The sequence below is a fragment of the Sinorhizobium saheli genome (assembly GCF_001651875.1).
GTDB lineage: Bacteria > Pseudomonadota > Alphaproteobacteria > Rhizobiales > Rhizobiaceae > Sinorhizobium > Sinorhizobium saheli.
The window spans coordinates 1-56815 of the sequence record NZ_LNQB01000058.1; the positions used below are offsets into that span (position 1 = coordinate 1).

Here is a 56815-nt window from a genome sequence, read left to right on the forward strand (position 1 = left end):
CGACGTCTTGCCATGGTCAACGTGGCCAATCGTGCCGATGTTGACGTGCGGCTTATTGCGCTCGAATTTGCTCTTTGCCATGGGTACGCTTCCTGTGGTCAAATACGATGGATCAGCCGGCTGGGCCGGTTTGTCGAGCCGTTTAAGGGTTTCGCGGCATTTGCGCAAGACTTAATTGCGTGCGCCCGGACGGCAAGGTCCCCCTCTCCCGAAAGGTTGCGGCAGGCCGCGGCCCGAACAGCTCCGAACTCAGAGAAAGGCAAGCGCGATCAGCCGCATGCAGAGCTTTGCTCAAGCGACATCGCAAGTCCGGGAGATCATCAAAAAAAGGAACTGGAGCGGGTAGCGGGAATCGAACCCGCGTATTCAGCTTGGAAGGCTGCTGCTCTACCATTGAGCTATACCCGCGGGCCTTCGATCCTCAAGCAGAATGGTGGAGGGAGTTGGATTTGAACCAACGTAGGCTGAGCCAACGGATTTACAGTCCGTCCCCTTTAACCACTCGGGCATCCCTCCATTACTCTGTCGGGATCATCGACCAAGCTTTTGAGATCGTAGAGGAACCGGCGCCGTTTCGTGCCGCCTCGTGATCTGCGCCGGGTATATGACCGCCCACATTCGTCCTGTCAACAGAGCGAAACGCAAAATTTCACAAATTCTCCACAGAGCGGATGGACGGGCAACGCGGAAACCATTTCCCACCTTGGCCCAAGCTCTCTATAAGACGCGCATGAGCAAGGACCGCACCGGCGACAGAAACGCCAAGGACACCCATTACGCCAATCTGCGCCGCGCGCATCGCGATGCCAAACGCGAACGCGGCGAGATTCCGACGCCGCGCCCGGACAAGCGCAAGAAGCTCGCGGCCGACTGGAAGCCGCCGGCGCTCGGCCCCGAGCAGGTCCTCCTCTACGGCCTGCATACGGTGCGCGCCGCCCTCGACAATCCCGAGCGCCAAGTCGTCCGCCTTGCCGTCACCCAGAATGCGGCGGCGCGCCTGGAGCTCGACGACCTGTCGGCGCTCCCCTTCCCGGCCGAGATCGTCACGCCGCAGGATCTCGACCGGATGCTCGGGCCCGATGCCATCCACCAGGGCGTGATGCTGGAGACCCGGCCGCTGCCGCATCGCAAGCTCGAGGCATTGCGCGACTGCCCGCTGATCCTGGTCCTCGACCAGGTGACCGATCCGCACAATGTCGGCGCGATCATGCGCTCGGCGGTTGCCTTCGATGCCGGCGCGCTCATTACGACGATGCGCCACAGCCCGACCGAATCGGGCGTGCTGGCAAAATCCGCTTCCGGCGCGCTCGAACTCATTCCCTATATCCAGATCACCAACCTCGCCGATACGATCGAGGAACTGCACAGGCTCGGCTTCATGACGATCGGCCTCGATTCGGAGGGGCCGCAGCCGCTCGAAGGCACCTTCGCCGGCGACAGGATCGCGCTCGTTCTCGGATCGGAAGGCAAGGGGTTGCGGCAGAAGACGCGGCAGACCGTCACGGCGCTGGCCCGCCTCGACATGCCGGGCGCGATCAAGTCGCTCAACGTCTCGAATGCCGCCGCGATCGCGATGTATGCGGCAAGGCAGTATCTGAAAGGCTGACGCCGCCGCGGCGGTCAATCGAGCTGCGCGTTTCCCGTCGCGTCGAGCCGCGCGGTCGGGCATCCGTCGTGCAGCTTATTCCAGGTCATGACATTGAGGTTCATTTCGCAACGGGCCAGGTAGGACATGCCGCCGACGCGGATGCAGGCGGTCTGGCCGAGCTCGTATTTCAAGCCGTCGCGGTTGCGGCAGGCGCATCGCCTGTCCGGCGGTGACGCAAGCGCATTCCCGGCAGTCACGGCCGCAGCCGCCGCCAGCAAGAATGCCGCAATCGCTCTCACGCGCAGACGCTCCATGACTTGATCATAGCGCAAACGCATGGTCGCGAAAACGGAGAATGCCGGCCGCTCGCGCAGCCGGCATCCTTCCGCAACGAACCGGCATTTCGTACCGGTCGAGAGTGTTTCTTAAATCAGCTCGCCAGCCGCAGAACGCTGCCTTCGGCAATGGTCTTTTCGGCTTCGGCAATGGCCGACTGTTTCTGGTCGGCGCCGAGGTTCAGGCCCTCGGCACGGACGAACTCGACGTCGGTGATTCCGAAGAAGCCGAAGACGGTCCTGAGGTAGCTTTCCTGGTGATCCATGGCGGCAGCCGGACCGGCGGAATAGTGCCCGCCTCGGGTGGAGACGACGATCACCTTCTTGCCCTTGGCAAGGCCTTCCGGACCGGCTTCCGTGTAGCGGAAGGTCTTGCCCGAGACGGCCAGACGATCGATCCAGGCCTTGAGCTGGCTCGGGATGGAGAAGTTGTACATCGGCGCCCCGACGACGACGGTGTCGGCGGCGAGGAACTCCTCGAGCATCAGGCGGCCGATCCGGATATCCTCGGCGAGCGCGGGCTCGACGCCGGCGAGATCGGCGGGCGCCATGATCTGCGCGCCGGTCAGATGCGGCACGCGCTCGACCACGAGGTCGCGATAGGTGGTCTGCGCCTCGGGATGGTCGGCCTTGATCTGCGAAACGATCGCCGCCGTCAGGCGACGGGAAACCGAATGTTCACCGAGGATGCCGGAGTCGATGTGAAGGATGTTCATGGGAAGCACCTTTTGTCTACGTTGCGGTGCACAACATATGATTTGAAAACAATCCGCCGATAAGTACGCGGATATTTGACATTCCGTTTCCCGAGAGAAACAATTGCGGCGAGTTCGTGCTGCCGCCTAGGCGAAATGCGGGTTACGAGCCAAGGCCACCCATATTCTTTCGACCGCCTTTGACGGAGGCACCCATGCAGGATCTGAACGACATCGCCCTTTACGCAGCCGTGGTGCGAAACAATGGCTTCAGCGCCGCCGCGCGCGACCTGAACATACCGAAATCCAAGCTCAGCAAGCATGTCGCGCGGCTGGAGGAACAACTGGGCGTGCGCCTCCTCGAACGCTCGACCCGCAAGCTGCGGATGACGGAGATCGGCCGCGTCTTCTACGAGCACGCCCAGAGCCTGCTCGACGGGGTGGCGGCCGTGGAGGCCGAGATCGCCTCGGCCCGCGCCGAGCCGACCGGTATCGTGCGGCTCGCCTGCCCCTTCGGCTTCACGCCGATGCTCGCCGATATCCTGCCCGGCTTTCACCGCCGCTATCCCGGCGTCCGGCTGCTGATCACCGCCACCAACAGGCGCATCGACCTGATCGAGGAGCGAATCGACGTGGCGCTGCGGGCGCGCGACCAACTCGACACCGACAACCAGCTGATCGTGCGCAAATTCGGCGAGGTGCGTGAGCGGCTTGCGGCAAGCCCGACGCTTCTTGCCCGCCTCGGCGAGGTGACGACCGACAATCTTTCGCAAATGCCGACGCTGTCGATGAACGAGCAGCACCCGAACGACGTCTGGCGGCTCGTGCATGCGAATGGCGGAGAAATCGAGATCCCCCACCGCCCCGTCATCGGCTGCAGCGATTTCCTCATCCTGGAGCGGGCGGCGATCGAAGGCATGGGGATCGCGCTGCTTCCGGACCACATCTGCGAACGCGGCTTCCGCACCGGCGTTCTCGTCCCGGTCCTGCCGGAGTGGACCTCCGGCAACGTCATGGTGCACCTCGTCTTCCCCTCGCGCCACGGCATGCTGCCGGCAACGCGCGCGCTGATCGACTATCTGGCGGAAAACCTGATCAAGGCCATGGAGCGCTGCCGCGAATTCGACCCGCGTCCGGCCGCTTCGTTCGAGATTTGATGATGCGGGCGGCTCCCGACGCCAGGGCTTTTGACGAGGAAGGCGGCCGTCGCTTGGCTGCTGACGGCGTCCGACATGTCCGACAAAACCGGGTCGGAAAAGTCGGATGCAATGTCGGAAGAAAAGTCGGAAACTTAACGAAACCCTTGCACCGCAAGGCGTTGGTGGTGCCCCCAGAGAGACTCGAACTCCCGACCTACTGATTACAAATCAGCCGCTCTACCAACTGAGCTATAAGGGCATTTTTCAGTGTTGGGAGTTACCACAATCTCAATCGGTGTAAAGCAAAAATGCGGCTTCTCGCAATTTTTCGGATGCGTCGGCGGCGGGACCATGCCAGAAAAAGCGGACGCGGTTTCAACCGTCGCTCTCTCGTGCAACGACTAACGGACTGAGTTCATGGCCCGCAAGTTCAGCTCCCTCGCCTTCATCGCCTCGTCGGCGGAAGAGGCACAAAAGGCGGCCGCAGACCTCAGGGCCATCTATGGGGATCATGACCCGGACGAGGCGGACGTGATCGTCGCACTCGGCGGCGACGGGTTCATGCTGCACACGCTGCACAAGACCATGAACAGCGGCAAGCTCGTCTATGGAATGAACCGCGGCTCGGTCGGGTTCCTGATGAACCGCTACAGCACCAAGAACCTGCATGAGCGCATCGCCGATGCGGTCGAGAACGCCTTCCATCCGCTGGAAATGCGCACGACCGACGTCAACGGCAACCAATTCACCGCGCTCGCGATCAACGAGGTCTACCTCTTCCGCCAGTCCTACCAGGCCGCGAAGCTGAAGGTCATCGTCGACGGCAAGACGCGGCTCGACGAGCTCACCTGCGACGGCCTGCTCCTGGCGACGCCCGCCGGTTCCACCGCCTATAACCTTTCGGCGCACGGGCCGATCCTGCCTCTGGAGGCCCCGCTGCTGGCGCTCACCCCGGTCAGCCCGTTCCGGCCGCGGCGCTGGCGCGGGGCGCTCCTTCCCAACCGCGTCACCGTGGACATCGAGATCCTCGAGGCCGACAAGCGGCCGGTCAATGCGGTTGCCGACCATCAGGAGGTCAAGTCGGTCGTGCACGTGCGCATCGCCGAATCGGAAAAGCTCACCGCCCGCATCCTGTCCGATCCGGATCACTCCTGGTCGGATCGCATCCTGGCCGAACAGTTCTCGAATTGACATCACAGGTCGCAGACGGGATGGCGCATGGTTACGAATAGTCGTTCGCAGGTCGCCCCCCGCCCGCGCAGCGAAGGATCGTCGAAGATGCACAAGGCCCTTGTGATAGCGCTTTGCCTCGCCATGCCTCCGGCCGCGCTTCACGCCGAGGATGGCGACATTCTGCCTTCGAACGTCATCTTCGTGACAAGCACCGGCTACTGGGAAGAAAGCGGCGAGGCGCTGCTGCCGGGCGACAAGGCCGGCCAGGAGGGCGTGCCGGCCGCACCCTCCGGTGTGCGGCGCGGCTATTACAAGCTGATCGCCGTTCGCCAGGCGGACGGCACGGCACGGATCCACCTCCAGCAGATCGCCGCGACGCCGGCCGGCCCGGCGGTCGTTTCGTCGGCGGAACTCGAGGAGTTCTCGGCGCTCAAAGCCTATGTCACCGACATTCGCCCGGAAACCTCGACCGGCATCACCCGCCAGCCGGGGATGTTCGCGACCGTCTATCTGAAGACCGACCCGGCGGCGACCGAGCCCGAGTCCTGGACGGTGCTGATCGACGATCTCGGCGACATCAGGATCGAGCGGGAGACGAACTGACAGTCGGCAATCGGCATTGGACGGCGTGTGCCGCTGCCCTTGCCCCTGCCCTCACCCTCTCCCGCTCGCGGACGCTGGCGGAAAGAGGAGACTGAGCCGGCGCCGCGCGTCCCTTCGCCCCGCTTGCGGGGAGAAGGTGCCGGCAGGCGGATGAGGGGCCTCACATGCTCCGCCGCGATGCAACCTCAGTTCAGATCCTCGACGACCGCGTCCGCCCCGCCGCTGACGCGGTGGGCAAGGGCCGCTTCCATGAACTCGTTGAGTTCGCCGTCGAGGACGTCGCCCGGGCTCGTGCTTTCGACGCCCGTCCGCAGATCCTTCACCAGCTGGTAGGGCTGCAGCACATAGGAGCGGATCTGGTGCCCCCAGCCGATGTCGGTCTTCGACGCGGCTTCGGCGTTGGCCGCCTCCTCGCGCTTCTTGAGCTCGGCCTCGTAGAGCCGTGCGCGCAGCATGTCCCAAGCCTTCGCCCGGTTCTTGTGCTGCGAACGCTCCTGCTGGCACTGCACGACGATGCCGCTCGGCATGTGGGTGATGCGCACGGCCGAATCGGTCGTGTTGACGTGCTGACCGCCGGCGCCCGACGAGCGATAGGTGTCGATACGGCAGTCGCTTTCGTTGATGTCGATCTGGATCGAATCGTCGACGACGGGGTACACCCAGATGGACGAAAACGACGTATGCCGCCGGGCGTTGCTGTCATAGGGCGAGATGCGGACGAGACGATGGACGCCCGATTCCGTCTTCAGCCAGCCATAGGCATTGTGGCCCTTGACGAGCAGCGTCGCCGACTTGATGCCGGCCTCTTCGCCATCCTGTATTTCCAGGAGCTCCACCTTGTAGCCCTGGCGCTCGGCCCAGCGGGTATACATGCGAAGCAGCATGTTGGCCCAGTCCTGGCTCTCGGTGCCGCCGGCGCCCGAATGGACTTCGAGATAGGTGTCGTTCTGGTCCGCCTCGCCCGAAAGCATGGCCTCGACCTGCTTCTTCGCAGCCTCGTTGCGCAGCTGCCGGAGCGCTTCCTCGGCCTCGGCGACGATCGCCGAATCGCCTTCCTCCTCGCCGAGTTCGATGAGCTCGATGTTCTCGTTGAGCTGTCTCTCCAGGCGGCGCAGGCCGTTGATGCTGTCGTCGAGCTGCTGACGCTCGCGCATCAGTTTCTGCGCCTCGGCGGCATCGTTCCAGAGCGACGGATCTTCCGCCTTGTTGTTCAACCAGTCCAGTCGTCTTACCGCCTGGTCCCAGTCAAAGATGCCTCCTCAGCAGGCTTATGGCCTGCTTGATTTCGTCGACGATGTTCTCGATTTCGCTGCGCATGTTCCTGCTTCTTATGTGACTTCACGAATGTGACGGTCAAATAGCGATGGCCGCCGCCGATGTAAAGGCGACGGCATCAGGTTCAATCGATTGGCTCAGTAGAGGCCGTTGGAGCCGGAGGTCACGGCCTGGTTCGCCTGCGGCGAGTTCTTCAGGATCTCCTCCGGCGGCACGTATTCGTCGAGGCCGCCGATGACCGAGAAGGTTTCCGCGGGGCCTGTTCCGGGTTTGAAGGCCTCGATGATCGTATCCGGCTCGCCCTCGACGGCCATCATGCCGGTCTTGCGGTTGACGGCGATGAGGCTCATGCCCCCCGGAACCACGAACTTGCCGGGGCGAGTGCCCTTCACGGCCTCCTGCATGAAGGCGTTGAAGATCGGAGCGGACAGGCTGCCGCCGGTGGCACCGCGGCCGAGCGGCGCCGGTTCATCGAAGCCGAGATAGAGGCCGGCGACGAGGTCCGGGGTGTAGCCGACGAACCAGGCATCCTTCTCGTCGTTGGTGGTGCCGGTCTTGCCCGCGACCGGGCGATCGAGCTTGATCTTGCCGGCGGCCGTGCCGCGCGTGATCACGCCCTCCATCATCGACGTCATCTGGTAGGAGGTCATCGGATCGAGCACCTGCATGCGGTTGTCGCCCAGCACCGGCTCTTCCTGATCCGCCCAGTCGTCGGCATTGCAGTTCTCGCAGGTGCGATCCTCGTGGCGGAAGATTGTCTTGCCGTAGCGGTCCTGGATGCGGTCGATGAGCGACGGCTTGATCTGCTTGCCGCCATTGGCGATGACCGCATAGGCCGACACCATGCGCAGGACGGTCGTCTCGCCGGAGCCGAGCGACATGGACAGGAGCGGCGGCATCTTGTCATAGATTCCGAAGCGCTCGGCATATTCCGCGACGAGGTTCATGCCCATGTCGTTGGCGAGCCGAACCGTCATCAGGTTGCGCGACTTTTCGATGCCGAGACGCAGCGTCGACGGACCGGCCGAACCGCCGCCGTAGTTTTCCGGGCGCCAGACCTGGCCGCCGTTCACGATCTCGATCGGCGCGTCCAGAATGACCGACGCGGGGGTGTAGCCGCTGTCGAGAGCGGCCGCATAGACGAAGGGCTTGAAGGAGGAACCCGGCTGGCGCATCGCCTGCGTCGCGCGGTTGAACTCCGACTGGCCGTAGGAGAAGCCGCCGACCATCGCCAGCACGCGACCGGTGTGGGGATCCATCGCGACGAGCCCGCCCTGGACCTTCGGAGGCTGGCGCAGGCGATATTCGCCGGGCTGGTCCTGCAGCGGCTCGACATAGACGACGTCGCCCGGCCCGAAGACGCCCTCCGGCGATTTCGCGGTCTTGCGCTGGCCGCCCGCGGACCGGTAGGCCCATTGCATGTTCTTGGCGGCGATATGCCCGGTCACGCGCTCGGGCACGATCTTGCCGGAGGCTTCCTTTTCCGGCTGGAGGCCGATCTCGGCTCCCTCGCCATCGACGGAGAGGACGACCGCGAGCTTCCATTCCGGCACGTCGCTGAGCGCCTGGATCTTGCTCAAGGGCTCTCCCCAGTCGCCGCCGATCTCGATCGTCTTTACGGGGCCGTGGAAGCCGCGACGCTCGTCATAGTTCAGGAGGCCCTCCTGAAGCGCCTTGCGCGCCGCGACCTGCAGACGCGGGTCGAGCGACGTGCGCACCGACAAACCACCCTCGTAGAGGGCGTTGTCGCCGTATTTCTGGATGATCTGGCGACGGACCTCCTCGGCGAAGAATTCCGAGGCGAAGAGATGGGCGCCGCCGCGACGCGGCGTGACGCCGAGCGGCTGCTTCTTCGCCTCCTCGCCGTCGGCCTTGGTGACATAGCCGTTCTCGACCATCCGGTCGATGACCCAGTTGCGCCGCTCGATCGCGGCCTCGGTCTTGCGGAAGGGATGATAGTTGGCCGGGCCCTTCGGCAGGGCCGCCAGGTAGGCGGTTTCCGCAATCGTCAGTTCCGTCACCGACTTGTCGAAATAGGTCAGCGCGGCGCCGGCAATACCATAGGAATTCAGCCCGAAGAAAATCTCGTTGAGATAGAGCTCGAGAATGCGATCCTTGCTGTAGGCCTGCTCGATGCGGAAGGAAAGGATCGCCTCCTTGATCTTGCGGTCGAGCGTCTGGTCGGCGGTGAGCAGGAAGTTCTTGGCCACCTGCTGGGTGATCGTCGAGGCACCGACCGGGCGCCGGCCGGAACCGAAATTCTGGAGATTGACGGCAATGGCGCGGACGAGGCCGCTCGGGTCGATGCCGGGATGCTGGTAGAAATTCTTGTCCTCGGCGGAGATGAAGGCGGCCTTGACGCGGTCAGGTATGGCCTGGATCGGCAGATACAGCCGGCGTTCGCGCGCATATTCGGCCATCAAGGCGCCGTTGCCGGCGTGGAAGCGCGTGGTCACCGGCGGCGCATAATTGGCCAGCACCTCATAATCGGGCAAATCCTTGGTGACGGCGCCGAGATAGATCGCGACGGCCGCAGCGGCGCCAAGCAACAGAAACGCACCAACGCCGAAAAAATATCCAATCAGTCTGATCATCAGTCAGGTACCGGTACCCTATTATCGCCCCATCGCCAGGTCGCCGCACGCCCGAAGGCCCGTTGTTTCGCGAACGAAATCGACCTTGCCAAACCCTTCCATCAGAAATCGTCTGGTACTTACAGCTACACACATCTGGCAGCCACACGCATTTGGCAGCTACACGCATCTGGAGCTTCCTCATAGGGCGAGGAAACTCAAGCATCAACACTGTTTCCCAACAAATCAGGACGCGCCCTCCCCAAAGGGGCGCGGATTGTGAGCAAAATAGGGCTGGTGTCCGATTATCCCGTGCGCATCTCGGCCAAAAGCATATCGCTGTTACCCGGGCGACACAAATCACTTCCGGAAGCCGGACACGCTCGAATGGGCACGCGAGGGGTGTTCGAAGCGCGGCGACCGCTCAACCGCCGTTTGCAACAGCCGTCTGGCGGTAGCGCTCGACGGCGGTCGCAAGCAGTCCGGACACTTTCTTGCGCCATTCCGGATCGAGCAATTGCTTCTCGTCCTCCTTGTTCGAGAGGAAGCCCAGCTCGAGCAGGACCGACGGCACGTCCGGCGCCTGCAGCACGCGGAAGCCGGCATGGCGGTGGGGGTTGTTGATCAGCCCGATCTGTCCCTCGAACGACGAGACCACGCTGCGGGCGAGATTGACGGAGAAGGCCTGGGTTTCCCGACGCGTGAGGTCGATCAGAATGTCGGCGACCTCCGCCGGCTCGCTTTCGAGCGGCATGCCGGCGATCTCGTCCGAAAGGTTCTCGCGCGCGGCAAGATCGGCTGCGAGGTGGTCGGACGCCCTGTCGGAGATGGTATAGACGGTGGCGCCGCGAATGTCCTTCTGCTTCAGCGTATCGGCGTGGACGGAGATGAAGAGGTTGGCGCTTCGCTGCCTGGCGATCTGGACGCGCTGAGGCAGCGAGAGGAACTCGTCCCGGTCCCGCGTCAGGAATGCCTCGATGCCTGGCTGGCGATTGAGCGTCTCCACCAGATCCTTTGCGAATGCGAGGGTCACATGTTTTTCTTCGGTCTTGGTGACGCCGCCGATCGCACCGGTGTCGATACCGCCGTGACCGGCATCGACGGCGATCACGAAAGCGCCGGCCGTCTTGGGCGGGGCGATGGCCGGCCGATCCGTCTTGGTAGCGCGCGCCGTGCCCGTCCACTGCTGCTCGCTCAACAGCTTGTCGAAGCGGGCTTGGTCGATCCTTTCGGCGTCGAGCACCAGGCGGAAGCCTTTGCCGTCTTCCGTCGGCTTGACCTCCGCATGCGTCACCTCCGTCGGCCCCTTGGCGGAGAGCACGAGCCGGGAAGCCCCCGCCCCCATGCCGCCGTAGCGGATGGCGCCGAAAAGCCCCCGCGGCTCCAGGCTCTCGGGCTTGAGGCCGAAGGAGGTCTCCGGCAGGTCGACGATGACGCGGGGCGGATTGGCGACGTAATGAATGGAGAAATCCGGTTCGCTGTCGAATTCGATCACCAGACGGGTGCGGGCGTCGTCGCCGGCGATGCGCGCGCCATAGGCGAGCAGCGGCGTTGGTTCAGCGGCGCCGACGCGCGGCGCGGGCGCCACCATGAAGACGACGGATGCGACGGTGAGCGCGCGCAGAAGTCCGCGCCATGACGCACGCAAGGAACAAAGCTCGGTTGCCGATGGCTTCACCCGGGACTTCCCTTTCAATCCTCTCGAAAATACCGGCCGAAGGCCCGCCGGCACCAGTGATCGTTCCCCCACCAATGAACCTCGATGGTTAACCGAAGCTTGACGCGACCCCGTCACGATGGCGAATCGCTCGGGACCCGGCGCCTCCCGCCTCGCTCCTAAGGTCCGATTTCACCCGGGCAAGCGAATCGATCAATATTGTGGCCGCAGGGCTTTTCCCTTGCCAATGTGACATAGAAAACATAAAAGCGTCACAAGGAGAAAGTGTTGACGGGATAGAATCGTCGGCCGGGCAGCCGGAGCTTCAGACAAGCTTGGCGCCAGAGAAGTGAGCGAGCCGGAACAGCCGTATCGTCCTTCCGCGGCCGCAGGTGTTCATCCGCCGTCGCCGCATTTCCTCCTTTGTACACTGGATCGCAAATTTCCGGCGGTGGCCGGAATTTCTGATGGTGATTTTCACCGGATGCCCGCAAGCGGGCGTATTCATCGGGCCTCCCCTCGAGGCCCAGGACATTGGCATTCTTGTTTGGTCTTTGATGTGACTCAGCAGTACCGGTCAGAAGTAAAGAGGCCCCGGAACAGAACGGTTCCGGCTGCCGTCTGGCTGCTGCACCATCGCTCGCGCCAAACAGGACCTTTCACATCCGGCGCAGCTTCCGACGTGTTCGACAGCCTTCCGAGCGAAGGCACTCCGTCTGCCGTCCCCCTGCGCCGAGGAGCACAGCTTAGATGGCAGAGAAAATGCTTATCGATGCGTCTCACTCAGAGGAGACGCGCGTCGTTGTCGTTCGCGGGAACCGCATAGAAGAGTTCGATTTCGAATCAGAACACAAGAAGCAGATCCGCGGCAATATCTACCTCGCGAAGGTGACCAGGGTGGAGCCGTCGCTCCAGGCGGCCTTCGTCGACTACGGCGGCAATCGCCACGGCTTCCTGGCCTTTGCCGAAATTCATCCCGATTACTACCAGATCCCCCTCGCCGATCGCCAGGCGCTGCTGAAGGCGGAGGCCGAGGAGGCCCGTCGCGAAGACGATATCGAACCGATCGAGGCCGCTGCCGAGCAGGCGCCCGCGGCAGCCGAGGCGGAGCCCGAAGCCACGATCGAGACGGCCGACCCGGAAGTGATCGAAACGGCCGTTGAAGCCGCCGAAACCGACGCGCCGGCCGAAAAGCCGAAGGCGAAGGCCAAGCCGAAGCGCACCCGCCGCACGAAGGCGAAGGCGAGCGAGGAAGTCGCCGGCGCCGAAGACACCGACGAGAGCGCGGAAGGCGGCAGCGGCGAAATGGCCGCCATGGTCGACACCGATTCGATCTCGGAGGACGTGGAGACGCGCCGCCGTCGCGACGACGACGATTATGACGATGACAACCACGACGGCGAAAAGGAAATCATCGAATCCGTCGGCGCCGAAGACGCGATGGAGGAAGTTCCCGACCGTCACATCCGCAAGCCGCGCAAGCAGTATCGCATCCAGGAAGTGATCAAGCGCCGGCAGATCCTCCTGGTCCAGGTCGCCAAGGAAGAGCGCGGCAACAAGGGCGCGGCGCTCACGACCTATCTGTCGCTCGCCGGCCGCTACTCGGTCCTTATGCCGAACACCGCGCGCGGCGGCGGCATCTCCCGCAAGATCACCAACCTGCAGGACCGCAAGCGGCTGAAGGAAATCGCCCGCGGCCTCGACGTGCCGCAGGGCATGGGCGTGATCCTGCGCACCGCCGGCGCCAACCGCACCAAGGTCGAGATCAAGCGCGACTTCGAATACCTGATGCGCCTGTGGGAGAACGTCCGCACCCTGACGCTGAACTCGACGGCGCCGTGCCTCGTCTACGAGGAAGGCAGCCTGATCAAGCGATCGATCCGCGATCTCTACAACAAGGACATCAGCGAGATCATCGTTGCCGGCGAGGAAGGCTACAAGGAAGCCAAGAGCTTCATGAAGATGCTGATGCCGAGCCATGCGAAGGTCGTGCAGCCCTATCGCGACGTGCATCCGATCTTCTCGCGCTCCGGCATCGAGGCGCAGCTCGATCGCATGCTGCAGCCGCAGGTGACGCTGAAATCGGGCGGCTACATCATCATCAACCAGACCGAAGCGCTGGTTTCGATCGACGTCAACTCCGGTCGCTCGACGCGCGAGCATTCGATCGAGGACACGGCCCTCCAGACGAACCTGGAGGCGGCCGAGGAGGTCGCGCGGCAATTGCGCCTGCGCGACCTGGCCGGCCTCATCGTCATCGACTTCATCGACATGGAGGAGAAGCGGAACAACCGCGCCGTCGAGAAAAAGCTCAAGGACTGCCTGAAGAACGACCGCGCGCGCATCCAGGTCGGCCGCATCTCGCATTTCGGCCTCCTCGAGATGTCGCGCCAGCGCATCCGCGCCTCGGTGCTCGAAAGCACGATGCAGACCTGCCCGCACTGCAACGGCACGGGTCATGTCCGCTCGCAATCCTCCGTCGCGCTGCACGTCCTGCGCGGCATCGAGGAATATCTGCTGAAGAACACCACGCACAATATCAGCGTGCGGACGGTTCCCGACATCGCGCTTTACCTGCTCAACCAGAAGCGCGGCACGATCACGGATTACGAACAGCGCTTCGGCGTCTCGATCATCATCGATGCGGATCAGCACGTGGGCGCGCAGCACTTCGCGATCGACCGCGGCGAGCCGGTGGAAAATCCGGTGAAGATCGAGCAGCTCCTGCACTTCGAGCCGGAACCGGAAGAAGAAGACGAGGTCCTGGTCGAGGAGGAACTGGACGAAGAGGAAGCGGAAGAGACCGCCGCCGAGCGTCCCGAGCAGGCGAAGGCACAGGCCGACGATGGTGGCCGCAAGCGCAAGCGGCGCCGTCGGCGGCGCGGCAAGGGCGCAGGCCAGACACCGGAGCAGGTTGCCGCCGAAGGCGGCGAAACCGCTGCCGATGCAGCTGACGAGGGCGCCGAGGCCGAGGACGAAGGCGAGATCGACGAGACCGCCGCGGGCGACGGCGACCAGAAGCGCAAGCGTCGCCGCCGCGGCAAGCGTGGCGGCCGTCGCAACCGGCCCGAACTGACCGAAACGGAGGCCGAAGCCGGCATTGCGGCAGCGTCCGACGACGAAACGGTCGGCGAGGAAGATGTGGACGCCGCCGCGGCCGCTGCTGTCGAGGAAACGTCCGCGGAGCCGGTAGCGGCCCAGCCTGTAGCGGCCGAGGTGGAGGCGCCGGAGGAAGCAAAGCCGGCGAAGCCGAGGCGCAGCCGCAAGAAGGCCGTGAAGACCGAAGCGGCGGCAGAGATTGCCGACGAGGTCGCCGAAAAGGCTGTCGAGGCCGAGCCGGAGCTCGCCGATTCGGGCACGGCAACGGTCGAGCAGGGCGTCGAGCAGGCCGTAGCGGACCTGGAGGGGGCAAAGCCGGCCAGGGCGAACCGGGATCTCTCGACGATCGCCTCCGAGCCGGTCGTGACCTCAAGCAAGTCCGAGGGAGAGGAAGAGCCGGCCAAGCCGAAAAAAGGCGGCTGGTGGCAGCGCCGCGGCTTCTTCTGAGAAGGACAAGTCGATTGAGTTAAGAAAGCCCGGAGCGATCCGGGCTTTTTTCATGACTGTGGAAGAAGGTCGAGGCGATGCCTGTGGCCCAGCCTCAGCTTGAAACATCCATCATGCCAGCCAGCGCGCGATGCGGTCCATCGCCTCGGCCATTTCGCCCGGCGAGCCCGCATAGGAAAAGCGCATGGTCCGGTGCCCCTCGACCGGGTCGAAGTCAAAGCCGGGCGTCGCGGCCACGTTGATTTCCGCCAGCATCCGCCGGGCAAAGGCCATGCTGTCATTGGTGAAGCGGCTGACATCCGCATAGGCGTAGAAGGCGCCGTCCATCGGAGAGGCGATCGAGAAGCCGATGCGCGGCAGCCGGTCGAGCAGGAGGTCGCGGTTTGCGGCATAGGCCCGCTTGTAACCATCGAGTTCCTCATGCGCGCCGAGCGCGGCTTGCGCGGCGATCTGCGAGAGCTCCGGCGGGGAGATATAGAGGCTCTGGGCGATTCGCTCGAAGGCACGGACCTGCTTCTCGGGCAGTACCATCCAGCCGATGCGCCAGCCCGTCATGCAATAATATTTCGAGAAGGAATTGATCACGATCGCGTCGTCGGCAACCTCGAGCGCGCTCGTCTCCTCCCCGGCGAAGGTCAGGCCGTGGTAGATCTCGTCCGAGATGAAGGCGATCGACTGCGCCCGGCAATAGTCGGCGAGCACCTTCAGTTTCGCTTTCCCGGTGACCGTCCCGGTCGGATTGGCCGGACTGGCGAGAAGCACGCCTTTCAGGGGCCTGCCGGCGCGCGTTGCCGCGCGCTCAAGGCTCTCGGGCGTCAACGTGAAGCCCATTTCGGCATTGGCCTCGATCTCGACCACGTCGAGCCCGAGCGCTGCCATGATATTGCGATAGGCCGGATAGCCGGGCCGCGCAATCGCCACGCTGTCGCCGGGATCGAAGAGGGCGAGGAAAGCGAGATTGAAGCCGGCCGAGGATCCGGTCGTAACCGCGACGCGTTGCGGGTCGAGCGCGATACCGTGGCGGCTATGATAGTGGTCGGCGATGGCGCGCTTCAGGGACAGAGTGCCGAGAGCATCCGTGTAGCCGAGCCGGCCGTGATCGAGGGCGCGTTTGGCCGCTTCGAGCGCCGCCTTCGGAGCGGGATGCGCCGGCTGGCCGACGGCCATGGAGATCACCGGGTGCCCGGCATCACGCCGCCGCGTGGCTTCCGCCAGCACGTCCATGGCGTGAAAGGGCTCGACGGCGCTGCGTTTCGACATCTGTGCCAAGGACAATCCCTCACGAATACATCGACGTCCCGCCCCTTTGCCCGATCGCATCCGCCTTCACAAGTATGCGAACGCCGCAATTCGGCCGATTTTGCCATTTCGTTTCGCGTCGGCGCGCCCTATGCTCGAATGAAACCGGCGCAAACCGGCACTTTGTCGTTGTCTTTCAAACAGGCGTGTTGACACGGTAGTGCGAGACGGGCGACGGACAGAACACGGAAAGACAACGAGGAAAATATGACGCTCAAGACGAAGATGATTGCCGCAGGAACGCTGGTCGCGCTCACCGCCGGCATCGCCCTGCCCCAGCCCGCGGCAGCACTCGACGCGAAGCAGAAGGAAGAATTCGGCGCCTTCATCAAGGAATACCTGCTTGCCAACCCGGAAATCATGCTGGAGGTGCAGGAAGCGCTTACCGCCAAGCAGCGCGCCAAGCAGCAGGAAGCCGCTCAGGCCGCGATTGCCGGCAACCAGAAGGCGATCTTCAATTCGGCCTATGATATCAGCCTCGGTAACCCTGACGGCGACGTGACGATCGTCGAGTTCTTCGATTACAATTGCGGCTACTGCAAGCGGGCGCTCTCCGACATGGATCAAATCCTTGCGAAGGACAAGAATGTCCGCTTCGTGCTGAAGGAGCTCCCCATCCTCGGGCCCGATTCGCTCGCCGCGCACAAGGTCAGCGCCGCCTTTCGCGTGATTGCTCCGGAAAAATACGGCGAATTCCATCGCGCGCTGCTCGGCGGCGAAGACCGGGCGACGGAGGAAACGGCGATTGCCGTCGCCGCGAGGCTCGGCGTCACGGAAGAGCAATTGCGCGAGAAGATGGAAGACGGCCCGCAGGACGCATCCGTGCGCGAAGCCTATACGCTCGCCAATGATCTCGGCATCACCGGCACGCCATCCTACGTCGTCGGCAACGAGGCGGTCTTCGGCGCCGTCGGCGCCGGCGAGCTTACGATGAAGGTCGCCAACATGCGCAGCTGCGGCAAGACCGTCTGCTGACTGCCGGACATTTGCAAGACACTGTCAGACGGAGCGCCCTTCCGGCGGCGCTTTCCCGCAAATCGACGCGACTTGTGGACAAATCCGGCGGGGATGCAAGGGGCTTTCCCTTGCGGAACCATCAGTCTATAGGTAACCCTCCATCATCGGACCGGAACCCTTATGTCTTCGACGATTTTTGTGCTGAACGGCCCAAACCTGAATGCCCTCGGCAAGCGCGAACCAGGCATCTACGGCGGCCAGACGCTGGCCGATATCGAGGCCATGTGCAAGGCAGAGGGGAAGCTCCTGGGCTTCGATGTCGAGTTCCGGCAGTCGAACCACGAGGGCACGCTGGTCGACTGGCTGCACGAGGCGGGCGAACGGGGCGCCGGCGTCGCCATCAACCCGGCGGCCTATGGGCATACGTCGATCGCGATGCACGATGCCATTCGCGCCATCGCCGTTCCCGTGGTGGAACTGCACCTTTCCAACATTCATGCGCGCGAGGAATTCCGGCACAAGTCGATGATCGCGCCGGCCGTCAAGGGCGTCATCTGCGGTTTCGGCGCGCAGAGTTACATTCTGGCGCTGCATGCGCTAAAGAACCTGACGGAAAAATCCAAATAAGAAGAACACGAGGCTCATATCCCATGGCTGACAAGAAACCGGGTATCGATCAGGCGCTGATCCGCGATCTCGCCAACATCCTGAAGGATACCGACCTGACCGAGATCGAAGTCGAGCAGGACGATCTGCGCATCCGCGTCTCGCGGAACGGCACGCCCGTCGCGATGTCCATGCCGGCGATGCCTGCCTATCAGGCACCGGCGTTCGCCGCTGCCCAACCCGCACCCGCCGCCGCGCCGGTCGCCGTCGAGGGCGGCCATAACGCCAAGAACGCGGTCACGGCTCCGATGGTCGGCACCGCCTATCTCGCTCCCGCACCAGGCGCCCGCCCCTTCATCGAAGTCGGCGCGACCGTCAAGGAGGGCCAGACGATCCTGATCATCGAAGCGATGAAGACGATGAACCAGATCCCGGCCCCGCGCTCCGGCAAGGTGACCGAAATTCTCGTGCAGGACGCGGCCCCGGTCGAGTATGGCGAACCTCTGATCGTGATCGAATAAGGCACGGTGGCGATGATCTCGAAAATTCTCATTGCCAATCGCGGCGAAATCGCGCTTCGAGTCCTGCGCGCCTGCAAGGAGCTCGGCATTGCGACGGTCGCCGTTCATTCGACCGCGGACAGCGATGCCATGCATGTGCGGCTCGCGGACGAGAGCGTCTGCATCGGTCCGCCGCCGTCGCGAGAGAGCTATCTGAACATCCATCAGATCGTCGCCGCCTGTGAGATCACCGGCGCGGACGCCGTGCATCCCGGCTACGGCTTCCTCTCGGAAAACGCCAAGTTCGCCGACATCCTCGAGGCGCACGGCATCACCTTCATCGGCCCGACGGCCGAGCATATCCGCCTGATGGGCGACAAGATCACCGCCAAGAAGACGGCGGAAGAGCTCGGTATCCCCGTCGTTCCCGGCTCCGACGGCGAAGTGCGGCCCGAGAACGCGCTTAAGGTCGCCCGCGAGATCGGCTTTCCGGTCCTGATCAAGGCAACGGCCGGCGGCGGCGGGCGCGGCATGAAGGTCGCGCGGACCGAAGCCGATCTCGAGCATGCGGTCGCCACGGCACGCTCCGAGGCGGCAGCCGCCTTCGGTAACGACGCGGTCTACATGGAGAAATTCCTCGGCAAGCCGCGCCACATCGAAATCCAGATCGTTGGCGATGGCGAAGGCAACGCCATCCATCTCGGCGAACGCGATTGCTCGCTTCAGCGGCGCCACCAGAAGGTCTGGGAAGAGGCGAATTCTCCTGCTCTCAACGTCGAGCAGCGCATGAAAATCGGCCAGGTCTGCGCCGACGCCATGAAGAAGATGAAGTATCGCGGCGCGGGCACGATCGAGTTCCTTTACGAGAACGGCGAGTTCTACTTCATCGAGATGAACACCCGCCTGCAGGTGGAACACCCGATCACCGAAGCGATCACCGGCATCGACCTCGTCCACGAGCAGATCCGCGTGGCCTCCGGCGCCGGCCTCTCGGCCAAGCAGGAAGACATCGTCTTCTCCGGGCATGCCATCGAATGCCGCATCAACGCCGAGGACCCGCGGACCTTCGTCCCCTCCCCGGGCACGATCACGCATTTCCACGCTCCGGGCGGCCTCGGCGTGCGCGTCGACAGCGGCGCCTATCAGGGCTACCGCATACCGCCCTATTACGACAGCCTGATCGGCAAGCTGATCGTACACGGCCGCACCCGCGTCGAATGCATGATGCGGCTACGCCGCGTGCTCGACGAATTCGTTATTGACGGCATCAAGACGACGCTTCCGCTTTTCCAGAACTTGATCAACAATCAGGATATTGCCAACGGCGACTATGATATTCACTGGTTGGAGCATCATCTGGCCTCAACGTCCGCATAGGGTACGACTTTGAAAGGATCGCGCAGCAAACAACCGGAAATAACGCCGGAGATGTTGCTGCGCGCCTATTCGATCGGTCTCTTTCCCATGGCCGATTCGGCCGACGACCCCGAGCTCTTCTGGGTCGAGCCGGAAATCCGCGGCGTCATACCGCTCGATGGGTTTCACGTCTCGCGCAGCCTCGCCAAGACGATGCGCAGGCGCCCCTTCGACATTCGCTACGATACCGCCTTCGAAGCAGTGATCGTGGGCTGCGCGAAACCGGCGCCGGACAGGCCGACGACCTGGATCAACGGCAGGATCCGCACGCTCTACACCGCCTTGCACCGCATGGGCTACGCCCACAGCGTCGAGGCCTGGGAGGGTGGCACTCTGGTCGGCGGCCTCTATGGCGTCTCGCTCGGGGCCGCCTTCTTCGGCGAGAGCATGTTCTCGACCCGCACGGACGCCTCCAAGATCTGCCTCGTGCATCTGGTCGACCGGCTGAGGGCAAAGGGTTTCCAGCTTCTCGACACGCAATTCACCACCGAGCACCTGAAGTCGTTCGGAGCGGTCGACGTGCCGAAGGCCGAGTACGACGTCCTGCTCGCAAGGGCGATCGCTTCGCCGAATCTCGAGTTTTGAGAAAATCTGCTCGGTGTCGGTTCCGTCGCGTGTCCGCCTCTCATCCGGCCTGCCGGCCACCTTCTCCCCGCAGGCGGCCGCAGCACGCGGGGCGAAGGAGACTCGCGGCGCCGCCTTAGTAACCCCCTCTCCGCGTGCGGGAGAGGGTCAGGGTGAGTGGCCTGTCACGAGTCGCTACTCTTGCAAATTCACTGCTTCGCGGCGGTGTCCGGCGGCGGAACGTCGGAGGTGGCCTTGCAGGACTGCAGCCATACGTCATAGACGGGGTGCTCGACGGCGTTGAGGCCGGGGCTGTCGGCGAACATCCAGCCGGTGAAGATGCGGCGGATTTTGCGGTCGAGCGTGATCTCGTCGACGTCGACGAAAGTTGTGGTCTTCGGCGCTTCGGTTTCGTCGCGGCTGTAGCAGACATGCGGGGTCACCTGCAGCGCCCCGAACTGCACGGTCTCGCCGATATAGACGTCGAAAGTCGTGATGCGGCCAGTGATCTTGTCGATGCCGGAGAAGACGGCGACGGCATTGGAGAGACGCGTCGCGCGGGCGGGCTCGGTGGAGGAAACGAGCGGCACGGCCAGGAGCAGCGCAAGGCCCGCATGCCGAACCGTCCGGCCGATCAAATTCCGCAGACAGAAATCCGCCATTCTCGCCAATCCCCTCCGCGCTCGCGGCTCATCCAACTCCATGTTTCCTCAAGTCGGAGCCGGCATCAGGAAACATGCACCAATTCAAAGGGCTACAACAAGCTTTGCGCGCCCGGCTGAAACGCCTAGCGCTGTAGCAACGCACCAAGCGCTAGACCGGAATTGTGGCTGCGCCGTGATCTCCCCCTCGCAAATCGAGAGGCGACGTCGGGCAACCCGCCCTTCCCGCTCGCGCTTAGGAGCGCGGCGTCCAGGCGTCATAGTCGCCGGTGACGTGCGGCCGCTTGCCGGTAGCCGCCAGCGAGCCCTTCGGTCGATAGGCGCCGGGCGTGCCGGTCAGATTCGGCCGGTGCGGCTTCTGCCATTCGCGAGCGGCATATTTTTCGTCGGCGGGGGAGACGTCGGTGCGGTGATGCATCCAGCCATGCCAGCCGGGCGGAATGGCAGACGCCTCGGCCGGACCGTTGTAGATCACCCAGCGCCGCGTGCGGCCCTCGGAGTCCTTGCCGCCCTGGTAGTAGACGTTACCGAACTCGTCTTCGCCGACGCGTTGGCCATGGCGCCAGGTATGGAAGCGCGTACCGATCGTCTGTCCGTTCCACCAGGTGAAAATCTGCAGCAGGAGCTTCATGGGCATCGTCCTCTACCGGCCGATGGTAGGCAGCCGGATCACAAAATCTCGCCCCGCTTATGCCGCGCCCCTGCCGCCTTGTCCAGTGATTCCGCGGCCTTGGCGATCATTTCACCCGCATCTTGAAGCCGAAATGGCTCCGCTCGAAACCGTGGGTCAGGAAAGCCGCTTCTCGAGAATGAGCGCCGGTATTCCGGACTGGTCGTCTCCGCAATTGGACGTCCTGCCGACCTCCGCAAAGCCATGCGCCCGGTAGAAGGCGAGCGCATGCAGGTTCTGAGGCTCGACTTCGAGGCGCATGCGCTCCGCGTCGGGGAAGCAGGTTTCGAGTTCCGCGAACATGTCGCGACCGATACCATGGCGCTGATACTTCGGCAGCACGTAGAGCTGGTGCAGGACGACCGTCTTTTCCAGCGTCTCCGACATGGCCGCAAAGCCCATGCCGGCGATTTCCCTGCCATTGTCCGCGACGACGAATTCCGCATTCTTGCGTTGTAGCCGCGCCCTTAGGGCTTCGATGGAGTGCCACTTCGCGGTGAGCTCACTGACCTTCTCGACGCCGTAGAAGCTGTCGTAGGTCGCATGCCAGGTCTCGACGAGCAGGGCGCGCACCCTTTCGAGGTCGCGCTCGCTCGCCGTTCGGACGAAGAACATCGTCACTCTTCGATGCCGAGCTTGGACTTGACGAGTGCCTGGACCGCCTGCGGGTTCGCCTTGCCCCCTGTCGCCTTCATCACCTGGCCGACGAACCAGCCGGCGAGCGACGGCTTGGCCTTCGCCTTTTCGACTTGGTCGGGATTGGCGGCGATGATTTCGTCGACCGCTTTCTCGATCGCACCGGTGTCGGTGACCTGCTTCATGCCGCGGCTCTCGACGATCTCGGCCGGGTCACCGCCTTCGTTCCACAGGATTTCAAAGAGGTCCTTGGCGATCTTGCCGGAGATCGTGCCATCCTTGATGAGATCGATGATGCCGCCGAGCTGCGCCGGCGAAACCGGAGTCTCCTCAACGGTTTTCCCGGCTTTGTTCAAGGCGCCCAGGAGGTCGTTGATGACCCAGTTCGCGGCGGTCTTGCCGTCGCGTCCGGCGGCCACGGCCTCGAAATAGTCGGCGATCGCCTTCTCCGAAACGAGAACCGAGGCGTCATACACCGAGAGGCCGAGATCGCGCACGAAGTGCTCCTTCTTGTCGTCCGGCAGCTCCGGCAGGTCGGCCTTCAGGGCCTCCACGAAAGCGTCGTCGAATTCGAGCGGCAGGAGGTCCGGATCCGGGAAATAGCGGTAGTCGTGCGCCTCCTCCTTGGAACGCATGGAGCGGGTCTCGCCCTTGTTCGGATCGAAGAGCCGGGTCTCCTGATCGATCACGCCGCCATCCTCGAGAACGGCGATCTGGCGACGGGCCTCGTATTCGATCGCCTGGCCGACGAAGCGGATGGAGTTGACGTTCTTGATTTCGCATCGCGTGCCGAAGGCCTCGCCGGGACGGCGGACGGAAACGTTGACGTCGGCCCGCATCGAGCCTTCGTCCATGTTGCCGTCGCAGGTGCCCAGATAGCGCAGGATCGAGCGCAGCTTGGTGAGATAGGCCTTGGCTTCATCGGAGGAGCGCAGGTCCGGCTTCGACACGATCTCCATCAGCGCCACGCCCGAGCGATTGAGGTCGACATAGGACATGGACGGGTGCTGGTCATGCATGGACTTGCCCGCGTCCTGCTCCAGATGCAGGCGCTCGATGCCGATCTCGACGTCCTCGAACTGGCCCTGACGGTCCGGACCGACGGAGATGGTGATCTTGCCCTCGCCGACGATCGGATTCTTGTACTGCGAGATCTGGTAGCCCTGCGGCAGGTCCGGGTAGAAATAGTTCTTCCGGTCGAAGATCGAGCGGTTGTTGATCTGGGCCTTGAGCCCGAGACCGGTGCGAACCGCCTGCTTCACGCATTCCTCGTTGATGACCGGCAGCATGCCAGGCATCGCCGCGTCGACGAGCGAGACGTTGGAATTCGGCGCACTGCCGAACTCGGTCGAGGCGCCCGAGAACAGCTTCGAATTGCTCAGCACCTGCGCATGGACCTCCATGCCGATGATGACCTCCCAGTCGCCGGTGGCGCCGGGAATGAAGCGTTTCGGATCAGGGGTGCGGACGTCGACGATGCTCATATCATGCTCTTCTTTGAAGCCTGAATTTTGAGGTTTCTCGGTAGAGCAATTGGTTCTGCGGTGCAAGGCTTGTGAGGCGCACTGCAACCCTCGGCGCGCGCACGGAATGATGCAGCGTCCGAACCGGCGCAACCTTGACGTTCGTATGGCCGTCTTTTAAAAAAATTGCTGCCGTCCGCACGGAGTATTCATGACCCTTCAATCCGAGACCCGGTAATGGGCCCTGCTCGCGTTCTCAAGAACTGCGCACGGGCCGCAGCTTCCGCTTGTTTCCACGATTTGCGTCCGGTTTCTTGCGTTCCGAACGACGGCATTCCCGCCTTGTTCAGCGCAACGGGCTGCCGTGCCCGAATTTCATGTTGTCCATTTTGAATCGAGTGACCGTTCCATGAACCCAGGAGCACAGCTGATCAACCGGACGGTCCGGTTGGCGGCGCATTGCAGATCGTTCGCCTTCATTATTGTTCTCGCCTGCGCGTTGGCAGGCCCGGAGTCGGGCGCCAGGGCGGACGAGCAAGTCCGCAAGGCACCCGCCGAAGATTGGGTGGAAATGATCGGCATTCCTGACCTCGACCAGGCGCGTGCCACCGAGATCAGGAACGGCATGGCCTACCTTCTCACAGACACCCAGATAAGGCATCGAAATGGCGGCTACACCGTCTTCGACCGCCTCGCCTACAAGGTGACCGACCGGCCCGGCCTGGAAAGCGGCGCCCGGCTCGACATCGAATTCGACCCTTCGCGCGAGAAGCTTTCGTTCAACCGACTGACGGTCATCAGAAGCGGGGTTGCCATCGACAAACTCGGCGAAGCGAAGTTCGAGATATTCCGCCGCGAGACGGATTCGGAAAGGGGCATTTTCGATGGTCGCCTGACGGCGCATGTCGATCTCAGCGACGTGCGCGTCGGCGATATCATCGACTATGCCACGACCTACGAAATCACCCCGACAGTGGCGCAGGATCTGCTCTTCGCGCATTTCCAGACCGAATGGGGTGAGCCCGTCGCCCTTGCGAGGGAAAAGATCATCTGGCCGACGGAAAAGCCGCTCAACATCCGCGCGGTCAGGACCGGGCTGAAGGCCAAGGTGGCCAAGGCCGGGGGCGACACGACCTACCAGTGGGAAGCGATCAATCCTCCACCAGTGAAACGGCAGGAAAATCTGCCGGCCGACTATCCGACTTTCGGCTTCGTGGAGATATCTTCGGCATCCGACTGGCAGCCTGTCGTCGATGCCCTCCTCCCTTTTTATCAACCGGCGAAGAGCTTTCCAGCCGATTTCGAGGCCAGGATCACTGAGATCGAGCGCCGCCATGCTGGCCTTGAGGATCGCCTCATCGCCGCCTTGCGGCTCGTCCAGGACGAGATACGCTATGTCAGCCTGTCGATGGGCGCGGGCTCCTATGTTCCGCGCCGCCCGGAAGCGGTGCTGGCAAGCGGCTTCGGCGACTGCAAGGACAAGGCGCTGCTCCTCGTCTCCGCCCTGCGCCGACTGGGCATCGAAGCCGAGGCCGCCCTGACCGATATCGATGGGGGCAAGGCGCTCGAACATAGCGTTCCTGCGCTTCAGGCTTTCGACCATGCGATCGTCAAGGCGAGGATAGGCGAACGCGTCTGGTGGCTCGACGCGACCGACTATCTCCAGGGCGGCCGCGCTGCAAACATCGTTCCGCCCGCCTATGGCTTCGCCTTGCCGCTGGTTGCATCCGGAGCCGGGCTCGAGAAAATTCCGGTGACGGAACCATTGGAACCGACCCAGTCCGTCGCCGAACGATTTGCCTTCCCGGAGCGCGAGGGCGAGCCGCTGGTGCTCACCGTAAACACCATCTACCGCAACGGCGATGCGGACCGGATGCGCCGCCGCCTTGCGCAGGCATCGAAGGCGAAGCTCGCCGACGACTACATCCAATATTACAGCCGACAATATCCGGGCATCAGAAGCACGGCGATGCTCGAAACCATGGATGACCGGGACCTCAACGTCCTGACGACGAAGGAGGCATACGAGCTTCCCTCCGAGGCTCTCCGCGCCAACGATCTTGCCAAGAATTTCCCGCTGCGGGCCGATATCGGCATCGGCGGCATACCGGCACCGACTGCGGTTGGGCGCACCGGACCGATCGAGCTCGGATCTCCGGTCTATACGAGCCACAAGGTCACCGTGGCCAACCTCAAGGCCCGATTCTCCCCGCCGGAAAAGGCAGACGTCCATGATCCGCACTTCACGCTCAAACTGAGCTGGTCGACCCTGCCGGACGAGCTCGAACTCGAATGGCGCTTTCGTACACTGAAGGAGCGGGTGCCTGCCGAGGCGGTAGGCGCCTATCTTCAGTCCGTCGCCGAGATCAACCGCAAGGTGGAATGGTACTATGACTTCACCCAGGTCGACGCGGACACCACAAGGAGCGACGACGCGCCAACTCTCGGTTTCACCGGCATGGTCAGGGCCCTCGCCGCCGCAGTTCGGGATCTGGATGCCGAGAGGGCAGATCGAGGGCAATAGACGCGCCGGTAGGCTGAAAAGAACGCATCGCGGAGGCGCGCTGCGTGAACCCGGCGCGCGCCGGAACAGTCCGCGATCGTCGCCGACCGCATGTCTCCTCAAAGTGCTACAACGCCCCGAAGCCTGACCTTCTTGATGCCCGGGCGGTCCTTTCCTCGAGCGGCATGCGCTCACATGCGTTCGCGCCACCGCTCTACCTTTTTTGTTTTTGCCGCATTTGTGCAACGTCGCGTGGTTCCACCTGACTGCAAAATGCTCTAGAACAATCGCCGTCCGAATGGAGTCTTTATGTTCCTTCAGCTTGAGTCCCGGTAAGGGCCCCTGCCCGCATTCCCAAGAATAGCGAGCACGGGCCGGAAACGTGAACTCCGCTCTTCTCCCAGAAGAACGGAACGCTTTCCTGCGTTCACATGAACGCCATTCCGGAACACTCAAACGATGGACATTTCACGCGCCGAACAGCGCATTCTTCATCATTTGGCCCAGGGCGGCCGCATCGAAATCAGCCGCGACGGCAAGGCGATCGCCGATATCCGTTGCTTCACGCGCGACGGCTGGGTCTATCCCGGCATCGACCTCGAGCTCTTCCGCAAGCTGAAGCGAAAGCGGGCGATCAAGTCGGCCGGCGGAAAGCCTTACCGGATCACCGAGCGCGGGCTCATGCTCGTCCGCTCGGAGCTCGACAACCGCTGAGCGGCGGCCGAGCGCGCGGTTATTGCGGGTGCCGGAGACGGCAACGTCTCCGGCACCCGCTTTGCGCGAATCCATCCGAAACTGTGAGCGGTCTCGGGGCAGCGGCATGCATGAAAACAGCCCTGCTTCAGGCTTATTTCGACGCCGTTTCCTGATCCACCGGCTCGCGCGCCAGGGGCTTTGCGAGACCGATGAATTCGACGTCGCGGTCGAGCTTCTGCGAATAGGCGGTCGAGAGCCATTTCACCTGGTAGCCGGCCCGCTGGAAAAAGGCGACCGCGGACAGGTTCTGGGCGTGCGTCTTCGCCTTGGCGATATCGAAGCCGTCGGCCGCCATTCGCCTCTCGACCTCCGCAAGCAGGATCGCGCCGAGACCCCTGCCCTGCACATCCGGATCGATCCACAAATCGGAAATGGTGTCGTCGAGATCTTCACGCGCGGCCCAGCCATGGACGCGATGATCATCCTCGACGACCAGGACGGAAAGCCAGTGTTCGGCGAGGAAATTGCCAAACGCCTGCTCGGCGGCGCCGCGCATCCTCGCAACATCGCCGATGCCGACGATTGCCTTTTCCCAGGCTTTGAGGCCGATCTCGACGAGCAGGTCGATCTCGCTTTGACGCGCGTGACGGACGACAACCATGAAGCGGAATCCTTTCCGCCACACTACACCACGTCTCCGGCCGCTTGACCACTCCGGCCCCCGCACCGAAACGGGTGCGGGGATGCCCTCAGCGGCGCGTCACCACCACTTGGCGGGCGTGAAGCGGCCGGCGGCCTGCTCGATGACATAGGCCGTCTTGAACAGAGTCTCTTCCTCGAACGGCCGGCCGATGAGCTGCAGGCCAAGCGGCAATCCCTTGTGGTCGAGCCCGCCCGGTACGGCAATGCCCGGAAGGCCGGCCATGTTCACCGTCACCGTGAAGATGTCGTTCAGGTACATCTTCACCGGATCGGCGGCGAGGTCCTCGTCGGCAATGCCGAAGGCCGAGGACGGCGTCGCCGGCGTGAGGATCGCGTCGACGCCCGCCTGGAATGCGAGCTCGAAGTCGCGCTTGATCAAGGTGCGGACCTTCTGGGCGCGCAGGTAATAGGCGTCGTAGTAGCCGGCGGAAAGCACATAGGTGCCGATCATGATGCGACGCTTGACCTCCTGGCCGAAGCCGGCGGCGCGCGTCTTCTCATACATGTCGATGATGTCCTTGCCGTCGACACGCAGGCCGTAACGCACGCCGTCGTAGCGCGCGAGGTTGGACGACGCCTCGGCCGGCGCCACGATGTAATAGGCCGGCAACGCGTATTTCGTGTGCGGCAACGAGATTTCGACGATTTCGGCGCCGGCCTCCTTGAGCCAGGCGACGCCCTGCTGCCAGAGCGACTCTATCTCCTCCGGCATGCCGTCGACGCGGTATTCCTTCGGAATGCCGATCCTCATGCCCTTGATCGACTGGCCGATCGCCGCTTCGTAATCCGGAACGGGAAGATCGACCGAGGTCGTATCCTTGGGATCGACGCTCGCCATCGACTTCAACAGGATCGCCGCGTCCCGCACGTCACGCGCGATCGGACCGGCCTGGTCGAGCGAGGAAGCGAAGGCGACGATGCCCCAGCGCGAGCAGCGGCCATAGGTCGGCTTGATGCCGACCGTGCCGGTGAAGGCGGCCGGCTGGCGGATCGAGCCGCCGGTGTCGGTCGCCGTGGCGCCGGCGCAGAGATGGGCCGCCACCGCCGCCGCCGAGCCGCCCGAGGAGCCGCCGGGGACCAGGTCGAGGTTCGAGCCCTTGGCGCGCCACGGGTTCTTGACCGGACCGTAATAGGATGTCTCGTTGGAGGAGCCCATGGCGAACTCGTCCATGTTGAGCTTGCCGAGCATGACGGCGCCGTCGTTCCAGAGGTTCTGGGTGACGGTCGACTCGTAGCGCGGCTTGAAGCCGTCGAGGATGTGGCTGCACGCCTGCGTGTGGACGCCTTCGGTCCCGAAGAGATCCTTGATGCCGAGCGGAATGCCCTCGAGCGCACCGGCCTTGCCGGCGGCGATGCGGGCATCGGAGGCCTTGGCCATCTCGCGCGCCTTCTCCGGCGTGACGGCGACATAGGCGTTGATCGTCTCGTTGGCTGCCTCGATCGCGGTGAGATAGGCATCGGTCAGTTCGGCCGCGGTTATTTCCCGGGCGGAAAGCTTCGCGCGGGCTTCGGCGATCGTAAGGCTCGTAAGGTCGGTCATGATAAATCGGACTTTCGATTCAAGGCGTCGGGCGTCGGGGAGAACGGGAGGCAGCGCTTTACTCGACCACCTTCGGGACGAGGAAGAAGTCGCGGTCCGAGTTCGGGGCATTGGCGACGATGTCGGCTGCCTTGTCGCCGTCCATGACGATGTCTTCCCGCTTCTTCATCTCCATCGGCGTCACCGATGTCATTGGCTCGATACCGTCGACATTCACTTCGGAGAGCTGCTCGACAAAGCCGAGGATGCCGTTGAGCTCGCCCGTCATCCGCTCTGCTTCCTCTTCGCTGACGGCGATGCGGGCAAGGCGCGCGACGCGCTTCACGGTGGCAAGGTCTACGGACATGGTGGTCTCCGGTCTCTCGATGTTTCCCCCGCTATAAAGGCGAGTTCGATGGCGTGCAACGGGGGAATGGCGCCGGCACCGGTTGTCGGCGCCCGATCGTGGTTGCCGTCAGATGGTAACGACGCCGCCGACCTCGGGTGTGGCGACCAGCGTCGAGGCGCCGTCCATGCCGGCAACGAAGGTCTCCGGCGTCTGGTCGATGATCGGGAACGAGCCGTAGTGGCAGGGAATGGCGGTATTGAATTTGAAATAGCGCTGGCAGGCAAGTGCCGCGACGGCGCCGCCCATGGTGAACCGGTCGCCGATCGGCACGATGCCGATATCCGGCTCGTGCAACTCCTGGACAAGGGCCATGTCGGAAAAGATGTCCGTATCGCCCATGTGATAGAGCGTCGGCTCGTCGTCGAAATGGAGGACGAGGCCGTTGGGGTTGCCGAGCGAATGGGAAACGCCGTCCTCGGTGATGTGGGCGGAGGAATGCAGCGCATTGACGAAAGTGACGGAGAAGTCGCCGAGCCGGATCGTGCCGCCGGTATTGCCGGGCTCCATCTTTGAAACGCCCTGCCGGCCGAGCCACATGCAGAGATCGAAATTGCTGACGACGGTGGCGCCGGTTTCCCTGGCGATCGCCACGGTGTCGCCGACGTGGTCGCCGTGGCCGTGGGTCAACAGGATGTGCGTCAGCCCCGCCGTCGCGGCCTTGCGCTCGGCTTCGCGAAAGGCCGGATTGCCGGTGAAGAACGGATCGATGAGGATTTTGGCTTTCGCGGTTTCGATGTGGAAGGCGGAATGACCCAGCCATTTGATCTTCATGACATTCTCCCTGGATCACGCGCGGCGGACGAGCCGCCCGGCAATCGCATCTCTTGATGATTTCTCCGTCGGACCAGCATATGGATCAGTCCGGCATAGTGGAAAGATCGAATCGGCAAATCCATGGCAATTCTTACCATCGAAGAACTCGCGGCACGCCTGCCGCCCCATCAGGCGATTGCCGGTCTCGATCTCGGGACCAAGACGATCGGCCTCTCCGTTTCCGATCTCGGGCGACGCTTTGCGACGCCGCGCGAGGTGATCCGGCGCGTCAAGTTCGGCATCGACGCCGAGGCCCTGCTTTCGGTCGCGGCGAAGGAAAAGATCGCCGCCTTCGTCATCGGCCTGCCGGTCAACATGGACGGGACGGAGGGGCCGCGCTGCCAGGCGACACGCGCCTTCGTGCGCAATATGGGCGAGAAGACGGATATTCCCTTCGTGCTCTGGGACGAGCGGCTTTCGACGGTCGCGGCCGAGCGGGTCCTGATCGAGATGGACGTCTCGCGGAAGAAGCGCGCCGAGCGCATCGACTCCGCCGCCGCCTCCTTCATCCTTCAGGGGGCGCTCGACAGGCTGGCCTCGCTCGCGAGGGACGACGCCTCGCGCGACTGAGACGAATCAAAACGGCGTCGGTACCAGGCGACGATCTGCCGGTGTCTTCTGACCGCGAGGAGACCGAAGACGATCAGCGTGTCGACGACCATCGCGCGGGCGACGAGCGGCGGAATCGTCTCGGGCGGAATTCCGAGCACATGGCCATAGATCCGGAAGACGAGGTCATGCGCCTCGCGCGTCAGCATGAAGATGCCGAAGCTCATGTCGTAGTAGGAGAGGCCATACCAGCCGGTGAGCAGGATCACCGGGCCGCCCCAGAAGATCATCAGCCACTTCATGCCGCCCTCCTCTGCGCGCGCTGCCCGCGCAGCAAGGGATAGAGCGCCCGGTCGGCCAGAACGAATGCGGCCAGGGCGGCCGCGAGCGTCGCTATGTCGAGCGCCAGTCCGGCGAAAAACATCATCATGATGATCAACAGGCCAGTTCTCACCGAACCGCTCCATCCGGAATTCATTGATTTTCACGGGGCCAATATCTCCCCCTGGAAGGCGCAGACGCAACGTAAACCATTCGTTAAGGTTAATATTCACAAGGCGCCGACGCCTTGCGGGCGACCAACCGGCGCATTAAGGGTGGGGCCTCCCTCAGGATGAGTCCCGTCATGACCGCCATCTTCGAAAGCATCCTGCCCATCTTCCTGCTCGTGCTTCTCGGCGTGTGGCTGCGGCGGTCGAAGCTCGTCGACCAGGGGCTTTGGGTCGGGCTGGAGCAGTTCGGCTACTATCTTCTCTTTCCCGCACTCCTGTTCTCGACGCTGGCGAAGGCGGATTTCACCGGCATGAAGAGCGACGCAACGGCGATCGCGACCATCGGCAGCGTCACCCTGATGTCGATATCGCTCCTCCTGATCTGGCCTCTCCTGCGCCGCAGTGGCGTTTCCGGCGCTACCTTCACCTCGATCTTCCAAACGGCAACGCGATGGAATGCCTTCATCGCGCTCGCCATCGCGGAAAAGCTCCATGGCGCGCTCGGGCTCAGCCTCACGGCGCTGGTGATGACGCTGATCATCATCCCGATCAATTTCTATAACGTCGCCGTTCTGGTGTGGTTCAGCGGCGGCAGCCGCGGCGTCGGCTTCTTCTTTCTGAAGATCGCCACCAATCCGCTGATTATCTCGTCAGTGCTCGGAATCCTGTTCAATCTCGCCGGCATCGCGCTTTATGCGCCGGTGATGACCGCGATCGACATGCTGGCGACGGCCTCTCTCAGCCTCGGCCTGGTCCTGGTCGGCGCCGGTTTGAAGATCGCGGATGCGCTGAAGCCGAGCGCATCCGCCCTTCTCGCGGTCGCGCTCAAGCTGATCGTCATGCCGGTCTTCATGGTGGGGGCGAGCGCGCTCCTCGGCATCCGCGGCGATGCCCTCACCGTCATCGCGCTCGGTGCGGCCGTGCCGACGGCGATGAACGGTTATCTCCTGGCCAAGCAGATGGGAGGCGATGCCGAACTCTACGCCGCCATCGCGACGGTCCAGACGGCGGTCTCGTTCTTCACCATACCGCTCGTCGTATTCGTCACCGGTTACGTCGCCGCCGGGTAGAGCAGATCGACGATGTAGGCCGAATCGAAGCGCGAATCGAGCATGCCATAGGTGGAGCGCCAGCCGGCCGCCAGGCGCGATTCGAGGAACGCATCGGCGATGCGGCCGGCGCCGAGCCGGTAGAGTTCCGCCGCCGCCGCCGCCAGCGCAAGCTGCTCCACCAGCAGGCGGGCCGCCCCTTCGTCACGCTCGCAGAGCGACATGGCGGCACGCAGAACATCGATGGTCTTGCGCCCGGCGGGCCCGAGGTCGCGGCTCATGATTGCGAAAAGCTGCTCGAAGAGGTCCTTGCGGCGGCCAAGCACGCGCAGGACATCGAGCGCCATGACGTTGCCGGAGCCTTCCCAGATCGCGTTGACCGGTGCCTCGCGATAATGGCGGGCGAGCGCCCGCTCCTCCACGTAGCCGTTGCCGCCCAGGCACTCCATCGCCTCGTAGATCAGCGGAGGAGCGATCTTGCAGCACCAGTATTTCGCGACCGGCGTCATGATGCGGGCATAGGCCGCGTCATCCGCGCTGCCGTGGGCATTGTCGAAGGCTTCGGCGAGGCGGAACGACAGGGCACTCGCAGCCGCAACGTCGAGCGCCATGTCGGCGAGGACCCGCGTCATCATCGGCTGGCCGACGAGCGCCTTGCCGAAGACCGTGCGGCCGCGGGTGTGGTGCACCGCTTCGGCGAGGGACGCCCGCATCATGCCGGCCGAGGCCAGCGCGCAGTCGAGCCTGGTCAGCGTCACCATGTCGAGAATCGTGCGGATGCCGGCATCCGGCGTTCCGAGCAGGAAGCCGAAGGTGTCGGAAAACTCGACCTCGGAAGACGCGTTGGAGCGGTTGCCCAGCTTGTCCTTGAGGCGCTGGAAGCGCAGGCCGTTCGCGCTGCCGTCCTCGAGCAGCCGCGGCACCAGGAAACAGCCGAGCCCCTCGCGGGTTTGCGCCAGCATGACGAAGGCATCGCTCATCGGCGCGGACATGAACCATTTGTGACCGTTGAGGCGATAGATGCCCTCACCCACGCGCTCGGCGGTCGAGGTGTTGGCGCGCACGTCGGTGCCGCCCTGCTTCTCGGTCATGCCCATGCCGATGGTGACGGCGGACTTCTGCATCCACGGCCTGTTCGACGAATCGTATTTGCGCGACAGGATCTTCGGCGCCCACTCCTTCTGCACGGCCGGCGACGCCGTGATCGCCGCGATCGAGGCGCTGGTCATCGTCAGCGGGCAGAGATGGCCGCATTCGAGCTGGGCGGTCAGATAGAAACGGATCGCCCTCACCTTATGCGAGCGTCCGCGCTCGTCGGGCAGATTCTCCCAGGCGGAGGAATGCAAGCCGGTCGTCATGGAGCGGCGCATCAGCGCGTGCCAGGCCGGATGGAACTCGACGACGTCGAGGCGTTCGCCGCGCGGCCCGTGCGTCTTCAGTTTCGGCACGCCTTCGTTCGCCATGCGCGCCAGCTCCTGCGCCTCCGGTGAGGTCACATAGCGGCCAAGCGCGTCGAATTCATCGCGCAGCGCCTTCGGCGTGCCGGAGGTGATGTCGACCACCAGCGGATCGGATCGGTATGCATTGATACCGGACCAGGGCTTGGGCTGGTTCAGTTCGGCGAGTTTCTGTTCGGTCCGGTTCATCTGATTCATAGGCCGGTTCTAGCGCAAGTTTGGGAGGGGCGAAACAGGCGCGCCGATGCCGCACAAGTTTTCTTCGGAAGGGCGGCGCCTGGGCTTGCCACGGCACTTGCCGCGCCCCTGGCCACGTTCTATAGAGCGGGCCAAATTCCAGAGTGCAAGGGCGGCTCATGATCACTTTCCCGCATCGCCACCTGCTCGGCATCAAGGGGCTGACGGAACAGGATATCACGCTCCTGCTCGACCGCGCCGACGAGGCCGTCAAGATCTCCCGCCAGAGGGAGAAGAAAACCTCTTCGCTCCGCGGCCTCACGCAGATCAATCTCTTCTTCGAAGCCTCCACCCGGACGCAGTCATCGTTCGAACTCGCCGGCAAGCGGCTCGGCGCCGACGTCATGAACATGTCGGTCGGCAACTCGTCGGTGAAGAAGGGCGAGACGCTGATCGACACGGCCATGACGCTGAATGCGATGCACCCCGATGTGCTCGTCGTGCGGCACTCGTCCGCCGGCGCCGCCGCGCTGCTCGCCCAGAAAGTCTCCTGCTCCGTCGTCAATGCCGGCGACGGCCAGCATGAACATCCGACGCAAGCGCTGCTCGACGCACTGACGATCCGGCGCGCCAAGGGCAAGCTTTCGCGGATCATCGTGGCGATCTGCGGCGACGTCCTGCATTCGCGCGTCGCCCGTTCCAACATCCTGCTCCTGAACCAGATGGGCGCGCGCGTCCGCGTCGTCGCGCCGGCGACGCTGCTTCCGGCCGGCATCGCCCAGATGGGCGTCGAGGTCTACCACTCGATGGCGGAGGGCCTGAAGGACGCGGACGTGGTGATGATGCTGAGGCTGCAGCGCGAGCGCATGGCCGGCTCCTTCGTGCCGTCGGTGCGCGAATACTTCCATTATTACGGCCTCGACGCGGAGAAGCTGAAGGCCGCCAGGGACGACGCGCTCGTCATGCATCCGGGCCCGATGAACCGCGGCGTCGAGATCGCCTCCGAGATCGCCGACGGACCGCAAAGCGTCATCGAACAGCAAGTGGAGATGGGCGTCGCCGTGCGTATGGCCGTGATGGAAACGCTTCTTCTTTCCCAGAACCAGGGGCCGCGCCTATGACCAGACCGCTTGTTCTGCAGAATCTCCGCATCGTCGATCCGTCGCGGAACCTTGACGAAACCGGCACGATCATCGTCGGCAGCGACGGCCGGATCCTTGCCGCCGGAAAGGATGCCCAAAACCAGGGCGTGCCGGCGGGCGCCTTCGTCAAGGACTGCGCGGGGCTCGTCGCCGTGCCCGGGCTCGTCGATGCGCGCGTCTTCGTCGGCGAACCGGGCAGCGAGCACCGCGAGACGATCGAGTCCGCCGCGCGGGCGGCCGCGACCGGCGGCGTCACCTCGTTCATCGCCATGCCCGACACCGACCCGGTGATCGACGATATCGCCCTCGTCGGGTTCGTGCAGAAGACCGCCCGCGACAAGGCGCTCGTCAATGTCCATCCGGCGGCGGCGCTGACCAAGGGGCTCAACGGCGAGGAGATGACCGAGATCGGACTGCTTCGCGATGCGGGCGCCGTCTGCTTCACCAACGGCCGGCGGCCGGTCAACGATACGCTCGTGCTGCGCCGCGCGATGACCTATGCGCGCGAGTTCGGCGCCGTCGTCGCGCTCGAGACCCGCGACAAATATCTCGGCGCCAACGGCGTCATGAACGAGGGGCTGCTTGCAAGCTGGCTTGGCCTTCCCGGCATTCCGCGCGAGGCCGAGATCATCCCGCTCGAGCGCGACCTCCGCGTGGCCGGCCTGACCAGGGCCGCCTACCACGCCGCCAAGATCTCGCTTCCCGAATCGGCCGATGCCGTTCGGCTGGCGCGGGAGCGCGGCGTCAACGTCACCTGCGGCATTTCGATCAACCATCTGACGCTGAACGAGAACGACATCGGCGAATACAGAACCTTCTTCAAGCTGTCGCCGCCGCTCCGCGGCGAGGACGATCGCGTCGCGATGGCCGAGGCGCTGGCCAACGGCACCATCGACATCATCGTCTCCTCGCATGATCCGCAGGATGTCGACACCAAGCGCCTGCCCTTCGCCGATGCCGCAGACGGCGCGGTTGGCCTCGAGACATTGGCCGCGGCGGCGCTCAGGCTCCACCACAGCGGCCAGGTTCCGCTGATGCGGCTGATCGATGCGCTGTCGACCCGCCCGGCTCAGATCTTCGGCCTCGATGCCGGCACGCTGCAACCCGGTGCAAAGGCGGATATCGCCATCCTCGATCTGGACGAGCCGTGGGTCCTCTACGAGGAGGCGCTGGTTTCCCGCTCCAAGAACACGCCTTTCGAAAATGCACGCTTTACCGGACGGGTCGTCCAAACCTATGTTGCGGGCAAGCTCGTGCATTCGGTGTAGGCCGAAGCGGTCAGGCGGGAGGGGGACGGGTGGATATCATTTCCTGGCAGTTGGGACTGCTGCCAACCTTTGCGTGTGTTGTTTTCGGCTATCTGCTGGGCTCGATCCCGTTCGGCCTCGTCCTCACGCGGATGGCCGGGCTCGGCGACGTCCGCCAGATCGGTTCCGGCAATATCGGCGCGACCAACGTGCTCAGAACCGGCAACAAGAAGCTCGCGGCCGCCACGCTCCTGCTTGACGCCCTCAAGGGCACGGCTGCGGCCGCAATCGCGTCGCTCTGGGGCGTGGAAGCCGGTATCGCCGCGGGGCTTGCGGCCTTCCTCGGCCACCTCTATCCGGTCTGGCTCTCCTTCAAGGGCGGCAAGGGCGTCGCGACCTATATCGGCGTGCTGCTCGGGCTTGCGCCCGTGATGGTGCTCGCTTTCGCCGCGATCTGGCTGGCAACGGCGCGGATCACGCGCTACTCCTCGCTCTCCGCTCTGGTCGCGACCGCGATCATTCCCGTCGCCCTTTACGCAACCGGCTATGGCAAGATGGCGCTCCTCTTTGCCGTCATGACGCTCGTCACCTGGATCAAGCACCATGCCAACATCCAGCGGCTGCTGAGCGGCACGGAAAGCCGGATCGGAGAGAAGGGATAATGCCGAACGGCAGCGCTCGACGAAGCGGGATCGCGCTGACGGAACGGCAGAAGATCGCCTGGCTGCGACTGATCCGCAGCGACAATGTGGGCCCGGCGACGTTCCGGGACCTGATCAATCACTTCGGCACGGCCGAGGCCGCCCTCGAAGCCTTGCCGGAACTCTCGCGGCGCGGCGGATCGAGCCGTTCGTTTCGCGTCGCCACGGTGAACGATGCCGAGCGGGAGCTCGAAGCGGCGCATCGCTTCGGTGCCGTGTTCGTCGGCATCGGCGAGCCGGATTATCCGCCGGCGCTCAGAGAGATCGACGCCGCCCCTCCGCTTCTCGCCATGAAGGGCAACCGCAAGGCGGCGACGCGCCCCTCTCTCGGGATCGTCGGGTCGCGCAACGCCTCGGTCAGCGGCGCGAAATTCGCGGCCATGATCGCGCGCGACGCCGGCACGGCCGGCTATGTCATCACCTCCGGGCTCGCCCGCGGCATCGACACGGCGGCACATCGGGCGAGCCTGCGCACCGGCACGATCGCCGCGCTGGCTGGCGGGCTCGACCGGCCCTACCCGCCCGAGAATATCGGCCTGTTGGAGGAGATCGTGTCCGGCGAAGGACTTGCGATCAGCGAGATGCCGTTTGGCTGGGAACCGCGCGCCCGTGACTTCCCGCGGCGGAACCGGCTCATTGCCGGAGCGAGCCTCGGCGTCGCCGTCGTCGAGGCGGCCAACCGCTCGGGTTCGCTGATCACCGCCCGCTACGCCGCCGATTTCGGCCGGCTGGTCTTTGCCGTTCCGGGCTCGCCGCTCGATCCGCGCTGTCACGGCACCAACGATCTCCTGAAACAGGGCGCCATCGTCACGACCTCTCCGGCGGATGTCCTCGAGGCGCTGGCCCCTCTCAGCCGCGATGATCTCTTTTCGCGCCCGAGGAGCGATGTCGAGGTCAAGAAGCCGGCGGTCGAGGAGATGCGGCCCGGTTCCGGAACGCCAGCCGATGGCGACAGGGCGCGCATTGTCGAGGCCCTCGGACCGACGCCGGTCGAAATCGACGACGTCATCCGCCACACCGGGCTTTCCGCCTCGGAAGTCCATCTCGTGCTTTTGGAACTGGACCTCGCAGGCCAACTCTGCCGCCACGGAGGCAATCTCGTATCGCTCGTCCCCGCGGCATGAAGCCCAACGCAGTAAGAACGACCAGCGGTTGCGGCGATTCGAATTTTGCCGCTTGGTTGCGCTCCCTGGCGATATCGCTATTTTCATGAAACCCCTTGACCGCGCCCGAATCCCTGTCCATGTCGTGGCCACGGTATGCGACACGCGGGGCTTGCGCCTTGCCGGAACGGATTGTCTCAGAGAATGACGATGAATGTTGTAGTGGTGGAATCGCCTTCCAAGGCCAAGACGATCAACAAGTATCTCGGCCCCGGCTATAAGGTACTTGCATCGTTCGGCCATGTGCGGGATCTGCCGGCCAAGGACGGCTCGGTCCGTCCGGACGAAGACTTCGAAATGTCGTGGGAAGTCGACGGCGCCTCCGCCAAGCGGATGAAGGATATTGCCGACGCCGTGAAGTCGTCCGACGGACTGATTCTGGCGACCGACCCGGATCGCGAGGGTGAGGCGATCTCCTGGCACGTGCTCGACCTTCTGAAGAAGAAGAAGGTCATCGGCGACAAGCCGGTCAAGCGCGTCGTCTTCAATGCGATCACCAAGAAGGCCGTGCTCGATGCCATGGCGGAGCCGCGCGACATCGACATCTCGCTGGTCGACGCCTATCTCGCCCGCCGCGCCCTCGACTATCTCGTCGGCTTCAATCTCTCGCCGGTTCTCTGGCGCAAGCTGCCGGGCGCACGTTCCGCCGGTCGCGTGCAATCGGTGGCGCTGCGTCTCGTCTGCGATCGCGAGGCGGAGATCGAGCGCTTCGTCACGGAAGAATACTGGAACCTCTCGGCCCTCCTGAAGACGCCGCGCGGCGACGAATTCGAGGCGCGGCTCGTTTCGGCGGACGGCAAGCGGCTGCAACCGAAGGCGATTGGCAACGCCGACGAGGCGAACCGGCTGAAGGCCCTCCTCGACGGCGCGAGCTATGTGGTCGAGAGCGTCGAGGCGAAGCCCGTCAAGCGCAACCCCGCCCCGCCCTTCACCACCTCGACGCTGCAGCAGGCCGCCTCCTCGAAGCTCGGCTTCTCGGCCACGCGCACCATGCAGGTCGCGCAGAAGCTCTACGAGGGCGTCGACGTCGGCGGCGAGACGGTCGGCCTCATCACCTACATGCGTACCGACGGCGTGCAGATGGCGCCGGAAGCGATCGACGCGGCGCGCCGGGCGATCGGCGCCCAGTTCGGCAGCCGCTATCTGCCGGAAAAACCGCGCTTCTATTCGACCAAGGCGAAAAACGCCCAGGAAGCGCACGAGGCCATCCGCCCGACGGATTTCAACCGCACGCCCGATCAGGTGCGCCGTTTCCTCGACGGCGACATGCTGAAGCTCTACGACCTCGTCTGGAAGCGCGGCATCGCCAGCCAGATGGCCTCGGCCGAAATCGAACGGACGACCGCCGAGATCCTGGCCGACAATGCCGGCAAGAAGGCGGGTCTCAGGGCGACCGGCTCGGTCATCCGCTTCGACGGCTTCATCGCCGCCTATACGGATGCGAAGGAGGACGGCGAGCAGGCTGACGACGAGGACGGCGGCCGGCTGCCGGAGATCAATGCGCGCGAAAGCCTCGCGAAGCAGAAGATCAACGCCAGCCAGCATTTCACCGAGCCGCCGCCACGCTATTCCGAAGCGACGCTCATCAAGAAGATGGAAGAGCTCGGCATCGGCCGGCCGTCGACCTATGCGGCGACGGTCAGCACGCTCATCGAGCGCGACTATGTGGCGATCGACAAGCGCAAGCTGCTGCCCCAGGCCAAGGGCCGGCTGGTGACGGCCTTCCTCGAGAGCTTCTTCACGCGCTATGTCGAATACGGCTTCACGGCAGCGCTCGAGGAGAAGCTCGACCAGATTTCGGCCGGCGAGCTCAATTGGAAGGACGTGCTGCGGGAGTTCTGGAAAGACTTCTTCTCGCAGATCGAGGACACCAAGGAGTTGCGCGTCACCAACGTGCTCGACGCGCTCAACGAGGAACTGGCGCCGCTCGTCTTTCCGAAGCGCGAGGACGGCAGCGACCCGCGCACCTGCCAGGTCTGCGGCACCGGCAAGCTGTCCCTGAAGCTCGGCAAATACGGCGCCTTCGTCGGCTGCTCCAATTATCCGGAGTGCAACTACACGCGCCAGCTTTCCTCCGAAGCCAATGGCGAGGCGGAAGCGGCCGTGTCGAACGAGCCGCAGAGCCTCGGCAAGGATCCGCATACCGGCGAGGAAATCACGCTGCGCAGCGGTCGCTTCGGCCCCTATGTCCAGCGCGGCGACGGCAAGGAGGCGAAGCGCGCCAGCCTGCCGAAAGGCTGGACGCCCGCGACGATCGACCATGAAAAGGCGCTCGCCCTTCTCTCGCTGCCGCGCGACATCGGCAAGCACCCGGAAACGGGCAAGATGATCTCCACCGGGATCGGCCGTTACGGACCCTTCGTGCTCCACGACGGCACCTATGCCAACCTGGAGTCCGTCGAGGACGTCTTCTCGATCGGCCTCAATCGCGCGATCTCGGTGCTGGCCGACAAGCAGGCCAAGGGTGCCGGCGGCGGGCGTGGCCGTGCCACGGCGGCCGCCCTCAAGGAACTCGGCGAACATCCCGAAGGCGGCGCCATCACCGTGCGCGACGGCCGTTTCGGCCCCTACGTCAACTGGGGCAAGGTCAATGCCACCCTGCCCAAGGGCAAGGACCCGCAATCCGTCACCATCGAGGAAGCACTCGGCCTGATCGCCGAGCGTGCGGCCAAAGGCGGCGTGACGAAGGGCAAGACGACCAAGGCCAAATCGGCAGCGGCGAAGACAGCCAAAACGGGAACGGCGAAAGCCGAGAAGCCGAAGACCGCCGCAAAGGCGAAAACGAAAGCGGCTGCAAAGGCCAAGAAGGACTGACATTGAGCAGAATTCCGCGCGACCCGAGCGAACGGCCCGCAAAGGGCACAGGCAAGAAAATCGGCCGCGCGGCCAAGGCGGCGCCCGCCGCCGGCAACGAGACGATCATCCACGGCGCCGTGCCGCCGCGCGAGGTGCTGTTGCGCTTCATTGCCGAAAACCCGCAGCAGGCCTCGAAGCGCGAGATCGCCAAGGCCTTTGGACTGAAGGGCGACGCACGCGCCGAGCTCAAGGATCTGTTGCGTTCGCTCGAGGAGGACGGGCTCGTCGAGAAGAAGCGCAAGTCGCTCGTGCGCCCCGGCGCGCTGCCGCCCGTCACCGTCCTCGACATCACCATTCGCGATGTCGACGGCGACCTGATCGGCCGCCCGGCCGAATGGCTGGATGACGACGGCGTCGCACCAGCGGTTCTCATCCGCCAGTCGACCGTCGCCAAGTCGAAAGGCAAGGTGCCGGTCGGCGGACTCGGCGATCGGGTGCTCGCGAAGATATTTCCCTCGAAAGACCGGGGCGGCCCCGCCTATACCGCACGCATCATCAAGGTGCTCGACAAGCGCAAGGATGCCGTGCTCGGGGTCTTCCGCCCGACCCCCGGCGGCGGCGGACGGCTGATGCCGATCGACAAGCGCGGCGAGGAAGTTCTCGTCGACCCGGATTTCACTGGCGATGCCAGGGACGGCGATCTCGTCGAGGTGCACCTCGCCCGGATCGGACGCTACGGCCTGCCGCGCGCGCAGGTGCAAAACGTCATCGGCTCGGTCGCCTCCGAAAAGGCGATCTCGATGATCGCCATCCACGCGCACGGCATCCCGCACGTCTTCCCCGAGCGGGTGCTGGACGAGGCAGAGGCCGCAAAGCCCGCGACGATGGCGCACCGCGAGGACTGGCGATCGCTGCCGCTCATCACCATCGACCCGGCCGACGCCAAGGATCACGACGACGCCGTCTACGCCGAGCCGGACCCCTCGCCCGACAATCCCGGCGGCGTCATCGTCACCGTGGCGATCGCCGACGTCTCCTGGTACGTCAGGCCGAAGTCGGCGCTCGACCTCGAAGCGCTGAAACGCGGCAATTCCGTCTATTTCCCGGATCGCGTCGTGCCGATGCTGCCCGAGCGCATCTCCAACGATCTCTGCTCGCTGAAGGAGGGCGTCGACCGTCCGGCGCTGGCGGTTCGGATGCGTTTCTCGAAGGAGGGCCGCAAGGCGGGCCACACCTTCCATCGCATCATGATGCGCAGCGCCGCCAAGCTCTCCTACCAACAGGCACAGGCCGCAATCGACGGAGCGCCGGACGACAAGACCGGCCCGATCCTCGAGCCGATCCTGAAGCCGTTGTGGGAGGCCTATCGTATCCTCACCCGCGGACGGGAGCGGCGCCAACCGCTCGAACTCGACGTGCCGGAGCGCAAGATCATCCTGAAGCCGGACGGGACCGTCGACCGCGTCTTCGTTCCGGAACGCCTCGACGCGCACAGGCTGATCGAGGAAATGATGATCCAGGCCAATGTCGCGGCGGCCGAGACGCTGGAGCAGAAGCGGCAGGCGCTGATCTACCGCGTTCACGATCAGCCCTCGCTTGCCAAGCAGGAGGGTCTCCGGGAATTCCTGGCAACGCTCGACATCGCGCTTGCCAAAGGCGGCAACATGCGCGCCAACCACTTCAACGGCATCCTCGCCAAGGCGGATGGCAAGCCCTACGAGACGATGGTCAACGAGATGGTCCTCAGGTCGCAGAGCCAGGCGATCTACAGTCCGGAGAATATCGGCCACTTCGGCCTCAACCTGATGCGCTATGCGCACTTCACCTCGCCGATCCGGCGCTATGCCGACCTGATCGTGCATCGGGCGCTGGTGGCAGCGCTCGGGCTCGGCGACGGCGGTATCACGCCGCAGGAGGAAGGTGCGCTCGACGACATCGCCGCGGAGATCTCGACCTTCGAGCGGCGCGCCATGGCGGCGGAACGCGACACGGTCGATCGGCTGATCGCCCACCACCTCAACGCCCGTGTCGGCGAAGAGTTCGACGGGCGCGTCTCCGGCGTCACCAGGGCGGGACTTTTTGTCACCCTCCCGGCCTATGGCGCCGACGGCTTCATCCCTATATCTACGCTCGGGCGCGACTATTACATCTACGATGAAGCGCACCAGGCCCTGTCCGGGGAGAAATCCGGACTGGGCTATCGTCTCGGCGACCCGGTGCGGGTCAAGCTCGCGGAAGCCGTGCCGCTTGCCGGCGCGCTCCGTTTCGAGATGATGAGCGAGGGGCGGAAGATGCCGACGGCAATGCGCTCCTTCCACAAGGCCGGCCGCCGCGAACGCCCGAATGCGCGCAAGCGGCCGGGAACACGAGCGCTGCGCGGCAGGCGCTGATCGCCGGTCCGCTTCGGGCGCCCGGCACGAAGGATTTGGACATGAAGGCGACGGCTACAGACACGCTACAGCTTGGCGGTGCGCAGGGCGAGGAACGGCCGGTCGGCCGCTCGATCCGGCGCGGCTTCCTCGGGACCTGCCCGGCCTGCGGCCGCGGCCGGCTGTTTCGCGCTTTCGTCAAATCGGTCGACGCGTGCGCCGTCTGCGGCGAACGCATGGACCACCACCGCGCCGATGACTTTCCGCCCTACATCGTCGTGACGATCGTCGGCCACGTGGTGCTCGCGGGCTATATGATGACCGACCTCGTGCTGCCGCTTTCGACGTGGCAGCATCTGGCGATCTGGGCGCCCGTAACGCTTGCGAGCGCCGTTGGTCTCATGCAGCCGGTCAAGGGTGCGGTCATCGGCCTGCAATGGGCCTTGAAGATGCACGGCTTCGGCGGCCACGAGGACAAGCCGGACGACAGGCTGCCGCCGAGGGACCCTTCGGCATGACGCCGGAGCTTCGCAGCCGCCCGCCGTCCCTGAAGACCGAAGCGCCCGGACATCCGACGATCAGGCCGCGCGACGCGGCCTCCATCATGCTTCTCGACCGGTCTCGCGACGGCATCCGCGTGCTGATGGGAAAGCGCCACGGCGCCCATGCCTTCATGCCCGATCTCTATGTCTTTCCGGGCGGGCGCCGCGATCCTGGCGATCATCGGCTGCGATTTGCCGGCGACCTTCACCCGACCGTCCTCAGATCGCTGAAGGCGGGCGAAGGGCGACCGATCCCCGATGGCCGCGCCCGGGCACTCGCGCTGGCGGCGGTCAGGGAACTCTACGAGGAAGCCGGCGTCAGCCTCGGCAGGGCACTGAGCGACCAGAGCGCGTCGCTTCCCTTCCTTCCCGATCTCTCCAACTTGCGCTATATGGCCCGGGCCATCACTCCTCCGGGACACCCGAGGCGGTTCGACACCCGGTTCTTCGCGGCTTTCGCGGATGAGGCCGATATCGACCCGTCGCTGGTCCTGGAAAGCCGGGAGCTTCAGGACTTGCAGTGGATCGACGTCAGCGACTTTTCCTCGCTCCGGGTACCGGAAATCACCGCGATCATCCTCTCGGACTTAAGAAACTGTCTCGAATCGGACCCGTCGCTTCCTCGAGAAAGAACCGTTCCGTTTTATTTCACGCGCCACGGGCGCTTTCAGCGCACGCTTCTCTGAGGATCTTGCCGCATGTCGAAGCCGCCGCCCGGTGCGTCAGGACCGGTTGACGAAATCCACTGGCCTTCGCTGACCGCAGCGCTTGCGTCGATCACCGCCGTCGGCATTGCGATGGGCCTGGGCCTGCCGCTGCTCAGCATCATCATGGAAAAGCGCGGCATCGTGCCGACGCTGAACGGGTTGAATGCGGCGATGGCCGGCGTCGCGTCCATGGCCGCGGCGCCGTTCACGATGAAATTCGCCCATCGCCACGGCGTTGCGCCGACCATGCTGCTGGCGATCGTCTTCGCGTCGGCAAGCGCGCTCGGTTTCTACTACGTCACCAATTTCTGGCTCTGGTTCCCGCTTCGAATCATCTTCCACGGGGCGATAACGGTTCTCTTCATCCTGTCGGAATTCTGGATCAATGCCACTGCGCCGCCCAACAGGCGCGGCTTCGTGCTCGGCATCTACGGTACCGTGCTATCGCTCGGCTTCGCGAGCGGCCCCCTGCTCTTCTCTATCCTGGGCAGCGAGGGCGTGCTGCCCTTCGCCGTCGGCGCCGGCGTCATTCTCATTTCGGCAATTCCGATTTTTCTCGCCCGCAGCGAAAGCCCGGTGCTCGACGAGAAGCCGAAACGCCACTTCATGCGGTATGTCTTCCTGGTGCCGACCGCCACCGCTGCCGTCTTCATTTTCGGCGCGGTCGAATATGGCGGCCTGTCGCTGTTCCCAATCTTCGGGATACGCGCCGGCTTCACCGAATCGCAGGCGGCTCTGCTCCTGACCGTCATGGGCATCGGCAATTTCATCTTCCAGATCCCGCTCGGCATGCTGTCCGACCGCGTGAAGGATCGCCGCACCATCCTGTCGGCCCTGACCTTGATCGGCTTCGTCGGAGCGCTGTTCCTGCCGATGCTGGTCGAAAGCTGGTTCCTGATGGCGCTTGTGCTTCTGTTCTGGGGAGGATGCGTCTCGGGCCTCTACACGGTCGGCCTCAGCCATCTGGGTGCCCGTCTCCATGGGGCCGACCTCGCGGCCGCCAACGCAGCCTTCGTGTTCTCCTATGCCGTCGGCACGGTGGCGGGCCCGCAGGTGATCGGCGCGGCAATGGACGTCACGGGCAACGATGGCTTTGCCTGGGCGATCGCGGGGTTCTTCGGGCTTTACGTCGTACTTTCCCTGGTGCGCATCGTTTTGAAACCAAAACGGCCTTGACTTTTCGGTCGCGATTTGTAGTTTCGCGCCAACCTTGACCGTGGCCCGCAACCGGTTGTCCACGGGTTTCACTTTTTCATAAAGGCAGGACGACCATGGCGAAAGCTACCACCATCAAGATCAAGCTGCTGTCGACGGCCGACACGGGTTACTTTTACGTCACGACCAAGAACAGCCGCACGATGACGGAAAAGATGACGAAGACGAAATACGATCCGATCGCCCGGAAGCACGTCGAATTCAAGGAAACCAAGATCAAGTAAGATCAGGTTCCGAGTTGACCTGAAGAGCGCCGACCGCAAGGTCCGGCGCTTTTTCTTTGCGCGATTCTTTCGGCCGATGACTTTTGCGGGATCGCGGCAAGTTCCGGCCGCTGGCAACGGACGATCCGAAAACGCAAACGCCGCCTCGTGCGAGGCGGCGTTTGCGAATGGGGGTCGACTGGTTCCGGCTGCGGCACGAGGAATCCGCGAAATCCGAGGCCAGCCGACCGACCCCACGACCCAGGAGATGCGGCGGACCTGAGCATCATGGGGTAACCGATCGGATGGAAGCCATTATGCTTCCTCACGTATCAGCATTGCCTGAATATAAAAAAAAATCAACGAATTCTTAATCGCCGAAACAGGGTTGCTCGGCGTTTGGTTAATTTCTGTCCCAGATTCGGACGTCCCCCGAACCCACTGCCCATGGCCGTGCGTGCCCCAGCACCGGCGACGCGGCAGAAGATACAAGCCGGGAGAAACTTGGCAAGAGAGAAAAACGGGCGGAAAGCCGCCCTGTCGGCACCCTGAAAATACGCGAGGGCGCTCAGGCGGCGGCGGCGACCACGCGGTTGCGGCCGCCGTTCTTGGCCTCGTAGAGCGCCACATCCGCCCTTTTCAGCAGCGCCTCGGCCGTATCGCCTTCGGGCCGCAGGCTCGCTATGCCGAGCGAGGCGGTGACGCTCAGGACCGTGTCGGCCCGCGGAATCTCGAACCCGCGGCTTTCAACCATCAAGCGAAGACGTTCCGCGACGATCGCCGCCATCTCCGGCGTCGTGTCCGGCATGACGATCACGAATTCCTCGCCACCGTAGCGGCAGGCAAGATCGGCGCCCCGGACGGTTGCCCGGATGCGATTGGCGAATTCGCGCAGTACCTCGTCGCCTGCATCATGGCCGAGGGTGTCGTTCACGCGCTTGAAGCGATCGATATCGGTAATGCAGATCGACAGCGGGCGCCCGCGCGCGGCCGCACGATCCATCAAGAGCTTCAGGTGGCCGTCGAGATAGCGCCTGTTGTGCAGGCCGGTGAGATCATCGGTGATCGCCAGTTCGATCGTCTGCTGCACGCTCGCGCGCAGACGATCGTTGCAATGCTTGCGCCGGATCTGGGTGAGCGAGCGAGCGACCAGTTCGTTCGGGTCGACGGGACGGGTGATGTAGTCCGTCACGCCGAGCTCGAGTGCCCGGACGATGATCTCGTCATTGCCCTGTTCCGTCACCAGCAGGAGGGGAATGAAGCGCGTTCGCTCGAGCGAACGCAATTGCGAGCACAAGCGCAAGGGATCGTAGTCGTCGAAGTTCGCGTTGACGATCACCAGGTCGAAATTGTTCTCGGCGGCCTCGAAGAGGGCGCCCTGGGGATCAGATATGACCGAAACTTCGGCGACGGGCCGCAAGGCGCGCACGAGCCGCTCCTGCGAGGAGGCGCGGCCGTCGACGAGGAGAATGTTGCCGGGCTCGTCCGGGCGATCGAGGCGGGCGAGCTCCTGCAGGGCGATCGTGTGTGCGCTCTGCGCCCGAAGGCGTAACTCGTCGCTGACGTTCTTCAGCCGCACGAGACTTTTCACCCGCGACATCAGCTGCAGATCGTTGACCGGCTTGGTGAGGAAGTCGTCGGCGCCGGCCTTCAGCCCGCGCACGCGATCGGAGGGCTGGTCGAGCGCGGTCACCATGACGACGGGGATGTGTGCCGTCCGGCTGTTCGCCTTCAGCCGCTCGCAGACCTCGAAACCGTCCATGCCCGGCATCATGATATCGAGCAGGACCAGGTCGACCGACGTCTTCTCGCAGATCGCCAATGCGGCATGCCCGTCCCCGGCCGTCAGCACCTCGAAATATTCCGCCACCAGCCGCGCTTCGAGGAGCTTCACATTGGCCGGGACGTCGTCGACGACAAGGATACGCGCAGTCATGTCAATCTTCCCGGCAGTCAGGCATCGCCCAGATAGGTCTTGATCGTCTCGATGAATTTCGGAACGGAAATCGGCTTGGAAACATAAGCCTCGCATCCGCCCTGGCGAATACGCTCCTCGTCGCCCTTCATGGCAAAGGCGGTGACGGCGATGACCGGAATGACGTGAAGCTCGTCATCCTCCTTGAGCCATTTGGTGACTTCGAGGCCGGACACCTCCGGCAGCTGTATGTCCATCAGGATCAGGTCCGGCCGGTGCTTGCGTGCCAGCTCAAGCGCTTCCATGCCGTTGCGCGTCTGGATCGTCTGGTAGCCCGAGGCCTCGATCAGGTCGCGGAAGAGCTTCATATTCAGCTCGTTGTCCTCAACAATCATTACCTGTTTGGGCATGTCGATCCCTTGCTGTCTGTCGCCGCTTGCAAGTCTTCCCGAGCGATATAAGGTGCACCATCGACGACTCGACCAATTCATCGATGGGCAGGCTAGCGCTATTTGGTTGAAAAATAGGTAATTTCGGTCCGCGGATGAGAAAAGGCCCGACATCATGAGCAGCGCTGACGATACCGCCATTGCCATCCTCGCCTGGCTCGCGAACGAGCCTGAACTCCTGTCGCGCTTCCTGGCGCTGACGGGAACCGACCCCGCCGCGCTGCGGAGCGCCGTCGGCGAGCCGGGTTTCATGGGCGGGCTCGTCGGCTTTCTGATGGAGCACGAGCCGACACTGATGGCGTTCTGCGCGGCAACCGGCACTTCTCCGGAAGACGTCGTGCGGGCGCATCACGCCTTCTCTGGCCCACGAGACTTCGAAGAGAACTAGAGACGGGGGCCCGCCGGCATAGGTGTCGTGTTCCCGACGCCACCGCAACGCCGGCCGGTGTGCCGGCGAAATTCCACCAGGCCTCGTCATTGCCTCAAATCCAGGCGCATCAGCGGTCGGCCGTCCTTGCGCCGGGCGACCATTTCGAAGCCGGCGGCGTCGAAGATCGCCGTCGAGCCGATACAGAGCGTCACCGATTTCGCCTGCTTGGTGTGGTCGATCGGGCAGGCATCGAGACAGCGAGCACCCCCGGCGCGCGCATGATCGATCGCGGCAGCCAGCATCTGGTGGCTCAGTCCCTTGCCCCGCAGCGGCGACGAGAGGAAGAAGCAACTGACGGCCCAGACACCTGCGTCCTCCGCCTCGCGCTCTTCGAGCGGCCGCGAGCAGGTTCGCGGCGTATTGAACTGGGGCACGTCATGGCGCGGGCCGACCTGGACCCAGGCGACCGGCTTTCCCTCCGAATAGCCGAGAATGCCCGGCGGCGGTCCGGCTTCGATCCGCGCGCGCATGAAGTCCTTGCGCTCCTCGGTCGACATGGTGCCGCGGATCGCATAAGGCAGGCGCAGGGCGACGCACCAGCAGCCGCAGAACGCCCCCTTCGGGCCGAAGAGAGTCTCGAAGTCCGGCCAGCGACCCGCAGTCACCGGCAAAAATTGCAGGGCAATATCCAAAGTGGCCTCCCACCGCCGCCTTGAGACTCACCAGCGTAGAGCGTAAAGTCGCCGCGTTCAACATTTGTTCTCGGATATGCCCGACAGCGCCGCCCCTACCCCCGGTTTCTGCCGCGACTGCCTTCAGGCGCAACCCGCCCAGGCGCGCCGCTGCCTGGCCTGCGGCAGCCCGCGGCTTCTCCGCCATCCGGAGCTTTATCGGCTGACGCTCGCCCATGTCGACTGCGACGCCTTCTATGCTTCGATCGAAAAGCGCGACAATCCGGAGCTCGCCGACAAGCCGGTGATCATCGGCGGTGGCAAGCGCGGCGTCGTCTCGACGGCCTGCTACGTGGCCCGCATCCATGGCGTGCGCTCCGCCATGCCGATGTTCAAGGCACTCGAGGCCTGCCCCCAGGCCGTGGTGATCAAGCCGGACATGGAGAAATATGTCCGCGTCGGCCGTGAAGTGAGGACGATGATGCTGGAGTTGACGCCGCTGGTGCAGCCGCTATCGATCGACGAGGCCTTCCTCGACTTGAGCGGCACGGAGCGGCTGCACCAGGACCCGCCGGCGCGAACGCTCGCGCGCTTCGCTAGGCGCGTGGAAGAGGAGATCGGCATTACCGTCTCCGTCGGCCTTTCCTATTGCAAGTTTCTCGCCAAGGTCGCTTCCGACCTCCAGAAGCCGCGCGGCTTTTCCGTGATCGGACAGGCGGAGGCCGTCGACTTCCTGCGGGACCGACCGGTCACGCTGATCTGGGGCGTGGGCAAGGCCTTTGCCGCGACGCTCGAAAGGGACGGCATCCGCACGATCGGTCAGTTGCAGGCCATGGAAGAGCCCGACCTCATGCGCCGCTACGGCACGATGGGACAGCGGCTCTACCGTCTTGCGCGCGGCCTTGACGAGCGGACCGTCGAGACCGACGGCGAGGCAAAGAGCGTGTCCTCGGAGACGACCTTCAACGAGGACCTGTCCCGCCCGGACGAACTCGTGCCGCACCTGAGACGGCTGAGCGAGCAGGTGGCGCTGCGTCTGCGCAAATCCGCCCTCGCCGGCCAGACCGTCGTGCTGAAGCTCAAGACCGCCGACTTCAAGCTCCGCACACGCAACCGGCGCCTCGACAGCCCGACGCGCCTCGCCGACCGCATCTTCCGCACCGGCCTGCAACTGCTCGAGAAGGAGATCGACGGGACGAAATACCGGCTGATCGGCATCGGCGTCAGCGATCTCGCCAATCCCGATCTCGCCGACCCGCCAGACCTCGTCGATCCGCTGGCGACAAGGCGCGCCGCCGCCGAGGAGGCGATCAACAGGCTGCACGACAAGTTCGGCAAGGTGAGCGTCGAAACCGGCTATACCTTCGGGCAGCGCCGCCGCGATCATTAGCTCGTGATCCCTGCCCTGCCATCCTCTCAAGGTAGAGAATTCATTAAATATTGAACGGTAACCTCGTCCACGACAGCGCTGCGCATCTGTCAGACGCGTAAAGGTCGCTGCAGTAGTTTGACCGAAGGAGTGGGACGCGGGCGGAAACCGCCGCGCATGTTGCTTCATCCCGCTTTGTCGCAACGAGGGCCGGTATTGCGTTTCACTCTCAGGCTCGTCCTTGCAGCGCTCGCCGTGTCGCCGCCGGCTTTTGCGGCCGGCACCAAGACGCCCTTGCAGATCGTCGTCTCAATCGAGCAGCAGTCCCTGGTCGTCTATGACGGCGACGCGGTCATCGCCACATCGAAAATCTCCACCGGCAAGCCCGGCCATCGGACCCCGACGGGCATCTTCTCGATTCTGGAGAAACGCCGGCATCACGAGTCCAACATCTATTCGGACGCGCCGATGCCCTTCATGCAAAGGCTGACCTGGTCCGGCATCGCGCTGCATGGCTCGAACCATGTGCCGGATTATCCGGCCTCTCACGGCTGCGTGCGGCTACCGGGCAAGTTCGCCGCCGCCCTTTACAAGATGACCGCCCACGGCATGCATGTGCTGATATCGGAGCGCCAGGTCACGCCGGTCGAGGTGTCGAGCGCGATGCTCTTCCAGCCGCATCAGTCGCGCCCGCAGGGGCCGGCCCTGACCGACGTCCCGCTGCGCCCGGCAATCGGCGACGACAGCACCGTCGAGGTCGCGATGACGGAAAGGCGTCCGCCGCCGCCGACCGCCGCCGACGAAGAGAAGGCTCCGCTCCGCATCCTGGTCACGCGGCGCGGCATGCGAGAGACCCTGCGCGATCTTCAGACCCTTCTCGCCACGCTCGGCCACGACGCCGGTCTGCCGGACGGCTTCAGCGGTCCGGCGACGATTGCCGCGATCCGGGCCTTCCAGACGAAGGAAGGATTGCCGGCCGACGGCAAGATCACCCCGGAACTGATCGAAGCCGTCTTTCGGAAGGCCGGCCGCGGGTCGCCGCCCAACGGCGTCCTGCGTGTCAGGCGGGAATTCCAGCCGCTTTTCGAAGCCGGTGTCACGATTGCGGCGCCCGAAACGGCGCTCGGAACGCATTTCCTCCAGTTTCAGGACATCGATGCTGAAACCGGAACGGGCAAGTGGTTCGGCGTCACGCTCCAGAATGAGTTGCCGAAAGCGGCGAAGCAGCGGCTCGGCATTACGGCCGAGGCGGAGCCGCTCGCTTTCGACGCCCTCGAGCGGACGCTCGGCCGCATCACCGTGCCGGACGACGTCCGCGAGCGCATAGCAGGCCTGCTCGCCAACGGCTCGTCGCTCTCGATCACCGATGCGGACACGGGACTGGAGACCGGCGAGGGAACGGATTTCGTCACCATCACAAGGACACCGCGCGGTTGAGGATGTGAGTGCATTCCGCCTGCGCCGCATCCGGCCTGCCGGCCGCCTTCCTCCCGTCAGCGGGGCGAAGGGGACTCGCGGCGGCCGCTCAAGTTTTTTCTCGCCGCTTGCGGGAAGAGGTTAGGGACATTCTCGGCCCAAAGCGATCGCAACCCAGAGCGGGATGCGCTCACATGCGTCCGCGCCACCGCTCTATCCACCTGGAAGATGCTTCAGACGAGCTCCACGTCGACAACGCCCGGCGCGGAGCGAAGGGCGGCGGCGACCTCGGGGGAAATACGGTATTTCTCGCTGAGCTCGACCTCGATCTCCCGCTGGCCATTGTCCTTGATGACGATGAAGGAAACGAGGCCGTCGCCCTTGGTGTTGAGATGCGAGGCGATGGAACGGAGCGGCCCCGAGTCACGCACATAGACGCGCAGCGCCTTCTGCATCTGCAGCGATTCCTCCTCGAGCGACCGCAGCGTGCGGATGCGCAGGCCGATGCCCTCCGGCCGCTCCTCCGCGTCCACAGTCATCAACAGCGATTTGCCGGGCTCGAGGAGATCGCGATACTGGTTCAGCATCTCCGAGAAGAGCACGGCCTCGAACTGGCCCGACGCATCGGAAAAGGCGACGATGCCCATCTTGTTGCCCGTGCGCGTCTTGCGCTCCTGCTTCGAGGTCACGGTTCCGGCAAGCCGGCCCGCGGTCGCCCCCTGCTTCACCGCCGCGGAGAAGTCGGAGAAGTTCTGCACCCGCATCTTCGCCAGAAGCTTGTTGTAGGTGTCGAGCGGATGGGCGGAGAGATAGAAGCCAAGCACCTGGAATTCGCGGTGCAGCTTCTCCGAAGCGAGCCAGGGCGTATAGGGCGGCAGCGCGATCTTTTCCGGGCCCGTCGCGGCACCGGCGCCGAACATGTCGCTCTGGCCGCTCAGCTTGTTTTCCTGCGCGCGCTGGGCGAAGCCGAGGATGCGGTCGAGGCCGCCGATGAGTTCGGCCCGATCGTAGCTGAAGCAGTCGAAGGCACCGGCGGCGATCAGGCTCTCGAAGACGCGGCGGTTCAAGAGCTTCGGATCGATCCTGAGGCAAAAGTCCTCGAGGCTCGCGAAGGGACGGTCGCCACGGACGGCGACGATGTGGTCGACGGCCGACTCGCCGACGCCCTTGATGGCGGCGAGCGAATAATAGATGCGGTTGTCGCCGGTCTCGAAGTGGCGGAACGAGGTCTGCACCGAGGGGGCGATCACCTGGATGCCGAGGCGCATCGCGTCCTGGCGGAAGTCGTTGATCTTGTCGGTGTTCGACATGTCGAGCGTCATCGACGCGGCCAGGAACTCGACTGGGTAATGCGCCTTCATATAGGCGGTCTGGTAGGAGACGATGGCGTAGGCGGCCGCATGCGACTTGTTGAAGCCATAGTTGGCGAACTTTGCCAGAAGATCGAAGATCAGGTCGGCCTGCGGCTTGGAGACACCGTTCTTGACGGCCCCTTCGACGAAGCGGGCGCGCTGCTTGTCCATCTCCTCCTTGATCTTCTTGCCCATCGCGCGGCGCAGGAGGTCGGCCTCGCCGAGCGAATAGCCCGAGAGCACCTGGGCGATCTGCATCACCTGCTCCTGGTAGACGATGACCCCCTGGGTCTCCTTGAGCAGGTAGTCGATCTTCGGGTGGATCGATTCGATCTCTTCCTCGCCATGCTTACGGGCATTGTAGACCGGGATGTTCTCCATCGGCCCCGGGCGATAGAGCGCCACCAGGGCGATGATGTCCTCGATGCAGTCCGGGCGCATGCCGATCAGCGCCTTGCGCATGCCGGCGCTTTCCACCTGGAACACGCCGACGGTCTCGCCGCGGGAGAGGATCTCGTAGGTCCTCGGGTCGTCGAGCGGGATGCTTGCGAGGTCGATCTCGATGCCGCGCTTGGCGACGAAGTCGACCGCCGTCTTCAAGACCGTCAGCGTTTTCAGGCCGAGGAAGTCGAATTTGACGAGGCCGGCCTGCTCGACCCACTTCATGTTGAACTGGGTGACCGGCATGTCCGAGCGCGGATCGCGGTACATCGGCACGAGCTGCGACAGCGGCCGGTCGCCGATGACGATGCCGGCGGCGTGCGTCGAGGCGTGACGGTAGAGCCCCTCGATCTTCTGCGCGATGTCGAGAAGACGGGCGACGACCGGCTCCTTCTCCGCCTCCTCCTGCAGCCGCGGCTCCTCCTCGATCGCCTTGGAGAGCGGCGTCGGGTTGGCGGGGTTGTTCGGCACCAGCTTGCAGATCTTGTCGACCTGGCCATAGGGCATTTCCAGCACCCGGCCGACGTCGCGCAGTGCGGCGCGCGCCTGCAGCGATCCGAAGGTGATGATCTGCGCCACCTGCTCGCGGCCGTATTTGCCCTGGACGTAGCGGATCACCTCTTCGCGCCGGTCCTGGCAGAAGTCGATATCGAAGTCCGGCATCGACACGCGTTCCGGATTGAGGAAGCGCTCGAAGAGCAGCGAGAAGCGCATCGGATCGACGTCGGTGATCGTCAGCGCATAGGCGACCAGCGATCCCGCACCCGAGCCGCGCCCGGGCCCCACCGGGATGTCGTGCTGCTTGGCCCATTTGATGAAGTCCGAAACGATCAGGAAGTAGCCCGGAAACTTCATCCGCTCGATGACGTCGAGCTCGAAGGCGAGGCGCTCGCGGTAATTCTCTTCCGTGTAGCCGGGCGCCATGCCGAGCTTGGCGAGGCGCTGCTCGAGGCCCTGCTCCGCCTGGCGGCGAAGCTCCGCGGCTTCGGCGCGCTCGGCCTCCTCCGGGTCGTTCGAAGCGCCGGTGAAGCGCGGCAGGATCGGCCCGCGCGTCTTCAGCATGAATGAGCAGCGCCGGGCGATCTCGACGGTGTTCTCCAGCGCTTCGGGCAGGTCGGCGAAGAGCGCCGCCATCTCGTTCCGGCTCTTCAGGTAATGATCAGGCGTCAGGCGGAAGCGGCTGTCGTCGGAGACCACCGCATTGTGCGCAACTGCCATCAGCGCATCATGGGCATCGTAGTCGGCCGGCGACGGAAAAAAGGCCTCGTTGGTCGCGACAAGCGGAACATCGAGCCGGTAGGCGAGCTCGATCATCCGATGTTCGTGGCGCCGGTCGTAGCTGCCGTGCCGCTGCAATTCCACATAGAGGTGATCGCCGAAAAGCGCGATCAATGTCTTCAGACGCGCCTCCGCCACGGCCGGGGCACCCGCCTTCAGCGCCATGTCGACCGGGCCGCCGGCGGCGCCGGTCAGGGCGATCAGGCCGTCCGTTCCGCCTTCCGCCAGCCAGGAGCGCGTGATCCGCACCGCCTGATGCCCCTCGCCTTCGAGATAGGCGCGGCTAACCAGATCGACGAGACGGGCGTAGCCCGCATCGGTCGCGGCAATGAGAACGATCGATGGAAGCTCAGCGAGTTGCTGCGCATGACTGCGCCGCTCGCCTTCCGGCTCGTCCTCCATGTCGATCGACAATTGACAGCCGATGATCGGCTGCAAGCCGTCGTCCGCCGCCTTCTGCGAAAATTCGAGGGCGGCGAACAGGTTATTGGTATCGGCAATGCCGATCGCCGGCTGATCGTCGGCGACGGCCTTGCCGATGATCTTCTTCAACGGCAGCGCACCCTCGAGCAGCGAGAATGCCGAGTGGACACGCAGGTGCACGAATTGCGGATGCGTGCCCGCCGCGCCCTGACCAATGCCTTCGTCGCCTGCCATCGCCGAACTCCGATTCTCTGTTTGGTCGGAGGATATCCCGTTTCCCGCCGCCGCTGTCCAGCCTTGCAGCGGTCGGCGGGACGTTTTCAACCGCTCGGTGATTGGTCCCCAACGGCTGTCAAATACCGAGCGCGATCACGGAGATGCTCGCAATGAAGAGGCTCATCGATGCGAAGGCAGCAAGGTCACGAACGAAATCAGCCATAACATGTCTCCTTTTCGCTATTGTTTCCTATTTGTTCTATTTTTGTTCCATAGTCAAGAAAGCGCGCATGAAAGTCCCGCTATTCAGCGGCTATGGTTAACGAGGGGGCGCGCGCCGCTCGCCCCGCTTCGTCCCGATCAAGCGGCGTCGATCGAGTGACTCGACTTCGCAGGCGTAACCGCTTGGGTGCGGTCGACCCGCTCAAGGACTGGCGAGACGCGACCGGCCAAAAGGTTCGCCGGGTAGTTCAAATGTTCTCGTTTTGTTCTTTACAAGCGGGTCGTGCTGCGGCATCCTCCTGACAGACGGAGGGACCCGCCCATGATCAGCATCGAGGAACTGACCGGCTTCATCGTCGAGGCGAAATCGAAGACCTATGTCGGGGACGGCGCGCGGCTTCCGGCCTCGCGGCCCGGTTCCCACGATATCGGCCACCAGCGAGGCGTGTGGCGCTATCTCGACAGCTATTTCGGCGGCAGCGACTTTGCCGGCCAGGAAACCGTCTGGCATCATGACGAGCCACGCTGGGCGATGAATTATTTCGGCCGCATCATCCGCCCGGACCTGGTCGACGCGCGGAGGGCCGGCGCGATCATCAAGGCGGCGCTCCAGACGATGTATCGCGAGAAGAACCACTTCCTAGGCGGCATGGAATATCAGCACGCCTACGGTTGCTACATCGACAGCAGCCGCGGCGAGACCGATCATTTTTCCGGACGCGAAACCATCTTCGTCGACGGCGAGGAAGCCTACGAGCTCGATTATCGCGGTGGGCTCATCATTCCCTGAGATCGCGGCGCCGAAAGGTCTTTTCGGGCCAAGGACGCGGGCTCACCGGATTCTGAGTGGACGGGGCGCAGCAGGCTCTGCCCCGGGGCGTATGAC

49 protein-coding genes, 3 tRNA genes and 1 pseudogene are annotated in these 56815 nt (G+C 64.2%); 28 read left to right on the top strand and 25 right to left on the bottom strand.

The window, feature by feature from the left end; translation table 11 throughout:
- From ATB98_RS29750 to ATB98_RS04735, 3 genes and pseudogenes are all read right to left on the bottom strand, one after another.
- A pseudogene (locus tag ATB98_RS29750) lies at positions 1–81 on the bottom strand (GTP-binding protein); the annotation flags it as partial.
- Positions 82–334: 253 nt separating this feature from the next.
- Positions 335–408, bottom strand: a tRNA-Gly gene (locus ATB98_RS04730).
- A gap of 23 nt (positions 409–431) precedes the next feature.
- A tRNA-Tyr gene (locus tag ATB98_RS04735) sits at positions 432–516 on the bottom strand.
- A 214-nt stretch (positions 517–730) separates the two neighbouring features.
- Here ATB98_RS04735 and ATB98_RS04740 point away from each other — a divergent pair.
- Positions 731–1606 (top strand): TrmH family RNA methyltransferase, encoded by an 876-nt coding sequence (locus ATB98_RS04740; RefSeq protein ID WP_066870004.1) that lies wholly within the window; start codon positions 731–733, stop codon positions 1604–1606.
- Positions 1607–1620: 14 nt separating this feature from the next.
- On the opposite strand, the gene ATB98_RS04745 is transcribed toward ATB98_RS04740, so the two are convergent.
- Positions 1621–1902 carry a hypothetical protein gene (locus ATB98_RS04745; RefSeq protein ID WP_066869808.1) on the bottom strand — a complete coding sequence of 94 codons (282 nt, stop codon included), beginning with the start codon at positions 1900–1902 and terminating at the stop codon, positions 1621–1623.
- Positions 1903–2018: 116 nt separating this feature from the next.
- Positions 2019–2639, bottom strand: a complete 621-nt coding sequence (locus ATB98_RS04750) for an FMN-dependent NADH-azoreductase (RefSeq protein ID WP_066869811.1) — start codon at positions 2637–2639, stop codon at positions 2019–2021.
- Positions 2640–2833: 194 nt separating this feature from the next.
- Here ATB98_RS04750 and ATB98_RS04755 point away from each other — a divergent pair, with 194 nt between their 5' ends.
- Positions 2834–3775, top strand: coding sequence for a LysR family transcriptional regulator (locus ATB98_RS04755; RefSeq protein WP_066869814.1), 942 nt, complete (start codon positions 2834–2836; stop codon positions 3773–3775).
- A gap of 165 nt (positions 3776–3940) precedes the next feature.
- On the opposite strand, the gene ATB98_RS04760 is transcribed toward ATB98_RS04755, so the two are convergent.
- Positions 3941–4016: transfer RNA gene (locus tag ATB98_RS04760), tRNA-Thr, on the bottom strand.
- Between the two features lie 158 nt (positions 4017–4174).
- Between ATB98_RS04760 and ATB98_RS04765 the strand changes: the two genes are divergently transcribed.
- Together ATB98_RS04765 and ATB98_RS04770 are read left to right on the top strand one after the other, a co-directional pair.
- Complete coding sequence (locus ATB98_RS04765; RefSeq protein ID WP_066869817.1) at positions 4175–4948, top strand: NAD kinase; 774 nt, start codon at positions 4175–4177, stop codon at positions 4946–4948.
- Positions 4949–5035: 87 nt separating this feature from the next.
- On the top strand, positions 5036–5533 hold the full coding sequence (locus tag ATB98_RS04770; protein ID WP_066869821.1) for a hypothetical protein: 498 nt from the start codon (positions 5036–5038) through the stop codon (positions 5531–5533).
- A gap of 185 nt (positions 5534–5718) precedes the next feature.
- On the opposite strand, the gene prfB is transcribed toward ATB98_RS04770, so the two are convergent.
- The 3 genes from prfB to ATB98_RS04785 all read right to left on the bottom strand — a co-directional run bounded on the left by prfB (position 5719) and on the right by ATB98_RS04785 (position 10972).
- A protein-coding gene (gene prfB / locus ATB98_RS04775) for a peptide chain release factor 2 (RefSeq protein WP_153435764.1) occupies positions 5719–6850 on the bottom strand; the annotation gives its coding sequence in 2 pieces (ribosomal slippage) (positions 5719–6780 and positions 6782–6850; 1131 coding nt in all).
- Between the two features lie 95 nt (positions 6851–6945).
- A complete protein-coding gene (locus ATB98_RS04780; RefSeq protein WP_066869827.1) occupies positions 6946–9402 on the bottom strand; it encodes a penicillin-binding protein 1A in 2457 nt (818 codons plus the stop codon).
- Positions 9403–9805: 403 nt separating this feature from the next.
- Positions 9806–10972, bottom strand: a complete 1167-nt coding sequence (locus ATB98_RS04785) for an N-acetylmuramoyl-L-alanine amidase (protein ID WP_084435296.1) — start codon at positions 10970–10972, stop codon at positions 9806–9808.
- An 816-nt stretch (positions 10973–11788) separates the two neighbouring features.
- Between ATB98_RS04785 and ATB98_RS04790 the strand changes: the two genes are divergently transcribed.
- The gene (locus tag ATB98_RS04790) at positions 11789–14584 is read left to right on the top strand and encodes an Rne/Rng family ribonuclease (RefSeq protein WP_066869830.1); all 2796 of its coding nucleotides are present in this window, start codon (positions 11789–11791) and stop codon (positions 14582–14584) included.
- Positions 14585–14695: 111 nt separating this feature from the next.
- On the opposite strand, the gene ATB98_RS04795 is transcribed toward ATB98_RS04790, so the two are convergent.
- A complete protein-coding gene (locus tag ATB98_RS04795) occupies positions 14696–15853 on the bottom strand; it encodes a pyridoxal phosphate-dependent aminotransferase (RefSeq protein ID WP_084435292.1) in 1158 nt (385 codons plus the stop codon).
- A gap of 237 nt (positions 15854–16090) precedes the next feature.
- On the opposite strand from ATB98_RS04795, the gene ATB98_RS04800 reads away from it, so the two are divergent.
- The 5 genes from ATB98_RS04800 (at position 16091) to aat (ending at position 19947) form a co-directional block, all read left to right on the top strand.
- Positions 16091–16858 carry a DsbA family protein gene (locus tag ATB98_RS04800; protein WP_066869836.1) on the top strand — a complete coding sequence of 256 codons (768 nt, stop codon included), beginning with the start codon at positions 16091–16093 and terminating at the stop codon, positions 16856–16858.
- Between the two features lie 162 nt (positions 16859–17020).
- On the top strand, positions 17021–17467 hold the full coding sequence (gene aroQ / locus ATB98_RS04805) for a type II 3-dehydroquinate dehydratase (RefSeq protein ID WP_066869839.1): 447 nt from the start codon (positions 17021–17023) through the stop codon (positions 17465–17467).
- Positions 17468–17490: 23 nt separating this feature from the next.
- Positions 17491–17967: an acetyl-CoA carboxylase biotin carboxyl carrier protein gene (accB, locus tag ATB98_RS04810; protein ID WP_066869842.1), complete on the top strand. Its 477-nt coding sequence runs from the start codon at positions 17491–17493 to the stop codon at positions 17965–17967.
- Between the two features lie 12 nt (positions 17968–17979).
- Positions 17980–19323, top strand: coding sequence for an acetyl-CoA carboxylase biotin carboxylase subunit (gene accC, locus ATB98_RS04815; RefSeq protein ID WP_066869846.1), 1344 nt, complete (start codon positions 17980–17982; stop codon positions 19321–19323).
- 9 nt (positions 19324–19332) lie between these two features.
- Positions 19333–19947 carry a leucyl/phenylalanyl-tRNA--protein transferase gene (gene aat / locus ATB98_RS04820; protein WP_066869849.1) on the top strand — a complete coding sequence of 205 codons (615 nt, stop codon included), beginning with the start codon at positions 19333–19335 and terminating at the stop codon, positions 19945–19947.
- A gap of 188 nt (positions 19948–20135) precedes the next feature.
- On the opposite strand, the gene ATB98_RS04825 is transcribed toward aat, so the two are convergent.
- The 4 genes from ATB98_RS04825 to gatB all read right to left on the bottom strand — a co-directional run bounded on the left by ATB98_RS04825 (position 20136) and on the right by gatB (position 23378).
- A complete protein-coding gene (locus ATB98_RS04825) occupies positions 20136–20588 on the bottom strand; it encodes a DUF2155 domain-containing protein (RefSeq protein ID WP_066869852.1) in 453 nt (150 codons plus the stop codon).
- A gap of 235 nt (positions 20589–20823) precedes the next feature.
- Positions 20824–21219 (bottom strand): NADH:ubiquinone oxidoreductase subunit NDUFA12, encoded by a 396-nt coding sequence (locus ATB98_RS04830; protein ID WP_066869855.1) that lies wholly within the window; start codon positions 21217–21219, stop codon positions 20824–20826.
- A 156-nt stretch (positions 21220–21375) separates the two neighbouring features.
- Positions 21376–21873 (bottom strand): GNAT family N-acetyltransferase, encoded by a 498-nt coding sequence (locus tag ATB98_RS04835; protein ID WP_066869858.1) that lies wholly within the window; start codon positions 21871–21873, stop codon positions 21376–21378.
- 2 nt (positions 21874–21875) lie between these two features.
- Complete coding sequence (gene gatB, locus ATB98_RS04840) at positions 21876–23378, bottom strand: Asp-tRNA(Asn)/Glu-tRNA(Gln) amidotransferase subunit GatB (protein WP_066869861.1); 1503 nt, start codon at positions 23376–23378, stop codon at positions 21876–21878.
- A gap of 388 nt (positions 23379–23766) precedes the next feature.
- On the opposite strand from gatB, the gene ATB98_RS04845 reads away from it, so the two are divergent.
- Positions 23767–25881, top strand: coding sequence for a DUF3857 domain-containing transglutaminase family protein (locus ATB98_RS04845; protein WP_234781866.1), 2115 nt, complete (start codon positions 23767–23769; stop codon positions 25879–25881).
- A gap of 438 nt (positions 25882–26319) precedes the next feature.
- The gene (locus tag ATB98_RS04850; RefSeq protein ID WP_066869868.1) at positions 26320–26574 is read left to right on the top strand and encodes a YjhX family toxin; all 255 of its coding nucleotides are present in this window, start codon (positions 26320–26322) and stop codon (positions 26572–26574) included.
- Between the two features lie 133 nt (positions 26575–26707).
- On the opposite strand, the gene ATB98_RS04855 is transcribed toward ATB98_RS04850, so the two are convergent.
- The 4 genes from ATB98_RS04855 to ATB98_RS04870 form a co-directional block, all read right to left on the bottom strand.
- Entirely contained in the window at positions 26708–27217 is a 510-nt protein-coding gene (locus ATB98_RS04855) for a GNAT family N-acetyltransferase (RefSeq protein WP_066869873.1), read from the bottom strand.
- A 99-nt stretch (positions 27218–27316) separates the two neighbouring features.
- Positions 27317–28798: an Asp-tRNA(Asn)/Glu-tRNA(Gln) amidotransferase subunit GatA gene (gene gatA / locus ATB98_RS04860; RefSeq protein WP_066869876.1), complete on the bottom strand. Its 1482-nt coding sequence runs from the start codon at positions 28796–28798 to the stop codon at positions 27317–27319.
- Positions 28799–28856: 58 nt separating this feature from the next.
- A complete protein-coding gene (gene gatC / locus ATB98_RS04865) occupies positions 28857–29144 on the bottom strand; it encodes an Asp-tRNA(Asn)/Glu-tRNA(Gln) amidotransferase subunit GatC (RefSeq protein ID WP_066869879.1) in 288 nt (95 codons plus the stop codon).
- A 108-nt stretch (positions 29145–29252) separates the two neighbouring features.
- Positions 29253–29957 carry a metal-dependent hydrolase gene (locus ATB98_RS04870; RefSeq protein WP_066869882.1) on the bottom strand — a complete coding sequence of 235 codons (705 nt, stop codon included), beginning with the start codon at positions 29955–29957 and terminating at the stop codon, positions 29253–29255.
- A gap of 123 nt (positions 29958–30080) precedes the next feature.
- Between ATB98_RS04870 and ruvX the strand changes: the two genes are divergently transcribed.
- The gene (gene ruvX, locus ATB98_RS04875; protein ID WP_066869884.1) at positions 30081–30569 is read left to right on the top strand and encodes a Holliday junction resolvase RuvX; all 489 of its coding nucleotides are present in this window, start codon (positions 30081–30083) and stop codon (positions 30567–30569) included.
- Here ruvX and ATB98_RS04880 read toward each other — a convergent pair.
- Both ATB98_RS04880 and ATB98_RS04885 read right to left on the bottom strand, forming a co-directional pair.
- Positions 30512–30850: a DUF6105 family protein gene (locus tag ATB98_RS04880; protein WP_066869887.1), complete on the bottom strand. Its 339-nt coding sequence runs from the start codon at positions 30848–30850 to the stop codon at positions 30512–30514. The genes ruvX and ATB98_RS04880 overlap by 58 nt on opposite strands.
- Positions 30847–30987 (bottom strand): hypothetical protein, encoded by a 141-nt coding sequence (locus tag ATB98_RS04885; RefSeq protein WP_234781867.1) that lies wholly within the window; start codon positions 30985–30987, stop codon positions 30847–30849. Before ATB98_RS04885 ends, ATB98_RS04880 begins: the two co-directional genes overlap by 4 nt.
- Positions 30988–31173: 186 nt before the next feature.
- On the opposite strand from ATB98_RS04885, the gene ATB98_RS04890 reads away from it, so the two are divergent.
- Entirely contained in the window at positions 31174–32109 is a 936-nt protein-coding gene (locus tag ATB98_RS04890; RefSeq protein WP_066869893.1) for an AEC family transporter, read from the top strand.
- Here the strand turns inward: ATB98_RS04890 and ATB98_RS04895 are convergent.
- Positions 32091–33743, bottom strand: a complete 1653-nt coding sequence (locus ATB98_RS04895) for an acyl-CoA dehydrogenase family protein (RefSeq protein WP_066869896.1) — start codon at positions 33741–33743, stop codon at positions 32091–32093. The genes ATB98_RS04890 and ATB98_RS04895 overlap by 19 nt on opposite strands.
- Positions 33744–33901: 158 nt before the next feature.
- On the opposite strand from ATB98_RS04895, the gene ATB98_RS04900 reads away from it, so the two are divergent.
- The 10 genes from ATB98_RS04900 (at position 33902) to rpmG (ending at position 45828) form a co-directional block, all read left to right on the top strand.
- Positions 33902–34843 (top strand): aspartate carbamoyltransferase catalytic subunit, encoded by a 942-nt coding sequence (locus ATB98_RS04900; protein WP_066869899.1) that lies wholly within the window; start codon positions 33902–33904, stop codon positions 34841–34843.
- Positions 34840–36132: a dihydroorotase gene (locus ATB98_RS04905; RefSeq protein WP_066869901.1), complete on the top strand. Its 1293-nt coding sequence runs from the start codon at positions 34840–34842 to the stop codon at positions 36130–36132. The genes ATB98_RS04900 and ATB98_RS04905 overlap by 4 nt, the downstream gene beginning before the upstream one ends.
- 29 nt (positions 36133–36161) lie before the next feature.
- Entirely contained in the window at positions 36162–36773 is a 612-nt protein-coding gene (plsY, locus tag ATB98_RS04910; RefSeq protein ID WP_066869904.1) for a glycerol-3-phosphate 1-O-acyltransferase PlsY, read from the top strand.
- Entirely contained in the window at positions 36773–37936 is a 1164-nt protein-coding gene (gene dprA, locus ATB98_RS04915; RefSeq protein ID WP_066869906.1) for a DNA-processing protein DprA, read from the top strand. The genes plsY and dprA overlap by 1 nt, the downstream gene beginning before the upstream one ends.
- 189 nt (positions 37937–38125) lie before the next feature.
- A complete protein-coding gene (topA, locus tag ATB98_RS04920; protein ID WP_066870010.1) occupies positions 38126–40789 on the top strand; it encodes a type I DNA topoisomerase in 2664 nt (887 codons plus the stop codon).
- A 2-nt stretch (positions 40790–40791) separates the two neighbouring features.
- On the top strand, positions 40792–43161 hold the full coding sequence (rnr, locus tag ATB98_RS04925; RefSeq protein ID WP_066869909.1) for a ribonuclease R: 2370 nt from the start codon (positions 40792–40794) through the stop codon (positions 43159–43161).
- Between the two features lie 41 nt (positions 43162–43202).
- The gene (locus ATB98_RS04930) at positions 43203–43658 is read left to right on the top strand and encodes a DUF983 domain-containing protein (RefSeq protein ID WP_066869912.1); all 456 of its coding nucleotides are present in this window, start codon (positions 43203–43205) and stop codon (positions 43656–43658) included.
- On the top strand, positions 43655–44368 hold the full coding sequence (locus tag ATB98_RS04935) for an NUDIX hydrolase (protein ID WP_066869915.1): 714 nt from the start codon (positions 43655–43657) through the stop codon (positions 44366–44368). Before ATB98_RS04930 ends, ATB98_RS04935 begins: the two co-directional genes overlap by 4 nt.
- A gap of 12 nt (positions 44369–44380) precedes the next feature.
- Complete coding sequence (locus ATB98_RS04940; RefSeq protein ID WP_066869918.1) at positions 44381–45565, top strand: MFS transporter; 1185 nt, start codon at positions 44381–44383, stop codon at positions 45563–45565.
- A gap of 95 nt (positions 45566–45660) precedes the next feature.
- Entirely contained in the window at positions 45661–45828 is a 168-nt protein-coding gene (rpmG, locus tag ATB98_RS04945) for a 50S ribosomal protein L33 (RefSeq protein ID WP_066869921.1), read from the top strand.
- 547 nt (positions 45829–46375) lie between these two features.
- Here rpmG and ATB98_RS04950 read toward each other — a convergent pair.
- Together ATB98_RS04950 and ATB98_RS04955 are read right to left on the bottom strand one after the other, a co-directional pair.
- A complete protein-coding gene (locus ATB98_RS04950; RefSeq protein ID WP_066869924.1) occupies positions 46376–47743 on the bottom strand; it encodes a PleD family two-component system response regulator in 1368 nt (455 codons plus the stop codon).
- Between the two features lie 17 nt (positions 47744–47760).
- On the bottom strand, positions 47761–48132 hold the full coding sequence (locus ATB98_RS04955) for a response regulator (protein WP_037382972.1): 372 nt from the start codon (positions 48130–48132) through the stop codon (positions 47761–47763).
- Positions 48133–48286: 154 nt separating this feature from the next.
- On the opposite strand from ATB98_RS04955, the gene ATB98_RS04960 reads away from it, so the two are divergent.
- The gene (locus tag ATB98_RS04960; protein ID WP_066869927.1) at positions 48287–48559 is read left to right on the top strand and encodes a DUF3572 domain-containing protein; all 273 of its coding nucleotides are present in this window, start codon (positions 48287–48289) and stop codon (positions 48557–48559) included.
- A gap of 86 nt (positions 48560–48645) precedes the next feature.
- Here ATB98_RS04960 and ATB98_RS04965 read toward each other — a convergent pair whose 3' ends face one another.
- The gene (locus ATB98_RS04965) at positions 48646–49233 is read right to left on the bottom strand and encodes a GNAT family N-acetyltransferase (RefSeq protein ID WP_066869930.1); all 588 of its coding nucleotides are present in this window, start codon (positions 49231–49233) and stop codon (positions 48646–48648) included.
- Positions 49234–49309: 76 nt separating this feature from the next.
- Between ATB98_RS04965 and ATB98_RS04970 the strand changes: the two genes are divergently transcribed.
- Positions 49310–50602 (top strand): DNA polymerase IV, encoded by a 1293-nt coding sequence (locus ATB98_RS04970; protein ID WP_066870012.1) that lies wholly within the window; start codon positions 49310–49312, stop codon positions 50600–50602.
- Positions 50603–50797: 195 nt separating this feature from the next.
- Entirely contained in the window at positions 50798–52018 is a 1221-nt protein-coding gene (locus ATB98_RS04975) for a L,D-transpeptidase family protein (RefSeq protein WP_066869933.1), read from the top strand.
- 212 nt (positions 52019–52230) lie between these two features.
- Here ATB98_RS04975 and dnaE read toward each other — a convergent pair whose 3' ends face one another.
- Entirely contained in the window at positions 52231–55725 is a 3495-nt protein-coding gene (gene dnaE / locus ATB98_RS04980; RefSeq protein WP_066869936.1) for a DNA polymerase III subunit alpha, read from the bottom strand.
- 526 nt (positions 55726–56251) lie between these two features.
- Between dnaE and ATB98_RS04985 the strand changes: the two genes are divergently transcribed.
- Positions 56252–56719: a DUF5680 domain-containing protein gene (locus tag ATB98_RS04985; protein WP_066869939.1), complete on the top strand. Its 468-nt coding sequence runs from the start codon at positions 56252–56254 to the stop codon at positions 56717–56719.
- Positions 56720–56815 lie beyond the last annotated feature (96 nt).

What these genes read in the sequence shown, in the direction of transcription:
- ATB98_RS04905 (WP_066869901.1), top strand. Translation starts at nt 34,840, where the DNA reads ATGACCAGACCGCTTGTTCTGCAGAATCTCCGCATCGTCGATCCGTCG.
- ATB98_RS04755 (WP_066869814.1), top strand. Translation starts at nt 2,834, where the DNA reads ATGCAGGATCTGAACGACATCGCCCTTTACGCAGCCGTGGTGCGAAAC.
- ATB98_RS04845 (WP_234781866.1), top strand. Translation starts at nt 23,767, where the DNA reads ATGAACCCAGGAGCACAGCTGATCAACCGGACGGTCCGGTTGGCGGCG.
- ATB98_RS04960 (WP_066869927.1), top strand. Translation starts at nt 48,287, where the DNA reads ATGAGCAGCGCTGACGATACCGCCATTGCCATCCTCGCCTGGCTCGCG.
- aroQ (WP_066869839.1), top strand. Translation starts at nt 17,021, where the DNA reads ATGTCTTCGACGATTTTTGTGCTGAACGGCCCAAACCTGAATGCCCTC.
- ATB98_RS04750 (WP_066869811.1), bottom strand. Translation starts at nt 2,639, where the DNA reads ATGAACATCCTTCACATCGACTCCGGCATCCTCGGTGAACATTCGGTT.
- topA (WP_066870010.1), top strand. Translation starts at nt 38,126, where the DNA reads ATGAATGTTGTAGTGGTGGAATCGCCTTCCAAGGCCAAGACGATCAAC.
- ATB98_RS04880 (WP_066869887.1), bottom strand. Translation starts at nt 30,850, where the DNA reads ATGAAGTGGCTGATGATCTTCTGGGGCGGCCCGGTGATCCTGCTCACC.
- ATB98_RS04930 (WP_066869912.1), top strand. Translation starts at nt 43,203, where the DNA reads ATGAAGGCGACGGCTACAGACACGCTACAGCTTGGCGGTGCGCAGGGC.
- ATB98_RS04855 (WP_066869873.1), bottom strand. Translation starts at nt 27,217, where the DNA reads ATGGTTGTCGTCCGTCACGCGCGTCAAAGCGAGATCGACCTGCTCGTC.
- ruvX (WP_066869884.1), top strand. Translation starts at nt 30,081, where the DNA reads ATGGCAATTCTTACCATCGAAGAACTCGCGGCACGCCTGCCGCCCCAT.
- ATB98_RS04785 (WP_084435296.1), bottom strand. Translation starts at nt 10,972, where the DNA reads ATGGTGGCGCCCGCGCCGCGCGTCGGCGCCGCTGAACCAACGCCGCTG.
- dprA (WP_066869906.1), top strand. Translation starts at nt 36,773, where the DNA reads ATGCCGAACGGCAGCGCTCGACGAAGCGGGATCGCGCTGACGGAACGG.
- ATB98_RS04895 (WP_066869896.1), bottom strand. Translation starts at nt 33,743, where the DNA reads ATGAATCAGATGAACCGGACCGAACAGAAACTCGCCGAACTGAACCAG.
- gatB (WP_066869861.1), bottom strand. Translation starts at nt 23,378, where the DNA reads ATGAGCATCGTCGACGTCCGCACCCCTGATCCGAAACGCTTCATTCCC.
- ATB98_RS04970 (WP_066870012.1), top strand. Translation starts at nt 49,310, where the DNA reads ATGCCCGACAGCGCCGCCCCTACCCCCGGTTTCTGCCGCGACTGCCTT.
- ATB98_RS04835 (WP_066869858.1), bottom strand. Translation starts at nt 21,873, where the DNA reads ATGTTCTTCGTCCGAACGGCGAGCGAGCGCGACCTCGAAAGGGTGCGC.
- ATB98_RS04935 (WP_066869915.1), top strand. Translation starts at nt 43,655, where the DNA reads ATGACGCCGGAGCTTCGCAGCCGCCCGCCGTCCCTGAAGACCGAAGCG.
- accC (WP_066869846.1), top strand. Translation starts at nt 17,980, where the DNA reads ATGATCTCGAAAATTCTCATTGCCAATCGCGGCGAAATCGCGCTTCGA.
- ATB98_RS04870 (WP_066869882.1), bottom strand. Translation starts at nt 29,957, where the DNA reads ATGAAGATCAAATGGCTGGGTCATTCCGCCTTCCACATCGAAACCGCG.
- ATB98_RS04900 (WP_066869899.1), top strand. Translation starts at nt 33,902, where the DNA reads ATGATCACTTTCCCGCATCGCCACCTGCTCGGCATCAAGGGGCTGACG.
- ATB98_RS04740 (WP_066870004.1), top strand. Translation starts at nt 731, where the DNA reads ATGAGCAAGGACCGCACCGGCGACAGAAACGCCAAGGACACCCATTAC.
- accB (WP_066869842.1), top strand. Translation starts at nt 17,491, where the DNA reads ATGGCTGACAAGAAACCGGGTATCGATCAGGCGCTGATCCGCGATCTC.
- gatA (WP_066869876.1), bottom strand. Translation starts at nt 28,798, where the DNA reads ATGACCGACCTTACGAGCCTTACGATCGCCGAAGCCCGCGCGAAGCTT.
- ATB98_RS04985 (WP_066869939.1), top strand. Translation starts at nt 56,252, where the DNA reads ATGATCAGCATCGAGGAACTGACCGGCTTCATCGTCGAGGCGAAATCG.
- ATB98_RS04765 (WP_066869817.1), top strand. Translation starts at nt 4,175, where the DNA reads ATGGCCCGCAAGTTCAGCTCCCTCGCCTTCATCGCCTCGTCGGCGGAA.
- ATB98_RS04780 (WP_066869827.1), bottom strand. Translation starts at nt 9,402, where the DNA reads ATGATCAGACTGATTGGATATTTTTTCGGCGTTGGTGCGTTTCTGTTG.
- dnaE (WP_066869936.1), bottom strand. Translation starts at nt 55,725, where the DNA reads ATGGCAGGCGACGAAGGCATTGGTCAGGGCGCGGCGGGCACGCATCCG.
- ATB98_RS04825 (WP_066869852.1), bottom strand. Translation starts at nt 20,588, where the DNA reads ATGGCGGATTTCTGTCTGCGGAATTTGATCGGCCGGACGGTTCGGCAT.
- ATB98_RS04830 (WP_066869855.1), bottom strand. Translation starts at nt 21,219, where the DNA reads ATGAAGCTCCTGCTGCAGATTTTCACCTGGTGGAACGGACAGACGATC.
- ATB98_RS04745 (WP_066869808.1), bottom strand. Translation starts at nt 1,902, where the DNA reads ATGGAGCGTCTGCGCGTGAGAGCGATTGCGGCATTCTTGCTGGCGGCG.
- ATB98_RS04940 (WP_066869918.1), top strand. Translation starts at nt 44,381, where the DNA reads ATGTCGAAGCCGCCGCCCGGTGCGTCAGGACCGGTTGACGAAATCCAC.
- ATB98_RS04800 (WP_066869836.1), top strand. Translation starts at nt 16,091, where the DNA reads ATGACGCTCAAGACGAAGATGATTGCCGCAGGAACGCTGGTCGCGCTC.
- ATB98_RS04955 (WP_037382972.1), bottom strand. Translation starts at nt 48,132, where the DNA reads ATGCCCAAACAGGTAATGATTGTTGAGGACAACGAGCTGAATATGAAG.
- ATB98_RS04770 (WP_066869821.1), top strand. Translation starts at nt 5,036, where the DNA reads ATGCACAAGGCCCTTGTGATAGCGCTTTGCCTCGCCATGCCTCCGGCC.
- ATB98_RS04790 (WP_066869830.1), top strand. Translation starts at nt 11,789, where the DNA reads ATGGCAGAGAAAATGCTTATCGATGCGTCTCACTCAGAGGAGACGCGC.
- gatC (WP_066869879.1), bottom strand. Translation starts at nt 29,144, where the DNA reads ATGTCCGTAGACCTTGCCACCGTGAAGCGCGTCGCGCGCCTTGCCCGC.
- ATB98_RS04890 (WP_066869893.1), top strand. Translation starts at nt 31,174, where the DNA reads ATGACCGCCATCTTCGAAAGCATCCTGCCCATCTTCCTGCTCGTGCTT.
- ATB98_RS04850 (WP_066869868.1), top strand. Translation starts at nt 26,320, where the DNA reads ATGGACATTTCACGCGCCGAACAGCGCATTCTTCATCATTTGGCCCAG.
- ATB98_RS04950 (WP_066869924.1), bottom strand. Translation starts at nt 47,743, where the DNA reads ATGACTGCGCGTATCCTTGTCGTCGACGACGTCCCGGCCAATGTGAAG.
- rpmG (WP_066869921.1), top strand. Translation starts at nt 45,661, where the DNA reads ATGGCGAAAGCTACCACCATCAAGATCAAGCTGCTGTCGACGGCCGAC.